65 protein-coding genes (1 of these 65 running past the window's edge) are annotated in these 52871 nt (G+C 61.1%); 29 read left to right on the forward strand and 36 right to left on the reverse strand.

Annotation, left to right across the window (positions count from 1 at the left end):
• The 24 genes from ACNAZA_RS18935 to ACNAZA_RS19050 form a co-directional block, all read right to left on the reverse strand.
• The coding region (locus ACNAZA_RS18935; protein WP_415798074.1) for a hypothetical protein at positions 1–1270 on the reverse strand (1270 nt) is incomplete at its 3' end.
• Between the two features lie 14 nt (positions 1271–1284).
• Positions 1285–2058, reverse strand: a complete 774-nt coding sequence (locus ACNAZA_RS18940) for a hypothetical protein (RefSeq protein ID WP_415798075.1) — start codon at positions 2056–2058, stop codon at positions 1285–1287.
• Positions 2059–2070: 12 nt separating this feature from the next.
• Positions 2071–2874: a phage tail tube protein gene (locus ACNAZA_RS18945; protein ID WP_415798076.1), complete on the reverse strand. Its 804-nt coding sequence runs from the start codon at positions 2872–2874 to the stop codon at positions 2071–2073.
• Between the two features lie 17 nt (positions 2875–2891).
• Positions 2892–3347 carry a phage tail terminator protein gene (locus ACNAZA_RS18950; RefSeq protein WP_415798077.1) on the reverse strand — a complete coding sequence of 152 codons (456 nt, stop codon included), beginning with the start codon at positions 3345–3347 and terminating at the stop codon, positions 2892–2894.
• Positions 3347–3841: a gp436 family protein gene (locus ACNAZA_RS18955; RefSeq protein WP_415798078.1), complete on the reverse strand. Its 495-nt coding sequence runs from the start codon at positions 3839–3841 to the stop codon at positions 3347–3349. Before ACNAZA_RS18955 ends, ACNAZA_RS18950 begins: the two co-directional genes overlap by 1 nt.
• A 20-nt stretch (positions 3842–3861) precedes the next feature.
• On the reverse strand, positions 3862–4254 hold the full coding sequence (locus tag ACNAZA_RS18960) for a DUF2190 domain-containing protein (protein WP_415798079.1): 393 nt from the start codon (positions 4252–4254) through the stop codon (positions 3862–3864).
• 99 nt (positions 4255–4353) lie between these two features.
• Positions 4354–4890: a hypothetical protein gene (locus tag ACNAZA_RS18965; RefSeq protein ID WP_415798080.1), complete on the reverse strand. Its 537-nt coding sequence runs from the start codon at positions 4888–4890 to the stop codon at positions 4354–4356.
• 12 nt (positions 4891–4902) lie between these two features.
• The gene (locus ACNAZA_RS18970; protein ID WP_059440649.1) at positions 4903–5859 is read right to left on the reverse strand and encodes a major capsid protein; all 957 of its coding nucleotides are present in this window, start codon (positions 5857–5859) and stop codon (positions 4903–4905) included.
• Positions 5860–5890: 31 nt separating this feature from the next.
• Positions 5891–6913 (reverse strand): hypothetical protein, encoded by a 1023-nt coding sequence (locus tag ACNAZA_RS18975; RefSeq protein ID WP_415798081.1) that lies wholly within the window; start codon positions 6911–6913, stop codon positions 5891–5893.
• A gap of 111 nt (positions 6914–7024) precedes the next feature.
• The gene (locus ACNAZA_RS18980) at positions 7025–7453 is read right to left on the reverse strand and encodes a Mor transcription activator family protein (protein ID WP_087084200.1); all 429 of its coding nucleotides are present in this window, start codon (positions 7451–7453) and stop codon (positions 7025–7027) included.
• 2 nt (positions 7454–7455) lie between these two features.
• Positions 7456–7878, reverse strand: coding sequence for a regulatory protein GemA (locus ACNAZA_RS18985; protein ID WP_415798082.1), 423 nt, complete (start codon positions 7876–7878; stop codon positions 7456–7458).
• A 326-nt stretch (positions 7879–8204) separates the two neighbouring features.
• Positions 8205–9191, reverse strand: a complete 987-nt coding sequence (locus tag ACNAZA_RS18990; protein WP_415798083.1) for a recombination-associated protein RdgC — start codon at positions 9189–9191, stop codon at positions 8205–8207.
• Positions 9188–9385 (reverse strand): hypothetical protein, encoded by a 198-nt coding sequence (locus ACNAZA_RS18995; RefSeq protein ID WP_415798084.1) that lies wholly within the window; start codon positions 9383–9385, stop codon positions 9188–9190. The genes ACNAZA_RS18990 and ACNAZA_RS18995 overlap by 4 nt, the downstream gene beginning before the upstream one ends.
• Positions 9382–9786: a DUF2528 family protein gene (locus ACNAZA_RS19000; RefSeq protein WP_415798085.1), complete on the reverse strand. Its 405-nt coding sequence runs from the start codon at positions 9784–9786 to the stop codon at positions 9382–9384. The genes ACNAZA_RS18995 and ACNAZA_RS19000 overlap by 4 nt, the downstream gene beginning before the upstream one ends.
• The gene (locus tag ACNAZA_RS19005) at positions 9783–10217 is read right to left on the reverse strand and encodes a hypothetical protein (protein WP_415798086.1); all 435 of its coding nucleotides are present in this window, start codon (positions 10215–10217) and stop codon (positions 9783–9785) included. The genes ACNAZA_RS19000 and ACNAZA_RS19005 overlap by 4 nt, the downstream gene beginning before the upstream one ends.
• The gene (locus ACNAZA_RS19010) at positions 10214–10831 is read right to left on the reverse strand and encodes a DUF3164 family protein (RefSeq protein WP_415798087.1); all 618 of its coding nucleotides are present in this window, start codon (positions 10829–10831) and stop codon (positions 10214–10216) included. Before ACNAZA_RS19010 ends, ACNAZA_RS19005 begins: the two co-directional genes overlap by 4 nt.
• A gap of 30 nt (positions 10832–10861) precedes the next feature.
• Complete coding sequence (locus tag ACNAZA_RS19015) at positions 10862–11095, reverse strand: hypothetical protein (protein WP_415798088.1); 234 nt, start codon at positions 11093–11095, stop codon at positions 10862–10864.
• Positions 11096–11191: 96 nt separating this feature from the next.
• The gene (locus tag ACNAZA_RS19020; protein WP_415798089.1) at positions 11192–11359 is read right to left on the reverse strand and encodes a hypothetical protein; all 168 of its coding nucleotides are present in this window, start codon (positions 11357–11359) and stop codon (positions 11192–11194) included.
• Positions 11359–11529 (reverse strand): hypothetical protein, encoded by a 171-nt coding sequence (locus tag ACNAZA_RS19025; protein WP_176391677.1) that lies wholly within the window; start codon positions 11527–11529, stop codon positions 11359–11361. The genes ACNAZA_RS19020 and ACNAZA_RS19025 overlap by 1 nt, the downstream gene beginning before the upstream one ends.
• Before the next feature lie 12 nt (positions 11530–11541).
• Entirely contained in the window at positions 11542–12732 is a 1191-nt protein-coding gene (locus ACNAZA_RS19030; protein ID WP_087084193.1) for an ExeA family protein, read from the reverse strand.
• The gene (locus tag ACNAZA_RS19035) at positions 12729–14534 is read right to left on the reverse strand and encodes a hypothetical protein (protein ID WP_415798090.1); all 1806 of its coding nucleotides are present in this window, start codon (positions 14532–14534) and stop codon (positions 12729–12731) included. The genes ACNAZA_RS19030 and ACNAZA_RS19035 overlap by 4 nt, the downstream gene beginning before the upstream one ends.
• Before the next feature lie 9 nt (positions 14535–14543).
• Positions 14544–15533: a hypothetical protein gene (locus tag ACNAZA_RS19040; RefSeq protein WP_415798091.1), complete on the reverse strand. Its 990-nt coding sequence runs from the start codon at positions 15531–15533 to the stop codon at positions 14544–14546.
• 26 nt (positions 15534–15559) lie between these two features.
• Positions 15560–15868: an IclR family transcriptional regulator gene (locus tag ACNAZA_RS19045; RefSeq protein WP_140401060.1), complete on the reverse strand. Its 309-nt coding sequence runs from the start codon at positions 15866–15868 to the stop codon at positions 15560–15562.
• A gap of 27 nt (positions 15869–15895) precedes the next feature.
• Positions 15896–16099, reverse strand: a complete 204-nt coding sequence (locus tag ACNAZA_RS19050) for a helix-turn-helix domain-containing protein (RefSeq protein WP_087084191.1) — start codon at positions 16097–16099, stop codon at positions 15896–15898.
• A gap of 103 nt (positions 16100–16202) precedes the next feature.
• Between ACNAZA_RS19050 and ACNAZA_RS19055 the strand changes: the two genes are divergently transcribed.
• The 13 genes from ACNAZA_RS19055 to ACNAZA_RS19115 all read left to right on the forward strand — a co-directional run bounded on the left by ACNAZA_RS19055 (position 16203) and on the right by ACNAZA_RS19115 (position 25634).
• Positions 16203–16658: a helix-turn-helix domain-containing protein gene (locus ACNAZA_RS19055; protein ID WP_415798092.1), complete on the forward strand. Its 456-nt coding sequence runs from the start codon at positions 16203–16205 to the stop codon at positions 16656–16658.
• Between the two features lie 32 nt (positions 16659–16690).
• The gene (locus ACNAZA_RS19060) at positions 16691–17170 is read left to right on the forward strand and encodes a hypothetical protein (RefSeq protein WP_415798093.1); all 480 of its coding nucleotides are present in this window, start codon (positions 16691–16693) and stop codon (positions 17168–17170) included.
• Positions 17171–17186: 16 nt separating this feature from the next.
• A complete protein-coding gene (locus tag ACNAZA_RS19065; RefSeq protein WP_415798094.1) occupies positions 17187–17573 on the forward strand; it encodes a hypothetical protein in 387 nt (128 codons plus the stop codon).
• 38 nt (positions 17574–17611) lie between these two features.
• A complete protein-coding gene (locus ACNAZA_RS19070; protein WP_415798095.1) occupies positions 17612–18142 on the forward strand; it encodes a hypothetical protein in 531 nt (176 codons plus the stop codon).
• A gap of 99 nt (positions 18143–18241) precedes the next feature.
• Positions 18242–18784: a lysozyme gene (locus ACNAZA_RS19075; protein WP_415798096.1), complete on the forward strand. Its 543-nt coding sequence runs from the start codon at positions 18242–18244 to the stop codon at positions 18782–18784.
• Between the two features lie 217 nt (positions 18785–19001).
• Entirely contained in the window at positions 19002–19547 is a 546-nt protein-coding gene (locus ACNAZA_RS19080; protein ID WP_415798097.1) for a DUF2514 family protein, read from the forward strand.
• Positions 19537–19887, forward strand: coding sequence for a hypothetical protein (locus tag ACNAZA_RS19085; RefSeq protein WP_087084186.1), 351 nt, complete (start codon positions 19537–19539; stop codon positions 19885–19887). Before ACNAZA_RS19080 ends, ACNAZA_RS19085 begins: the two co-directional genes overlap by 11 nt.
• Positions 19877–20185, forward strand: coding sequence for a hypothetical protein (locus tag ACNAZA_RS19090; protein WP_087084185.1), 309 nt, complete (start codon positions 19877–19879; stop codon positions 20183–20185). Before ACNAZA_RS19085 ends, ACNAZA_RS19090 begins: the two co-directional genes overlap by 11 nt.
• Positions 20186–20188: 3 nt before the next feature.
• Complete coding sequence (locus ACNAZA_RS19095) at positions 20189–20752, forward strand: DUF3486 family protein (RefSeq protein WP_087084184.1); 564 nt, start codon at positions 20189–20191, stop codon at positions 20750–20752.
• On the forward strand, positions 20749–22278 hold the full coding sequence (locus tag ACNAZA_RS19100; RefSeq protein ID WP_415798098.1) for a hypothetical protein: 1530 nt from the start codon (positions 20749–20751) through the stop codon (positions 22276–22278). The genes ACNAZA_RS19095 and ACNAZA_RS19100 overlap by 4 nt, the downstream gene beginning before the upstream one ends.
• Positions 22271–23800 carry a DUF935 domain-containing protein gene (locus ACNAZA_RS19105; RefSeq protein WP_415798099.1) on the forward strand — a complete coding sequence of 510 codons (1530 nt, stop codon included), beginning with the start codon at positions 22271–22273 and terminating at the stop codon, positions 23798–23800. The genes ACNAZA_RS19100 and ACNAZA_RS19105 overlap by 8 nt, the downstream gene beginning before the upstream one ends.
• Before the next feature lie 8 nt (positions 23801–23808).
• Entirely contained in the window at positions 23809–25002 is a 1194-nt protein-coding gene (locus ACNAZA_RS19110; protein ID WP_415798100.1) for a phage head morphogenesis protein, read from the forward strand.
• Positions 24999–25634, forward strand: a complete 636-nt coding sequence (locus tag ACNAZA_RS19115) for a phage virion morphogenesis protein (RefSeq protein WP_415798101.1) — start codon at positions 24999–25001, stop codon at positions 25632–25634. Before ACNAZA_RS19110 ends, ACNAZA_RS19115 begins: the two co-directional genes overlap by 4 nt.
• Positions 25635–25872: 238 nt before the next feature.
• Here the strand turns inward: ACNAZA_RS19115 and ACNAZA_RS19120 are convergent, their stop codons facing one another.
• Complete coding sequence (locus ACNAZA_RS19120; RefSeq protein ID WP_415798102.1) at positions 25873–27201, reverse strand: DEAD/DEAH box helicase; 1329 nt, start codon at positions 27199–27201, stop codon at positions 25873–25875.
• Between the two features lie 114 nt (positions 27202–27315).
• Here ACNAZA_RS19120 and ACNAZA_RS19125 point away from each other — a divergent pair, with 114 nt between their 5' ends.
• Complete coding sequence (locus ACNAZA_RS19125) at positions 27316–28311, forward strand: quinone oxidoreductase family protein (protein WP_415798103.1); 996 nt, start codon at positions 27316–27318, stop codon at positions 28309–28311.
• Between the two features lie 159 nt (positions 28312–28470).
• Here ACNAZA_RS19125 and ACNAZA_RS19130 read toward each other — a convergent pair whose 3' ends face one another.
• The 7 genes from ACNAZA_RS19130 to ACNAZA_RS19160 form a co-directional block, all read right to left on the reverse strand.
• Positions 28471–29781 carry a citrate synthase gene (locus ACNAZA_RS19130; protein WP_120969736.1) on the reverse strand — a complete coding sequence of 437 codons (1311 nt, stop codon included), beginning with the start codon at positions 29779–29781 and terminating at the stop codon, positions 28471–28473.
• A 30-nt stretch (positions 29782–29811) separates the two neighbouring features.
• A complete protein-coding gene (locus tag ACNAZA_RS19135) occupies positions 29812–30105 on the reverse strand; it encodes an FAD assembly factor SdhE (RefSeq protein WP_120969733.1) in 294 nt (97 codons plus the stop codon).
• Positions 30105–30809 carry a succinate dehydrogenase iron-sulfur subunit gene (locus ACNAZA_RS19140; RefSeq protein ID WP_120969730.1) on the reverse strand — a complete coding sequence of 235 codons (705 nt, stop codon included), beginning with the start codon at positions 30807–30809 and terminating at the stop codon, positions 30105–30107. The genes ACNAZA_RS19135 and ACNAZA_RS19140 overlap by 1 nt, the downstream gene beginning before the upstream one ends.
• Positions 30810–30836: 27 nt before the next feature.
• Positions 30837–32642 carry a succinate dehydrogenase flavoprotein subunit gene (sdhA, locus tag ACNAZA_RS19145; RefSeq protein ID WP_415798104.1) on the reverse strand — a complete coding sequence of 602 codons (1806 nt, stop codon included), beginning with the start codon at positions 32640–32642 and terminating at the stop codon, positions 30837–30839.
• 33 nt (positions 32643–32675) lie between these two features.
• Positions 32676–33041: a succinate dehydrogenase, hydrophobic membrane anchor protein gene (gene sdhD / locus ACNAZA_RS19150; protein ID WP_120969724.1), complete on the reverse strand. Its 366-nt coding sequence runs from the start codon at positions 33039–33041 to the stop codon at positions 32676–32678.
• A gap of 41 nt (positions 33042–33082) precedes the next feature.
• Positions 33083–33505 (reverse strand): succinate dehydrogenase, cytochrome b556 subunit, encoded by a 423-nt coding sequence (gene sdhC, locus ACNAZA_RS19155; RefSeq protein ID WP_415798105.1) that lies wholly within the window; start codon positions 33503–33505, stop codon positions 33083–33085.
• A gap of 145 nt (positions 33506–33650) precedes the next feature.
• Positions 33651–34439 carry a GntR family transcriptional regulator gene (locus ACNAZA_RS19160; protein ID WP_415798106.1) on the reverse strand — a complete coding sequence of 263 codons (789 nt, stop codon included), beginning with the start codon at positions 34437–34439 and terminating at the stop codon, positions 33651–33653.
• A 231-nt stretch (positions 34440–34670) separates the two neighbouring features.
• Between ACNAZA_RS19160 and ACNAZA_RS19165 the strand changes: the two genes are divergently transcribed.
• From ACNAZA_RS19165 to acnB, 5 genes are all read left to right on the forward strand, one after another.
• Positions 34671–35657, forward strand: a complete 987-nt coding sequence (locus tag ACNAZA_RS19165; protein WP_120969715.1) for a malate dehydrogenase — start codon at positions 34671–34673, stop codon at positions 35655–35657.
• Between the two features lie 20 nt (positions 35658–35677).
• On the forward strand, positions 35678–36484 hold the full coding sequence (gene tam, locus ACNAZA_RS19170) for a trans-aconitate 2-methyltransferase (protein ID WP_415798107.1): 807 nt from the start codon (positions 35678–35680) through the stop codon (positions 36482–36484).
• Complete coding sequence (locus ACNAZA_RS19175) at positions 36481–37488, forward strand: HpcH/HpaI aldolase/citrate lyase family protein (protein ID WP_415798108.1); 1008 nt, start codon at positions 36481–36483, stop codon at positions 37486–37488. The genes tam and ACNAZA_RS19175 overlap by 4 nt, the downstream gene beginning before the upstream one ends.
• A 31-nt stretch (positions 37489–37519) precedes the next feature.
• A complete protein-coding gene (locus ACNAZA_RS19180) occupies positions 37520–38077 on the forward strand; it encodes a hypothetical protein (RefSeq protein WP_415798109.1) in 558 nt (185 codons plus the stop codon).
• Between the two features lie 98 nt (positions 38078–38175).
• Positions 38176–40761: a bifunctional aconitate hydratase 2/2-methylisocitrate dehydratase gene (gene acnB, locus ACNAZA_RS19185; RefSeq protein WP_415798110.1), complete on the forward strand. Its 2586-nt coding sequence runs from the start codon at positions 38176–38178 to the stop codon at positions 40759–40761.
• Between the two features lie 74 nt (positions 40762–40835).
• Here acnB and ACNAZA_RS19190 read toward each other — a convergent pair whose 3' ends face one another.
• Positions 40836–41663 (reverse strand): helix-turn-helix domain-containing protein, encoded by an 828-nt coding sequence (locus ACNAZA_RS19190; RefSeq protein WP_415798135.1) that lies wholly within the window; start codon positions 41661–41663, stop codon positions 40836–40838.
• Between the two features lie 138 nt (positions 41664–41801).
• Between ACNAZA_RS19190 and ACNAZA_RS19195 the strand changes: the two genes are divergently transcribed.
• Positions 41802–42224, forward strand: a complete 423-nt coding sequence (locus tag ACNAZA_RS19195; protein WP_415798111.1) for a hypothetical protein — start codon at positions 41802–41804, stop codon at positions 42222–42224.
• 245 nt (positions 42225–42469) lie between these two features.
• Positions 42470–43150: a 7-cyano-7-deazaguanine/7-aminomethyl-7-deazaguanine transporter gene (locus ACNAZA_RS19200; protein WP_415798112.1), complete on the forward strand. Its 681-nt coding sequence runs from the start codon at positions 42470–42472 to the stop codon at positions 43148–43150.
• Positions 43151–43259: 109 nt separating this feature from the next.
• Here the strand turns inward: ACNAZA_RS19200 and bfr are convergent, their stop codons facing one another.
• The gene (gene bfr / locus ACNAZA_RS19205) at positions 43260–43724 is read right to left on the reverse strand and encodes a bacterioferritin (protein ID WP_415798113.1); all 465 of its coding nucleotides are present in this window, start codon (positions 43722–43724) and stop codon (positions 43260–43262) included.
• Between the two features lie 255 nt (positions 43725–43979).
• Here bfr and ACNAZA_RS19210 point away from each other — a divergent pair, with 255 nt between their 5' ends.
• Entirely contained in the window at positions 43980–44456 is a 477-nt protein-coding gene (locus ACNAZA_RS19210; protein WP_415798114.1) for a GNAT family N-acetyltransferase, read from the forward strand.
• Between the two features lie 202 nt (positions 44457–44658).
• Here the strand turns inward: ACNAZA_RS19210 and blaOXA are convergent, their stop codons facing one another.
• A complete protein-coding gene (gene blaOXA, locus ACNAZA_RS19215; protein ID WP_415798136.1) occupies positions 44659–45402 on the reverse strand; it encodes a class D beta-lactamase in 744 nt (247 codons plus the stop codon).
• Positions 45403–45621: 219 nt separating this feature from the next.
• On the reverse strand, positions 45622–46509 hold the full coding sequence (locus tag ACNAZA_RS19220; RefSeq protein ID WP_415798115.1) for a LysR family transcriptional regulator: 888 nt from the start codon (positions 46507–46509) through the stop codon (positions 45622–45624).
• A 167-nt stretch (positions 46510–46676) separates the two neighbouring features.
• On the opposite strand from ACNAZA_RS19220, the gene ACNAZA_RS19225 reads away from it, so the two are divergent.
• The 7 genes from ACNAZA_RS19225 to ACNAZA_RS19255 form a co-directional block, all read left to right on the forward strand.
• A complete protein-coding gene (locus ACNAZA_RS19225) occupies positions 46677–48383 on the forward strand; it encodes an acyl-CoA dehydrogenase family protein (RefSeq protein ID WP_415798116.1) in 1707 nt (568 codons plus the stop codon).
• A 103-nt stretch (positions 48384–48486) separates the two neighbouring features.
• Positions 48487–49482 (forward strand): Bug family tripartite tricarboxylate transporter substrate binding protein, encoded by a 996-nt coding sequence (locus tag ACNAZA_RS19230; RefSeq protein ID WP_415798117.1) that lies wholly within the window; start codon positions 48487–48489, stop codon positions 49480–49482.
• Positions 49483–49503: 21 nt separating this feature from the next.
• Positions 49504–50478 (forward strand): tripartite tricarboxylate transporter substrate binding protein, encoded by a 975-nt coding sequence (locus ACNAZA_RS19235; protein WP_415798118.1) that lies wholly within the window; start codon positions 49504–49506, stop codon positions 50476–50478.
• Positions 50475–50927, forward strand: a complete 453-nt coding sequence (locus ACNAZA_RS19240) for a PaaI family thioesterase (protein ID WP_415798119.1) — start codon at positions 50475–50477, stop codon at positions 50925–50927. The genes ACNAZA_RS19235 and ACNAZA_RS19240 overlap by 4 nt, the downstream gene beginning before the upstream one ends.
• Positions 50924–52087 (forward strand): CaiB/BaiF CoA transferase family protein, encoded by a 1164-nt coding sequence (locus ACNAZA_RS19245; protein ID WP_415798120.1) that lies wholly within the window; start codon positions 50924–50926, stop codon positions 52085–52087. Before ACNAZA_RS19240 ends, ACNAZA_RS19245 begins: the two co-directional genes overlap by 4 nt.
• 330 nt (positions 52088–52417) lie before the next feature.
• Positions 52418–52807 (forward strand): COG4315 family predicted lipoprotein, encoded by a 390-nt coding sequence (locus ACNAZA_RS19250; protein WP_415798121.1) that lies wholly within the window; start codon positions 52418–52420, stop codon positions 52805–52807.
• Positions 52808–52871, forward strand: the beginning of a protein-coding gene (locus ACNAZA_RS19255) for an RNA polymerase sigma factor (RefSeq protein ID WP_120969661.1). It continues 464 nt past the right edge of the window; 64 of the gene's 528 nt are visible here — the first part of the coding sequence; the start codon lies at positions 52808–52810; the stop codon falls past the right edge of the window.

Here is a 52871-nt window from a genome sequence, read left to right on the forward strand (position 1 = left end):
AGCCGTTGTAAACAAAGCCAGTTTTAGCCGTGAAAACAGGTGCTCCTATGGCCACGGCATAGCTGCCCGGCGCTGCCCAGTTCTGGCGTGCAGCCTGATCGCTGTGTGCCGCAAACACATACAGGCCACGGGAGCGGGCCAGGATGCCATCTCGGCGAAGCGCCGAGTACAGACGACGATAGGCCGTAGTCCAAACTCCCCCTGGATCAGACCCCATCCCGGTCATCAGAGTCGCAAAATCCGTCTCCCAATTGGGGTTTGGCTCGTTCAGCGGCACAGCAAAAGCACCGGATAGCTGCGCTTCGCTGTCGGCAATCGCATAGATGGGCGTGCTCGGGATCAGGTCTGTATCGAGTGCCGCACCAGGCTCCAGCACAAGCAAGCCGGCATCATTCATAGATACCGGCGGTGCACCAAAAGCGATGCCGACACGCGCATCGGAGCTGCGGTTGAGCACCTGCAGGCGCTGGATGGATCCACTCGCCACAAGTGTGGATGCGGCGACATTGGCAGTATGAGCGAGAGCGTAGGCAGTCATTTGGATGTCCTGAGATAGCGATTCAAGTTTTTGGATACGGCCGAGCAGCAGAGCGATTGCCTGTTGGTGTAGTTGGATGGTCAGCTCGGCAAACTGGGCGCGTGCATCGGCGACCTCGTCAACGAGCATCTGAATCTTTGTGCGCTCACCTGCGCTCAGGACCTTGTGCGATTCGGTCTCTTGGATGTCATCGGCTTTACCAGAAAAGGCCAATGCCGCTAGGTCTCGACGCTCGACGAACTGCAGCAGGGAATAAATCCAAGCATTGCCACTGCGTACATACATACCGTTGACATGGTTCAAATCGGTATCAGCAGGGTCATTTGTGACGATTCCGACTGTCCCATTTGGCGCTGCATCAGCGAGCAGTTCACTCTTGAGTAAATATGCTTTCCAGTTGTGTGGAACCACAACCTCCCAAAGCGCCCCTGTGTTGATATAAGTAGTGCGGCTACTCAGCTCGATAGCAACAAGCCCCGTGCGAGCGGGGTAAAGTTCCCATGTTCCGGCGTTAAAGACTGCATAGCTACCGTCCCTAAAAATTTGCCCTGCACCTTGGTTGGCCGGTACCGGCAGTGCAGCTGTTGACAGCACTGGGCTTGCAAGCGTGTACAGCGCAATGTGGTCATCAATCAGGCGCAGATTGGCTTCCATCCCATTGGGAATAGCAAACGGATCTTCCGTAGGCGCGAAACCCGCCCAGATTCCTCTGGCTAGCTGGTTCTTGGACATGCCGTTATCTCTTCTCAGTTTGTTATGTATGCCGCGCGTGCCAGGTCAAACCAGGCGGCCGGGCGGTCTTGACGGGGTACGGGACGCAATTGCAGGGTGAGACGGATGCTGCTGGCCGATTGCTCCAGCAAGGTCAGCCCTCCATCGAGCACAGTGCGGCAGCGGTAGCACTGCAGGCGCACGGGCTTGCGGTCGGTCAAGTTGATGCCGGCGTATGCCAGGCCGATCTCCATGTCGCCACCGCTGCCGGCGTCCAGCTGCTCTGCACTGTTTTCGGCTGTGCTGGTGATGCGCACAGTCGCCCCCTGGGGCGCTGCAATGCCCTGTAGCAGCTCGATCCCCCAGTCGGCCCGGCGCCACTGCACACCTTCAGTCCATGCAGACCAGGACGGCACGGCCAGGACGGCTTGACGGCAGTCCACCTGGTGCGGTGTCCACAACATTGCGCCAGCGGGCAGCAAAAGGCCGGAGACATCGACCGTGGTGGTGATGGGAGCGCTGGCCGTGGCCAGGCGCTGCGCGTTGAGAGCCATGGCCAGATTGGCCGCGCCATGACCGTAGAGCTGGACAGACACAGACACGCCGTTGATCACGGCATTGCTGCGCCCGTCCCAGGGGCTTGTGCGTAGCCGGCGCACGTCGGGAGTTACGACCAGGCCAGAGGCATTGCCCAGGCGGCGGCCTGGTGGCATGCCCGTGGCCCAGTCCCGCATGGCCGGACCGGCATACAGCATGCCTCGACCCAGATAATGCGGGTTGTACTCCTGTTCGTACTGGCCCAGATACATTGCGTTCGTCCGTCAGATCTTCAGCGTGCCGTACTGGCTGAAGGGGTTGGACAGGGTGCCCATCGGGCGCGTTGCATCGCGCTCGACGGTGCCGGTCAGCTCAAGCTGAGCCAGGTTGTCGCCGATGACGTTCACGGACGCGGCCGGGCCAAAGACCACTTTGTAGAGGTCGAAGTGGATAGGCTGAACGGGGCTTTCGGCCACGTTGTAGCCGTCGAAATGCAGCGCCACAGGCTTGGGCGGCTGGGAGTACAGCTGAATCAGGCGCTGCTCGCGTCGCGTGTAGCTGACTGTGATGTTGGGCTGGCCTTTGCCCTGTGCCACTGTTGGCGCGGGGATGGTGGTGCCTTCGACCAACTTGATGGAGCCTGCCGGCGTGATCTCGTAGTCCGCGCCAACGTCATAGGTCGTTAGGCCATCTGCGCTTTTGACCACGATAGCCACGGTGTCATCGGCCAGGTGGTCAAGGGGCTCCACGGTACCAGGCCAAATGACATGCTCTTCACTGGCGACGGCCGCTGTTGCGACCTCCACATCATCACCGCTGCCGCCTGTGGCGATGGACCAGTTGCGCGGCGAGTGGCAGCGCAACTGCAGCGCGACGGTAACGGCGTCGATCTCGCGGAAGGCACAGGCGGTACCGCCGCCAGGCGAGGTGTAGTCCTTGATGTTTTCCGTGGTCTCGGTCGCGTTGAGCACAAAGCTGGGCGCGTTGCCGACAGGAATGAAGCCTGCAGTGCGCGCCAGGCGGGCCAGGTAATCGACCAGGCTGATTTCACCCCGGCCCTTGAAGCAGCAGAATTTACGTTCAGCCATTTCTCTCTCCTAAAAAACTAGCAATGGATGCTGCTGACGGTGAACAGCAGCGGGTAATAGGCAAACTTGGCCGGGCTGTAGAAAGGCCTCGGCGGTGTGGACATCACCAGGGGGCTGTTGCATTGCGGCGGCGTGTAGCCATGCAAGGCCTTGATGAGTTCGCCCAGGTACGGGCCTGCTTCCTGGTCGAGGGCCGCAGCCTCGCGTTGGCTGGCCACATTGCCGATGGCCAGGACGACCAACCAGCGGTGGCTCAGCTGCAGCGAGTACTCGTCCGAGCCAGGCAGGACGGCAAAGCCGTCGTAAACGACATAGACAGCAGGCGTGACCTGCATTTCCTCGGCCACGGCCGCCAGCTCCTTGCGGGTGCCCACCAGTCGGGCCCAGCCGCTGCCATCGGCCGGCTGCGTCTTTGCCTTGAGGCGGTCGACGATGCCGGTCTGAGCGTCGAGAAAATTCCAGGTCGTTTGCATCAGCCGAACCCCCGCAGGGTGTCGTCTGTCACAGCGCGTGGGCTGAAATCGAAATGCACGTCAGTGCCTTGCTGGGCGTCGGCCGCCACCAGCGCGCCAGGCGATCCGCCCCAGGGGCAGGACAACATGGACTTGCCCATGGCGATGGCATCCAGCTCGGCAATGACCGCCTTGTAGCGGCGGTACACCTCGTTTTCGGGGGCCAGGTCGTCGTGCAGGTAGTAGCGCGCCACATCACAGGCCATTCGCACCAGGACGGGCGGCATGGCGTATTCCACGGGCTGGCCGGGGATCAGGGGCTTGCGGCAACCCTGCAGCGGCAGGCGGTAGACCTGGCCCACATAGCCGTCGATGAAAGACGAGGCGTCTTCCAGCTTCAGCCCGACACGGGCTTCGTCGATGGTGCTGGGCGGTATGTTGTCCACGTCAGTGAGCTGGATCAGCTCCAGGGCACCAAAGCGGGCAACCATGTCGGCGACGGTGGCGTAGCTCATGCGATTGGCCTGCCGTCAGATCAAGGCGTTGCAGGGTGAACGTGGCGCTGGATCTGGACCTCGATGATGTGGCCTTCGGTACCGGCACCCAGGGCGCGGCCGCAGTTGTCATCGGAGTCGCCCAGCGCGGCCTTGCCGCTGCCGTCGGCCGCAGGTTTGACCGGATCGCCGAAGGCGATGGTCTGGCCTGCTGCGACTTCCACCAGGCCGGAATAGCTGGTGATGGCCGAAAAGGCGTAGCCCACAGCGGCTCCGTACTCGCTGGTGCCCTGAGAGTCATTCACGCCGCCTGCGCTGGTTGCGTGCTGGCCGTTGTAGCCGACAAATCGGTATTTCTCGATGATGGCCGTGGCCACAATGGTGACCGCGTGCTGCTTGTCAAACTGGCGGCCGGGGTTGTTCTGAGATGCCATGGTTTCGCTCCAGGTCGATGTGAAAGGGTTTCCTACTGGCCCAACCCGGCCAGGTGCTCATGACCTGGACCGGGGGCAGCTTCTCTCTCGGGGTGGTTGTCAGTTGCGCTTCGGGGCGCCCTTGCCCGTACCCTTGGGCTGCTCCGTGGGAGCGGCTGCGGGTGCCGGCGTGGGAGCGGAAGCTGTAGATGTGTCGGGCGCGGGTGCTGCGGACTCGCCAGCGTTGCTGCTGTCCTGGGCTCCCTGACCATCGCCAGCATTGCTGCTGCCCTGATCACCTTGGCCGCCGTCAGCAGCGCCATTGCCACCGGCGCCATCAATCAAGCCAGCGGTCTGGCCGGTGCCGTCAGTGCTGGCGACGAGCCCGGCTGGAGGCTCGGTGGACCCACGCTTTTGCAGGACAGCCTGGCGCTCGCGCTCGAATTCGCGTTGCGCGTGCTCAGCACGCATGGCGTCGTACTGGTCGCTGGCTTCTTCACGGTCCGTGTCGGCCAGCGCCTTCATCTTCAGCAGCTCGCGCTCGTCGTGGTCGCTCAGGCCCGTCACTTCTGCACCGGGCTTGAACTCTTTGCGCACCGTTTTGCCGTCAGCACCCACGGTGCTGGCCACGATGAGGATCTTTGCGATCAAAGTCATGGTGGCGGCTCCTTAGTTCGGGTTCAGGAACAGGAAGCCGGCATCGGGGTAAGCGATGTTGGGCGCGCGCTCGAAGGTGCCGCCATAGATCCAGCTCTTTTGCGTTTCGCGGTACACGGGCGTCTCGCTGAAGGGATGGCCTTCGATGACGTTGGTAAAGCCGAAAGCGGGCTCTGCCAGGCTGAATTCGCCGGAGGCCGGGATGTCGGGCGCGTAAGCCAGCACGGCCGCGTTGCCCCACACGTCATGACCTTCGTCGTCTTCATCCGTATAGGAGGCATCGCCTACAACGATCTCCTTGACCTTCAGGATCGTCTTGAGCTGCTCCAGAGTCGCCGGGCCCATCTGCGTGGAGGGCAGGTAGCTCTTGACCTCGGCATTGGAGATCAGAGCGGTTTCTGCATCAGCCGAGAGCATCAGCTTGTTGGGGCGACGGCCAATCTTCTTGCGGATCACGTTGGAAGCCGCCAGGATGTCTGTCACAGGCGTACCAGTGGTCGCCGACCACTTCTCAGCACCAGCCAGGGCCTTGGAATGGCCGGGCGCAAAGCTGCTGGGGTCGGTGGCAAATTCGGCCGCCTCGATCTCGTAGTCCAGGTTCAGGACATCGCGCGCCGTGGTCATGGCCACGGTGGAGATGCCGATGTTGGGCGCGAGATTGAGCTTGCGGGCCTCGTCGGATTCGCGGATCAGCTCGCGGGGGATGGGGACTTCTACCGCGTGCTGCTTGACGGTGTAGAGCTTGCCCTCGAAGTTGATGGTGATCTGCTTGGTCGCTGTACCAGGCGCGCGGCGCAGGTTGTAGCGGCGGCGAGCGGCGTCGCCCATCTTGGCAATAGTCACCGTGCTCAGCGACTGAGGCAGTCGGGGGAACAGGCGGTCTGCCACCATAGTGCCCTGGCCACGGCCGAGCAGCAGGTTGGTGAGGACCGGATTGGCTTTGAGACGGATTTCGTCGAGCGTCATCATGTTGTGGTTTCCTTCTGGGAAGTTGGGGGAATCAGCCCTCGAACGACACAACCTTGCTCACCGCCTCGGCGTAGCTCACGTTGTGCTTGTTGGCATAGGCCTTGGCGGCCTTGTCGATATCGGCGTCGCTTTTGCCCTTGGCGCTGCCTCGCTCGCCTTCGGGCAATTGGCCACCGCCGTGCTCGCTGAAATCGACCGATGGCTTGCTGCCGGCGATCAGCTCCTGCAGCCAGGCAGAGGGGCTGACCTTGCGTTTGGTGTCGCCTTCGGAAAACTCCACCGGCTCGGCCTCGGCCAGGCGGTCCAACGTGGCGACAGCCATGTCTTTGTCCTTGGGCATCAAGCGGCCGGCCTTGACTTGGCTTTCCGCGAACGAGACGTTGGCGGTGTGGCGGTCACGCTTCTGCTGCTCGGAAAACTGAGCCAGCTGGGCGCGTGCCTGGTCGCGTTCGGCGACAGCCGTGGCGGTCTTTTGGGCTTCCTCGGCAGCCTTGCGCTCGGCTTCTTCCTTGGCTTTGCGCTCGGCTTCGATTCGTTCGGCATCGGTCATGGATGGGTGCTCCTGGTTGGGGGTGGGTTGCTCAGAAAAAAAGATGAGTCCGAACTCGGTGTCGTTTCCGCCTTCGGCGAACTTGGGATCACGCAGGCCTTTGACGGCTGGAGGCTGGGCGCCCAGGAAGCCAACGTGACGCAGGTAATAGACGCCGGGCTTTGGATTGGCCGGGTCTTCGGGGTGGTAGAAGGCTGCGCTGCGTTTTTTGACGCGACCTGCGCCGTAGTACTCGGCGAACGAGGGGTCGATCTGCTGATGGCTGGACTTGAGCGTCCCGCCTTCGGCCGACAGCTTGGTGACCCAACCCCAGGCGGGGTGGTCGTCTTCGGGATGGCCAATGACCAGGGGTGCTTCGTGGACGGCGGGGTCGTAGGCAGCGGCCGTGGCCGTGACATCGGCCTCGGTGATCACATAGACCTGGCCGTTGGTGGCCGTGCGGGCCCCGGCTTGGAAGATCTCCAGGCCATCAGGAAATTGCGAGGGGGTGGTTTTGTTGCCCATGTCCCGCATGGTCTTGCGGACGGGGCTTGCGCTATAAGTAAAGCGCTTTACTAAATTTCGCCAGGCATTGCACCGGGCGATGGGCTGGCGCGTTGCGCGCCGCCCTTGGGGTCAGTCCAAACCGGGCAGTTGCTGCTGACGGCTTAAAAACATCTCTCGCTGGTAGGTGTCCACGATCTGGCGAACACGCATTGGAGTGAGATCGTACTCGTCGGCCAGCTCATCGTAGTTGCCTCGAAACTTTGCGCACATTTCTCGGTCGCGGGCGCTGAGCTGCATTGCCAGGCCGCGCGACAGGTAGATGGTACGGCCACCTTTTTCACGAGCCAAGTGCTGCAGTTGCACCACCGACATATTGGCAAAGGCCTGCAGCTTCTGCGTCCAGGCCTGGTCTGGCTTGGCCTGACCGACGCGCCCGTCCATCAGTGCGAGCGCCTCAAACAGACAGTGAGCAACATCGCGCATTTCGTCGGTCATACCAGGCGGCAGGACAGTGGTGAGCACAACGGCCTCGGCGGCGGTCAGAAAAGTGCGAGCCATGGTTATTCCCTTTCTCCCCAGGATTTCAGACCTTCGATCAACGTGTCGAGCTGGGCGCCATTGGCAAAACGCAGCGCGGCGGCACCTACCGTGCGCTGCACCCAGGCATTGAGCGATGCAGCACTGTTGTCGCGCAGCTTCCCGTCGCGGTACAGCTGGTTCCACAGTGCCCAGACTTTGCGCTCCTTGGGGCTGGCGGACTGCTTGGACTGTGCGAATGTGTTGCGGCGGCTGCGTGTGGATTTGGCCAGACCGAGCTTGACCGCCAGCTGCTGCATGTGGTCACGCACAGCTTCCTGCTGTACAGGCGTCATGTCTTTGCTGCTGGACTTGCCCGTCAGGTTCATCAGCAACGCGCGATAGTCGTCATCCGAGAGCTGCAGCTTGCTCTTGAGTGTGTGGATTGCGGCAATGTTGTTGGTCATAGGAAGGATTGAGCAGGAGATGGGCGAAAGAGTCGGAGAGGCGGACTTGCGGCGGGAGTGGGGTTTTACGACGGGATGCTGGTGGGCGTATCAGCTCTGCGTAACAGGCTTTGCAGTAGCAGTGCAGCCCGTACTTCCCGCGTGAATCGCTGTAGAAAAATTCCAGGTCTGCGGGCCAGTCTTCGTCGCAGTGGTTGCAGTGCTTTTCCAGTTCTGACGGCATGTTTTGATTTCCGGGCATTTGAGGGGCTCACAGCCTTTGCTGCGGCATCCCCCTGGATTTTTCTTTTGGAACGTTTTTGAACGGGTTTCCGGGCCTCGTGGCGCTAGAACGGAGCGCCATCCGGTTCTGTATCTGCAGGAGCAGCGGCGGGGCCAGTTGTCGTCGCCTGTTTGGGCAGTGAGGCGGGCAGCTCGCCGAGGCCGGTGCGGCCCTCGCCGCCCAGGGCCTCGATCAGGTCCGGGAGCATGCGAGACAACTCGCCCGTGGAGATGGCCACATCGGTATCGAAGCCCCCGTCGTCTTGGGACTGTCCGTCCATAACCGCATCCAGCAGCGTGATGCCATGCAGCTGCAGGTTGTCGGTGAGCACAAAGCTCACGCGGTCGTCCCAGGTCATGGCCAACTTGGTCGGCAGCTTGCCGTGCTCGATGTGCTCGCGTACCTCGTCGATATCGAGAGGATGGCGCGCATAACGCACCACAGCCTTGGACTCGTCGGCAGCGACCAGCTCGCACTGGCGATCAATCGAGAATCCAGCGGGCGGCTCCTGCGTGACCAGCCAATGGGCCATGGCGGCTTGCGGGCTGGTCTGGGTATCGACCAGGGCCAGCGCAAAGCCCGGCAGGCCTTCAACCAGGAGCGACACGATTTCATCGGCACGACCTTGGGCGCTGGTATCGAGCAACAGCAAGCGGGCCTGGGGGTCAATCCAGACCCACATCGCGCCCTGTTTGGTGAATGCCATGGGCAGCAGATCCAGCTTGGCCTCGTCCTTGAGTTCGCGCTTTTCTTTCTTGCCAGGCTTGCGGCCCTCGGTCTTTTCGATGTGCTCGGCCTTCTCGTTGACCTTGCGGTTGAGCACGCTGGCGGGAATCAGCTTGGCTTCGTTCATAAAGCGCAACATCCACTGACCTGCGACCGATTCGGCCAGCAGGCCATGCTGCTCGCCACGAGGTGGCACCCAGCCGACCGAGCGCTCCTGGGTTGCGCCACACTCGGCAAACGGGGTCTTTTGCAGAGCAGCCTCCAAGGCCTGCAGGTCAGGCGTCCATGTTGGAGCAATGCGGTAGGCGATGGCGTTTTTGATCATTTCTGGTTTCCTTCCTTCGCGGCCGGCTTGGTCGTTTCAGGTACCCATTGCTGCACACACTTCTCGGTGCGAGGCAGCTTCTGATCGCACTCTTCACGCCCCTGGTCACGGATGGCAATCGCCACTCCGGTGATAAAAAGCATGCCGAGCAGCGCGCCAACGGTCACGCCGAAACCGAAATTTGAATGGCTCATGCCGCACTCCCTTCAATGGCTTCCAGCTCGACATCGTCAAAGCCGACGCTATCGGCATCAACATGGATGACAGAGATGCCCAGCTCCTCTGCCTTGGGCCAGCCTTCGCTAAAGCTATCAACGACGTCCTGGGCCGTGCGGAGGCCAACCACAGAGGACTGTTTGGAAAAGCTCCAGCCGCCTTGTTCCATTGCGAGGGAAATAGTCCGTGCACCGAACATACGGATGACGACTCGCACCACGTCCTGGTCCTCTTGCCGAAGGCGGTAACTGGCATCGCTCCAGAAATCATTGATCTCCTTTGCCAGCTCGGGCGTCAAGAGGTCATGGTCAACCTGTAGGGTGACCTCGGCATCGTTAAACCAGGACGCCTTCACTGTGTACGTTTTGAGATTGCTCATTTGACCTCCTTGGAGAACGTCACGCCGTCGCGCGGCTTGCGCTTGTTGATCTGCTTCAGCCAGCGGTCAAGAGCCTCAAGCCCCGCGAACTGATTGGCGGCCTCTGGCACGCCTGGCACCAGCAGCTTTCCTTTGTTTTCGCCGTATCCGTGACGCGCATGCACGCCTACTTCACCTTTGATGGCGTACTGTGGTCCGCGTGCGATCTCGATTGCGTCTGAGCTGGGCAGCTCATTGCCGATTTCAATGAGGCCTGATGCCCAGCACCAGGCAACTTGCGGCGTCATGTCGTAGAAGCTGCGAGCGCCACATTTGGGGCAAGTGGATTCAGTGGCATCGGCCCATCTTTTGCTCGGCATATCGACACGCTCAGCAGCCGTGTGTTGATTGCGACAGCGGCAGCATTTCATTGGAGTGTTGATGATGTTCATAAGGCCGCCATGTCCAGGTTGATGGCGTCATAGCTGCCCGAAGCGTTGCGCTTGTAGAAGCGGATATAGGGCTTGGTGCTGGCCACGGTGATGCTGTCGCTGATGGCCTGCATGGCCAGGAGCCAGTCTTCGTCCTTGATGTCAATCTTGCGCAGGCCCAGCACACGGCCGGTGTTGATTTTTCCTTCCTTGTCGGTCTGGAACGCATGGGTGACCAGAGCCTTGATGTTGTCATCGGAGTCCTTGGCCCAACGGATGACGCAGCGGTCGATCAGCTCCTTCGCGGCCTGCAGCTGCTCGCCGAAGGTAAGGTGATCGGCCATTTGGCGCACGATCTTGTATTCGCCGTCATAGGTGGGCAACGTGACGTTCCCCTTGTCGCCTCCGGTTTTGACGCCGTATTTCTCCATGCTGGTCGTGACCAGTGCAGCCACGTCCTGCATGGAGTCGAGCTTGAACTTGCTCAGGCCTTGGGAGCGCTCTTCGGCCATCTTGCAGAGATCACGCACGACCTGGTCGCGCAGCTTGTCGATATCGGTCACGCGGGATTCGGGCACGAGATCGCCACGGGCGTTCTTCCAGTAGCCGGGAGGGATGGTGTTTTCAGTGGTCATGATTTGGTGCTCTTTCAGTTGGCTTTGGTTTCAGCAGCTCAGGCCACGGCTCTCGACGCGCTGAAAGTCATGTGCGCCGGGGCGTGTGGGTGTGGATGCGGCGGGCTCCCAAACGGGGGCGCGCATGCGGTCATAGCGGGCGGGCTCCACCACGCCTTCGGGGCGTTGGGGTGCAGTGGCGACCGCGCGCTTGCGAGCCTTGGTGCGGCGGCTATCGCCGGGCAGGCCGGGGTACTGGCGAGGGGTGAGGTTGAGCTTTTGCATCTCAGTAGCCCTCCATAGCGGTCATGGTTCCGGCAAGACCCAAGGCGGCGCCAATCACCACACCGGACAGAAAAATCAGGATTCCAATTCCGATGCTCATAGCGGCCAGACTCCAAAGTTGTATTTGATGTAGCCCAGGGCCATGGCACCTGCTGCACCGACTCCGAAGATGCAGCAGGCGATCAGCAGTACCAGGGCGAAGCGCTCGAAGCGGCTGGGCGCGCGTTGATGGCACTCCATTTCGATAGGGATATGGCGGCGCATCAGACGGGCTCCTTCTTGCAGGCCTGCATGGGCGTGATGTGGATGCTGCTGGCCGTCGGCCATTTCTGGTTCGCGTATGCGAAGGCATCCGTCATGTTGAGAAAATCCAGAATCACCACGCTGGGCTTGCGCCCAGCGCATTGGGTGACCGTGATGCAGTAGGTGTGCATGTCGAACCTCCATCACATTGCGGCAATGACGTCACGATTGACCACGGGGGCGCCGATCTCTGCAGCTGCGTTGAGTGCAGCCACCATCCAGTTGTTGACGTTGAGCGGGTACAGCAGGCTGACGTGGTCCTTGCCTGCGTTCACCGTGAGGCGGCTGCGCAGCTCGTCGACGCCATCCACGGTGATCAGCTCGTCCAGCTTGCGGTTGCAGGCCTCGGCGCGAACCTTGAGATAACCAGCCAGGTCGGAGCCCAGGGGGCGCAGGCGAACGATCTCGGTGCGCTGCATCACTTCGCGCACGTCGTGGCGATTGAGCTTGTCTTCCAGCTCGGGGTGGCCCATGAGCAGGATGCCCAGCATGGGGCGGCGGCCCAGGCGCATCTTTTCGTGCAGGCGCTTCAGATGGTTGAGCGTGGGGATGGGCAGCGCGTGGGCCTCCTCGATCACCAGCAGATGGCTGCGGCCCGAGGTGGTGGACTCTTCCAGCAAGGACTGCACCTGGCGCGAGCGCTTTTCTTTGCCGCGCGCCACCGTGGCCTTGGCGTTCAGGGTGTAGATGATGGCGGCGTGGATATCCGCCGAGCGCATCGTCTCGCCCTTGTTGTCGGTGTCCTCCATACCCTCGACGCTGGGCTCGACGAGCACCACAGGCTTGTGCTGGCGGGTGATCTTTTCCTTCAGATCGCCCAGCAGCGTGGACTTGCCTGCGCCGGACTCGCCAATGACGGCCACCATGCGGCCGCCCAGCGCTGCCTGCCAAGCAGCCTCCTGCACAAAGCGAATCTCGCCGTTGACGAACATTTCTTCGTCGCGGGTGACTTCGGAGGCAAAGGGGTCTGTGAACAGGCTAAAGGCCTTGCGGGCGTTTTCAGTCAGGGATTGCTTGGGTAGTAGCATTACATCCTCCTCGGGGTTCTTGAGTGGTTTCGGTTCTTCGGGGACGGCCTCGGTCGCTCCAACGACCGGGGCCAACTTTTTGGACAAGGGCGGCAGCGCCGCCTCGGCCTGGTCTTGGGTGGCGCCACGCCTGACCAGGAATGCCCAAATACGGTTGCGCAGTGCGCGTGCGTCGAACTTGGGCCAGATGCCCTGGTTCACGATGCGATTCAGGCCGGCCGCGCTGATGCGGCACTCGCGGCTGATGGCCCGCTGGCTCAGACCCAGGGTCTGGGACAGCTCTGCAAAGATGGTTTGAGTGCTCATCGGGTGCCTCCCACAGCACGCAGGCCGGTGGTGCCTGGTGTGGTGTTCTGCTGATCGCGGCGGGCCGAGATCATCTGTTTGACAACGTCCTCGGGCACGCCTGCAGCGCCATAGCGCTCGGTGAGCCAGGCATAGGTGCCAGCGTCGTAAAGCTCGCCCAAGGCCTGCTTGATGCGCTTGCAGGCCTCTGCTACGGACAGACGTGCGGCCTCCACGCTCGGCGCTGCAGCTTCATGGGCAGTGCCAGGGCGCTGCATGTAGGTGGGCAGGCTGGCGGCCTTGGCCTTGATATCGGCCAGGGGGTCGAACTGGCCCAGATATGGAGCAACCTTGTCGCGCTGGGCTGCTTCCACCTCGGCGGCTGTCGCGGCCTTGCCGTCCTTGGCGTAGGCCTGCGCATCGACCGCCTGGCGCAGCTGCTGCGCCGGGGTGGTTGGCATGGACTTGAATTCCTTGCCAGCCACGGGAGCCGATGCGTCGTAGCCCATGAAGCCCTTGGCCGTGGGCTCCACCTGGTGCCAGACGATCTCGCCGGTTTCGCGGTCTGTCACGCCCACACGCACATTGGGTGCGTCAAAGGGGTTGACCGTCACGAACACCTTGTCGCCCGCCGACAGACCAGGCACATAGCGCAGGTCATAGTCCTGGCTGCCCTGGCCCTTGAGGGCGTATGTGACGCGCATGTCACTGGTGACCGTGCGAGTCTTCGCCATGCTGGCGGGCAGCGCGCGCATGATCTCCATCGATGGAGCCAAGCGCAGATGCTGGGAGCCGATGGTGGCCCAGGCCGCATACCGGGTCATGCCGTGGCGGCTGTGCTTTCGCGTGCCGTTGTATGCATGCATCCACAACTCGGCCAGGGCATTGAGCCGTGCCACGGTGATGCTTTCGGGGTCGAGGAAGCGCAGGCGGGATTCCAGGCCCCGTTCGACCAGGTTCTGCGCGTTCTCGACCAGACCAGTCGCCCGGCTGTTGCGAGGCTTGTGGTGCTGCAGGTCAATCTCCATAGCGCGGCAGAAGTTGGCGAACGGCCCGGACTTGAACGCGCTGCCCTGGTCGGTATAGAGCATGTAGGGCACGCCGTGGAAAGGCATGGGTTGCCCTCCGACATCCTGCCGCTGTGTCATCAGCCACATCAGGAAGTCGAGCGCGTTCTCGGTGGTTTCGCCGCCCAGGTAAAAGCGCGTGCCGATAGCGCCGCTCGCGTGCTCGGCCCCCACATAGCGCACCAGCAGGTCGTTCATGACCCGTGTGTAGTTGTGCAGCTTGTTCTTGTAGTGCACGCCGTCTTCCTCCAGCAGCACCAGCTCGCCCTTGGGCGTCTTGTAGAGCACGCACACCGAGGCATCGATCTGCCACATCGCATTGATGTGCTCAGTGCGCATGCGGGTGGACGGCGCCGGGCGGCTGATCTGCTCGGGATGCATGCCGCGCTCACGCAGCAGACGGTTCACATGACTGGCGGTCAGGCGTGTGTCGAGCTTGCCCCCATCGAACAGCATGTCGATGGCGTCCTGGCAGGACAGCATCCATTTGCCTGCGCGGCGGTCATGCGTCATCGTGCCGCTGATGAGCAGCAGATCGGAGTCGCTGATCGCAGACTGGCCCGCATCGCTGCGGCGCTTGCGGCTCTCACTCAGGCCCAAATCGCGCGAGGCCTTGGAGATCAAGGTGGTAGTACGCTGCACCGAGAGGTTCAGCACATTGGCAGCTCGCTGCACGATGGCGCCCGTCTGGCCCCATGGAGCCTCGGCGCATTCACGCGCTGCCTGGTTGATGACTTCCATGCGGATGGCATCCATGGCGTGGCCTTATTGCTCTGCCGCGCCACGTTCGGCCTGGCGCTTTTCCATAGCGGCCAAGGCCTCGGGCGACATCCAGGACGGCTGCAAGCGCTCTTCCAGGTCAACCGAGATGTTGAACTCGGCAGCGATATCGACCAGTTGCTGGCAAAGGTATTCCACGCCCTGACGAGCGGCCAACTGGATGGCATCGCGCTCGCTGCCAATGATTGCGGCATCGGCTGCAGTGAAAAGGCGGCGCAAGCCATACAGGGATGCAGCCGTGGCTTCTTGGATTTCATTCAGTAGCAGCTCTTCATCAGCCGTGCGCGCCTCGCTGCCTGGGCGTGGCTTGAAAACTCGGGCGGTCTTTTCTTCGAGGCTGGTGATGCGCTCGCTGTTGCTGGCCAGGACGCGGTCCTTGGCTTCGATGGTTTCCTGCTGCTCCTGCACCTGGGCGCTCAAGGCCTCTTTTTCCTTGGCATGCTTGGCGATGATTTCCTCGGCCAGCTCGACAAAGCTCTCCTTGTCGCCGGCCTGGGCCACTTCAATCAGGGCCAGCTTCTGGTCTTCGGGCAGCTTGCGGTACTGGCGCAGCTCGCGGTAGCCGATGCCCATGCGCTGCATGGAATCCAGGGCTTCCTCACCAAACGAATGCAAGTTGGCAATGTCTTGGTTGGCCTTTTCGTCGGAGATGCCGAGTAGCCCGCAGAATTCGACCCAGGTGCCCTTCAACTCCAAACCGTTTGGAGCCACCATTCCGCTAAGTTGTTGATATAGCTTGTTCTCCTTCACAAAGGCCAGCTTTGAGACTCCAAACGTTTGGAGCAGGTTACCTGCAGCTTGGAAGGCTTGGGCTTGACCCAAGAGCTGATTGAGCAGGTCCCGGCCCTGTCCGTAGTTCTTCTGCAGAGCGGCCATCTGGTCGGCCGCCGCCACCGCGCTGCTAATGGCTTCGTGATCGGCGTTTGCAGCCACGGGGGCTGCTGCTGCGAGGGTTTTGCGTCCTGCTTGTGTCATTTCGACTCCTTGAGATGGGTTTCGTGTCAGGTGCGGCTGAAGCGCTGCACGACGTCATTGATGTTTTGCTGGCCTGCCTGGATGCCTGCCGCGTGCTTTAGGGAGATCTGCACGACGTGGGGGCTCAGGCGCCAGCGTTCCTGGTCGGGTGTGCGCTCAGCCCAGCCTGCTGTGCGCAGGTTGTCTAGGTCTCGGGTGATCACCGTCCCCGAACAGTTCAGGGCGCGGGCGATTGCTGTAGGGGCTAGGCCTTGCAGTTCATGCCCAGCAAGCAGGTCAATGAGCTGCAGCAGGCGCTGCTGGGCAGCGTTTGTGTAATCAGTAGTTCGTGTCATATTCACGCGAAATAGTGTGAAAATGCGTTAATCGTTTACGGGCAGGCCCAGCTTGATGCGGACCTCTCGGCCCTCACCGAAATTGCCGTGGCGCAGGCCTCGCACCACGTCAGAAACAGTGCGGTAGCTGAAACCATGCATGGAGGCGAAGGCCTTGAGCGTTAAGCCTTGCTCTGTACGCAGACGGTGTTTGATCTGGTTAGCGGTTGGTTGCGTGGTGGATTGAGTCATCAGCTCGTCCCTTTCTCATTTCGCAGTTATTCCGTGTGTGTCGCTGTTGATGTAGGTGATTCTAGTGTCCATTTGGACACCCAGCAACAAGAAATGTGCTCATATGGACATTGGAAATAGATTGCGCGAAGAGCGGGAGCGCCTGGGGATGACCCAGGAGGTATTTGGCGGCGTAGGAGGCGTGCTCAAACGGGCACTGATTCGCTATGAAACTGGGGAGAGAGTCCCCGATGCGAGCTTCCTGGCTGGGGTAGCTTCAGCAGGTGCTGACGTCCTGTACATCATCACGGGACAACGCACACCAAAGCCGCCAGAGCAGGACGACACACCAGACCCAGCAGAGCAAGTGCTCTTGAATAGCTATCGCAGCTGCACACCAGAAGCGCGCGTCAACCTCATCCAGACAGCTGCACTGCTATCTGCTGGCCTGGGCGCGAGCACGCCAACGAAGGCCTCACACACAGCAAGCAATGTGCGTGTTGGCGATCAAACAAGCACGCACGATGGATCGGTTCAAGTGGGCTATGCAGGTGGCAATGTCCGCGTAAAAAAATCCTGAACGAAGCGCGATGAATTGAGGGGACAAGACAGATGTGGAAGGTGATTTTGAGCCTGCTACGCCGTTGGGGGCTGGTAGGTCGTAAGCCTGACGTTGGGCAGACAACAATTTCGACCAATGATTGCGAATTGGGTCCAGAGGTACCAAATCAGTCCATAGACGCGGGATCAGGGAACCTACAAGTAGGCATTGCGCATGGAGATGTGGTGAGCCATGTCAATCACCACACCCAGCACATCAGCCACATCACAATCATCCAGGCCCCTTCAGGCCCTCCGTCCCCCGTAGATCCAATCAAGCCAACATCGTCAGAGCAATCTGCTGTTCTGCGCCGGATGGATCAACTACGCAGCAGGATTACCGTGCTCAATTTCATGGAGCGAGAGTTCGGTACAAGAATGGTGATTCACCTTAGGCCGGACCAACTCAATCGAGTTCATCTCTACCTGGATGCCGTCATGCGCAATCCAGAGGCAATCAAGAGCGAGCGTCAAACTAAGAAGCGGGCCTAAAGGGAGCGGGGAAACCATGACAATTAATTCGATGCAGTCTGCTATTTCTGCTTTGGTTGCAGCTGTTGCCTTAACTGCTTGCGGGTCTGCCGATGAAAATTTCATCTGGACAGCTGAAAAGAACATCGCACGAAAACTAAAAGACCCAGATTCCGCAAAGTTCGGGAAGACTTTTATTGTGCGCAAGCCTGCCGATTCCAGTGGCATTTCTGAGGTCGCCGCGTGCGGAACTATCGACGGAAAAAATAGCTTTGGGGCCTATACAGGCGGCACTCGCTTTGTAGTCAGAGGGCTGCAAGGTAATGACCTACTCGACATCTCCATCATGGAATTGGATGACCCCACAGAAAGCAAACCTACGACTTTTGAGAAGGTTTATTGGAATGCCTATTGCTTGAAGTAGTCGCAAGCCCATATGGATTTATTAGGGAGACAAACTGCATGAGTGATGTTGTCTGGGTTGCGCTTATCAGTGCTGGCGGCGTGATTGTGGCTTCTCTTATGACACAGCTATTGGTGATGCGAAACGCTGCAAAGCAGGCTGAGCGTGCAATGCAGCAGGAGGCACTGCAATGGCAGCGAAATGAGGCCATCAGATTGCAGAAGGAGGCCGAGAAAAACCTCCAGGATTTCTGGCGAGCGATTGTTGAAACTCAAGATCGCCTACTTGACGGCATCAATTCCAAGCCTAAGTTGGACAAGTTTTCTGAGGGGGCAATATCGACTGCTGCGACGCGGGCATATGCCATCGCGCTGGTGATGATCCCAAACTTGCGAGCGATAGCGCACGATTACTGCGTGGCTTGCGCAACGGTAGATACAGCAATTCACGATGACAAGAAGCACGACGCTGGAAAGTTGGTTCCTGAATGGCGCAAAGCCTTTAACCTGGTAGAAGCAGCAGTGATTCAAGAGGCGACACTTCTCGGTCGACGAAGCACCGAGAATTTGACGCCGATATCCAATAAGTAAAGCGCTTTACTCAACTCAAAATCGACCTGCGCGGCATTCTGCCGTGCATGAAATCCCCAACACCACACACCACAGTCCCTCTGGCGCAAGGGGGGCTGTATGGCACTTGATATTCGAGTCGGCATTGTTGGCCTTGTGCTTTCAGCGGCCGGCCTGGTCTACATAGCCCAGCGTGAGGGCTACCGCGAAGACGCGTATCCAGATCCGGCCCTTGGCACCAAGGTGCCGACCATCGGCTATGGGACAACTGGTGGCGTCAAGATGGGCGACAAGATAACGCCCGACCGCGCACTGGTTCGGCTTCGTGCTGATGCCAATGAAAAAGAGATAGCCCTTCGGCGCTGCCTCGGCGACATCAAGCTGCTCCAGCGCGAATGGGATGCTTACGTGGGCCTGGCCTACAACACAGGCGTCACGCCGGTCTGCTTCAACAACGACCGCACGGGCCCCAGCACCATCAAGCAGCGCCTCCAGGCCGAGAACTATGCCGGAGCCTGTGAAGCCATCTTGCTTTACGACCGCGCCGGCCCAGTCAACAAGCCGAGCGACCGGTGTAGCCATCCTGACAACCGCACCTGCAGGGGCGTCTGGAAAGACCGCAAGGCGCTGCGTGCAATGTGCCTTGGGGAGCCCATGCCATGAAATTCCCCTGCAACTGCATCGTTGCCGCGCTGGTGGCCAGGGTACTGCACCCAGCTCAAACACGCATTTCCTTTGTGCGCACGCGGGCGGGCCGTTGGCATTGCATCTGGGTGCGCGCTGGCCACCGTTATGAGTTCTATGCACCCGGTCGGAGCAAGCTGCCGTACTGGCGCAACCTGGTCTATTTGGGCTGCGTGCGACAGATAGGGGGCACGCTATGAAAGCCGTGCTCATTGTGATTGCAACACTTGCTGCAGTGCTTGGCCTGCGTGCCTGGAATGGCCATCTAGTAGCCCAAGGCGACGCCCAGGGTGCCGCACGCGTGCAGCAAGCCTGGGACCAGGCCGATGACAAACGTAAGGCCACAGAGTCTCAGCAACGCGCAGAGGCCGAACTCGCGCAGCGCGAGGCCGAGACGGCCAAACAAAAAGAAACCGAAAGGATCGCCCATGAACAGGCTCAACGTGAGCAGGCTTCGCGCGCTGCTCTTGACACTGCCACTTCTCGCAATCGCAGCTTGCTCACCACTATCGCCCAGCTCAACGCAAATGCAGCCGCTGCAAAGCTGTCCGGCCTCGGCCCGCAATCCTGCTCCACCGCCGACGTTGATGGAGCCACCGCCGCCCGCAATGCACTCGGAGAGTGCAGCAGCAGATACACAGCGCTGGGAGGCGTCGCTGACAAGCTCTCCGGCCAGGTAACTGGCCTGCAGGACTACATCCGTTTCGTGTCCACGCAAAAGGAGCTGGCCGATGGTTATTGAGATGACGCTGGCCAACGTGATCACAGTTGCGGCCTTGTTTATTGCTTCGCTGTGGGCACTGGTGAAGGTGATCAGCGGTCAACAGGAGCGCCGACTTTCGGATCGGTTCGATGAGCTGGGCCGGTCGATGCAAACCATCGTCAAGGCCCAGGAGAACAACGCCAGTGCCACGCAGGAGCTGGAGAGAGAGCTGATGAAGTGGAAGGCGGATCTACCGCTGCAGTACGTGCGGCGCGACGACTACATCCGCAACCAGACAGTGATTGAAGCCAAGCTGGACGCCATGGCATCCATGCTCGGTACCGCGCCAAAGAGAGGAAACCAGAATCATGCAGATTGATCACGCAAAGGTACGCCGCGAATCCATGCGCTGGCTGATTTTGCTCACGCTCAACAATGCCCGGCCGATGGGTGCGCAGGAAGGTCCGATCTTGTCGGTGGCCCAGTCCCTGTATCCCGATGCCAGCCCGCTGGAGCTGCGCCGCGAGTTGGACTACCTGCATGACCGCGAGCTGGTCAAGGTGGACCGTGCGCCCAATGGTGTTTGGCATGCCGAGCTGACCCGGTACGGCGTCGATGTGGCCGAGTACACCGTGGACTGCGAGCCTGGCATCGCTCGCCCTCAGAAGTACTGGTAAGCCATGGCCCGCAAAAGCAGCATCGACCGGCTAGACCCGGAGATCAAGGCATACATCACGGCAATGCTGGCAACCGGCAGCATGACGCTGGACGAGCTGATCAAGGATCTGCAGGGGCGCTTCCCAGCTGCAGCAGGTGCTGGTGAATTGCCCAGCCGCTCGGCTGTTGGTCGCTTCGGCCAGAAGCTGGAGCGCCGTCTGGAAGCCATCCGAGCCAGCACCGAAGCCGCACGACTGATTCAAGAGCATGCCGGCGACGATGAAGATGCACGCAGCGGTGCGCTCACTGCATTGGTTCAAACCGAGCTGTTTGAGTACATCATGCAGTTGCAGGATGCCAGCGAACAGGATGTGGACCCGGTCAAGCGAGTCGAACTACTCTCCAAAGCGGCCAAGAACATTGCCACGCTCACGCGCTCCAGTGTGAGCCTGAAGAAGTTTCAGAGCGAGGTGCGTGATCGTGCCGAAGCAGCTGCAGCCAACGTCGAGAAGATCGCCAAGAAAGGCGGCCTCTCGGCCGAATCGGTGGAGCAGCTGCGCCGCGAGATCCTGGGGATCGCCGCATGACCTCCGTTCCTTTTGTGACGCCCAACACGGCCACCAGCGCGGTGCCTGCGGCCCTGATGGGCTACCAACAGCGCTGGGTGGCTGATCCATCGCCCTTGAAGGTGATCGAGAAGTCCCGCCGAACAGGTTTGACCTGGGGGGAGGCTTCGGACAACGTGCTCTCGGCCGCATCGGCGCGCAGCGCGGGCGGCCAGAACGTCTACTACATCGCCTACAACCAGGACATGACCATCGAGTACATCCAGGCCTGCGCGATGTGGGCCCGGGTGTTCAACTACGCGGCCGGGGAGATTGAGGAAGGCATGTGGGATGGCGAGGACGAAGCCGACCGCAATATCAAGACCTACACGATCAAGTTTCCGGCCTCCGGTTTTCGCATCGTTGCCTTGTCCAGCCGCCCCTCCAACCTGCGCGGTCGACAAGGCACCATCGTGATCGACGAGGCGGCATTCCACGACCAACTAGCCGAGCTGCTCAAGGCCGCCCTGGCCATGCTGATCTGGGGCGGCAAGGTGCGTGTGATTAGCACGCACAACGGTACGGACAACCCATTCAATGAGCTGGTAACTGATATCCGCTCGGGGCGCCGCAAGGGTACTGTGCACCGCATCACGTTCCAGGAAGCCGTAGCCGAGGGCCTTTACAAGCGCGTGTGCATGCGTTTGGGCAAGGTCTGGACCGCTGAGGACGAGGCCGAATGGATGGCGGGGGTCTATTCCTTCTACGGCGATGCTGCTTTGGAAGAGCTGGATTGCATCCCTGCCAACAGCAGCGGCTCATGGCTGACGCGCGCTTTGATCGAATCGCGCATGTCCAAGGACACGCAGGTGCTGCGCTGGGAGTGCAAGCCCGGCTTCGAGGTGCTCCCAGAACACATCCGCATCGCTGATTGCCGTGATTGGCTGCAGGCGCAAATGGCGCCCATCTTGGAGGCACTTCCGCAGGATGTGCTCAGTTTCGACGGCGAGGACTTCGGGCGCACTGGCGACTTGTCGGTGCACGTGCCGCTCATTCAATACCCCAACCTGGTGCGGCGCCCACCCTTCACAGTGGAGCTGCGCAACGTGCCATTCAAGCAGCAGGAGCAAGTGGCTTTCTATCTGCTGGATCGGCTGCCACGCTTCAGCGGCGGCTCATTCGATGCCCGAGGCAATGGCCAGTACCTGGCCGAGGTTGCAATGCAGCGCTACGGCGTGGATCGCATCCACCAGGTCATGCTTTCCGAGACCTGGTACCGGGAAAACATGCCTCCTCTGAAGGCTGCGCTTGAAGACGGCACCCTGGATGGCCTGCCTATGGATGCGGACACCCTTGCCGACTTGCGCTTGGTCCAGGTGATCCGTGGTGTTCCACGGATTCCCGATGTACGCAGCACTGGCACTGATAAGGGCAAGCGACATGGCGACGTAGCTGTGGCTGCTGCCTTGGCCTGGCACGCATCCCGCAACGCAGGGGCCCCGATGGAGTTCACCAGCAGTGGGCCCGTCCAGGACGCCTATGACATGAATGGATTTCTCTATGGCTAAAAATCGCCGTACTCAGCCTAGCCGACAGGCGCCAGACCTGACCAACTATGTGACACGCCAGGAGCTGGAAACAGAAATCGCCAGCCGCCTAGTTGATCCTTTCGAGTCCAGCTACATGGGCGTGCTGCGCACCAATGACCCGCTGCTTTTGGAGCGCGGCCAGGGCAGCATCGAAATCTACCGCGACCTGAAGCGCGACGGCAAGGTTTTCTCGTCCCTGCAAAAGCGGCAGTTGGCCCTCGTCGGGTATGACTGGACCGTAACGCCCATCACTTCGTCCACAAAGGCGGATGAGGATTCCCGTGTGATGCACGACATCCTTGATAGCTGCGGCTTCGACAACCTGTGCAAGCAGTTGATGGACGCATTGCTCACCGGTGTGGAAATCAGCGAGATCATATGGACGGTATCGGATGGCATGTGGGTGCCTAAACGCTTTGCCCAGCGCGCTCAGCGGCGCTTTACCTACATTCAGGACACAGCAGAGCGCCCCCCAGAGCTGCGGATGCTGACGCGTGAAGACATGCTGCGCGGCCGTGCTCTCCCTGAGCGCAAATTCATCGTGCACCGGGTCAATCCGCAAGACGACAACCCGTATGGCATGGGACTGGGTCTGCAGACCTACTGGCCGGTGTTTTTCAAGCGCGCCGGCATCGTGGCGTGGAATAAGCGCCTGGCACGCACAGGCTCACCCATGCCCTGGGGCAAGTATCCCAATGGCGCGGGCCCCCAGGAGAAGGCCACGCTGTTCAGTGCGCTGCGCGCCATGAGTAACGATGGTGTGTTGATGACTCCGCAGGGCATGGATATCTCGCTGCTGGAAAGCAAGATGGCCGGCAGCGGCAGCATCAGCTCCGAGCGTGAGCTTGCCGAATATATGGATGACTGGATTGCTGCTGTCTGGACCGGAGAGTCCCCGCGCGGCAAAGCTGGCGGCGCCGTGGCAGCTGCTGCAAAGGAGCGTGAGTCGGTGCGCTTAGGCCTTACCAAAGGCGACAGCGATCTGCTGACAGAAACGCTCAAGGAGCAGCTGCTCGACCACATCTGCTACTTCAATGGCCTGGAGCCCTGCAAGGTATATCGCCAGATCAAGGCTGACGAAGACACCAAGGCGCAGTCGGAAACTGACAAGAACGTTGCGGACCTGGGCTTCGAGCCGTCAGAGGCTTACGTTCAGGAGCGCTACGGAGACGGCTGGACCAAGAAGAAAGGTGCGCCTGGCACAACAGAAACGCCCTCCAATGCAGACCCAAAAAGCCCCAGCTTTGCCGAAGCAAGCGGCGTACAGGGCCAGGACGCCATTGACCAGGCGCTGGCATCCATTGACGATGCCGAGCTGCAGGATGCCATGCGTGGGCTGCTGGAGCCGCTGTTTGAAGCCATTGAGGCCACCGATAACTTTGAGGATGCTCTGGCCGTTGTGCAAAAGGCATTTCCGAAGATGGACAGCGCCAAGCTGCAGTCTTTGGTCGCCTCGGCGATTTTTGGCGGCCAGGCCTACGGCCGTGCCGTTGAGGCATAGGGGACGCCATGGCGACCATTGCTGCCAATCTGAAGCTGCAGCCAGCCGACGCTACGGAGTATTTCCGTGCCAAGGGGTTGCAGGTGACCTGGTCCTGGACTGACATGACGCGGGATGCACATGCCGCAGCTTTCACTGTGGCCAAGGCCACCACGTTGGATGTGCTGTCCGCGATTCGCAGCGAGGTGGACAAAGCTGTCGGCGAAGGTCAGACCTTTGAGGCTTTCAAGAAGGCTCTGCGCCCGAAACTGCAGGATCTGGGCTGGTGGGGACGCCAGGAAGTGCTAGACGGCGAGACTGGTGAGCTGACCACGGCCCAGCTGGGCAGCAACCGCCGCCTGCGTACCATTTTCCAGACCAACGTGCAGACGGCCTATATGGCCGGACGCTACAAGCGCTATCTGGCCGATGTGGAAAACAGGCCGTACTGGCGCTATGTGGCCATCTTGGACGGGCGCACGCGGCCCGCCCATCGCGCCCTGCACGGCAAGGTGTGGCGTTGGGATGATCCGATCTGGCAGGTGATCTGGCCGCCCAATGGCTGGGGATGCCGGTGTCGTGTCCAGGCACTGACAGAAGCCGAGTTCCGGGCGCTTGGTGTGGCTCTTGAAGATGGCAGCCAAGCCATCAGCACGATCCGAGTGCCAGTCAACAAAGATGGCGACACGATGGACGTGCAAGTCGTGCGCTACATGGACGAGCGTGGCCAGCCGCGTACATTCCGGCCAGATCCGGGCTGGGACTACAACCCAGGCGTGGCATCTCAAGCCAATCTGGACCGAGTCATGACCAGCAAGCTGGAACAGGCGGCGCCAGCCATCAGCCAGGCTACTGTGCGTGACATGGCTGGCCAGCCGCAGTTTGGTCAGTGGTTGCAGGCCCCCACGGGCGCCTGGCCGCTTGTATCGGTCCCCCCCGCCGATGCGCAGTCCATTGGCGCCGCTTCACGCATTGGCACTCTGGCCGGCACCGTGGTTCGAGCAGCAGGGTCTGCCACGGTCGACTACGCAGGCGCTCAGCTGGTGATCGAGCAAGGCATTCTGGTGCGCAGCGCTGGCCAGCTGATCTACGTGTTGCGCCAGGGTGAGACGGTTTCGGTGGTTCGGGCGCAGGCCTCTGGCGACAGCCTGGCGGTGGTCAGCGTGGAGCGGCTCACCTTGGAGCAGGCCATGGTCGACGCCGATATCGCTGCAGCGCTATGAGCGGGCTGATCGACATCATCATTGATATCGGCGATGCCGTTCGCCGGCTGGATCGTGCTGCAGCGATCCTGGACAATCCGACCGATCTTTACCGGGGCATTGCGCAGAGCCTGGAGAGCGTGACAGAGGGCAACTTTGAAGCCCAAGGGCGGCCACACTGGGCTCCTCTGGCCAAGTCCACTATCCTGGAGCGCACGCGTCGTAACAAGGGCAGCTCCACGCTGATGATGCTGCAGGACAGCGGCATTTTGGCCGCCAGCGTCACGTCCGACTTTGGCGCCGACTTTGCCTTGATTGCAGCCGGCGGCGCGGCCTCAGACTATGCGGCCATCCAGCAGTTTGGTGGCGAGATCAAGCGCGCGGCCTATTCGACCAAGGTACGGCTGCGCACGGATGCAAAGGGCAATCTGCTGCGCCAAGCCGGAAATCCCAACCTGGCAGTCTTTGCCCGCAATAGCCACAAGCGGGCGCGGGAGAGTTGGCATGAGGTCGGCGAGTTCACTATCAAGATCCCAGCGCGGCCATATTTGCCATTCAGTGGCCCGCCCGAGGCTCCTATACTGCAACCCGAGGCCGAGACCTCCATCATGGATGTGGTGGACCGATTTCTACGAGGTGCGTTCGGTCAGTAGTCGGTGTTTTCTGTGGCGAAAGCTAATTGCAGGTTCCTATCCCACCATGGCCCGGCAAGTCCCACCACATCCCGATTTATCTCATCTCTCCCTCTTTCTTTATCTCACTCCCATTCAGAATAAACCGAAAGTTGGTTCTTGCTTGTTGGCTCTGGCTGCGGAAAGAAAAAGGCCGCAAAAATGCGGCCTTTGGGCGATTGAGTCTTGGTCAGACGGTAGGCTGTATTCTGTTCGGGCTCTAGTCGGTAGGGTGCTGCTTGGCTGCGGCAGCGCGCAGCTTGTCCTTCTTGCTGGGGCGCTTGCCCTTGATGCCACCATTGCCGTCCTGGGCTATGGGTGGCGGTGGCACTTCCTCGGTGGGCTCAAAACCGGCAACTTGTTCCAGCGTCAGATCCAATGCATTGCGCTTGCAGATCAGATTCCAGTGTGCTGTTTCGGCTGGCGTAACAAAAGTAATAGCAAGACCCGTATGGCCTGCACGGCCTGTGCGACCAATACGGTGAATGTAGTCGGCCGCTGAGCGGGGCAGGTCGTAGTTGACGACCACGGGCAGCTGTGAAATATCAATACCGCGTGCGGCCAGATCGGTGGTGATGAGCAGCTGCCAGCGCTTGGCCTTGAACTGATCCAGCACTTCTTTGCGCGCACCCTGGCTCATGTCACCGTGGAAGGTGGTGGCAAAAATACCGTTCTTGTAGAGCTTGTTGGCCAGCATCTCGGCCGTGTGGCGCTTGGCCACAAAGACTAGGGCACGCTCCCATGCGTCGCTTGGCGCATCTTCTGCGCTGCCGTCTTCGCCGGTCTGCTTGCTGCCCTTGGCCAGCTGTTGCAGCAGCTGGGCGCGGCGGGTGCTGTCCACGGCAATGGCACGCTGGCTGATGTTCTCGGGGCTGATCGAGTGTTCAGCGTCCTTGCCGGTATCCACTTGGGCGCGCACCGGGTCGTGCAGCAGCTGGGTGGCCAGGGCTTCCACGTTTTGCGGATAGGTGGCGGAGAACAGCAAGGTCTGGCGCTTGGCGGGCAGCAGGGCCAGCACGCGGTTGAGTTCTTCGGCAAAGCCCAGATCCAGCAGTCGGTCGGCTTCGTCCAGCACCAGATGCTGTACCTGGCCCAGCCTGACGGCATTGCTGTCCACCAGATCCAGCAGGCGGCCCGGCGTGGCGACCAGAAAATCGGCGCTGCCGCGCAATTGCATCATCTGCGGGTTGATGGAGACGCCGCCGTAGACCACGCGGCTGCGCGGCTGATCCTTGAGGTTGCGGGCCAGATCGCTCAGGCTTTCATGGACCTGCAGGGCCAGCTCGCGCGTGGGCACCAGGATCAGCGTGGCCAGATTGCGCACAAAGCCCGTGTGCTGGCGTCTGGCGTTTTCGGCTTGCCAGCGCTGCAGCAGCGGCAGCAGATAGGCGGCGGTCTTGCCCGAGCCCGTGGGCGCGCAGGCCCACAGATCGCGCCCGGAAAGGACTGCGGGGATGGCCTGGGCCTGGATGGGGGTGGCATCAGCCAGACCCAGTTCACGGGCAGCGTTCACAAGCTCAGGGCGCAGACCTAAAGGGGCAAAGGACATAAATACGATGAAAAAGGGCAGTGCAGGAGGCGCATTGTCGAGGAATTGCCGCTTCGCAGCATGGCGCAGGGACAAGCTACAGTGCTCAGACACATATCAGCAGGAGATCCAGGCATGGCCCAGGCGACTTACCCCGCAATCGTGATTCAGGAATACGGCGGCCCCGAGGTGCTGCAGATCGCCAATGTGGCAGCCAGTCCCTTGCTGGCTGGCCAGGTGCGCGTGCAGCACAGCCGCATTGGCGTGAATTTTCATGACATCTATGTGCGCTCAGGCCTATACAAGACGCTGGCCCTGCCCGGAACTCCGGGCATTGAGGCAGTGGGGGTGATTGCCGAGGTGGGCGAAGGCGTGACGCGCTTCAAGCCGGGCGACCGGGTTTGCTATATCTCGGCGGCTTATGCGGTGTATGCCGCCGAGCGCGTGATTGCTGCCGATGAGCTGATTGCCGTGCCCGACGATTTGAGCGATGCCCTGGTGGCATCCAGCCTGCTGCGCGGCTTGACGGCCGATGTATTGCTGCACCGTGTGGCCCGGGTGGGGCTGGGCTCGCGCATTCTGGTGCAGGCGGCGGGTGGCGGCATGGGCCAGATTCTTTGCCAGTGGGCCAGGCAACTGGGTGCCACGGTGATTGGCACGGCTGGCAGCGATGCCACGGCAGACAAGGCGCAGCAGGCGGGCTGTGCAGAGGTGATCCGCTACCGGGGTCCGGGTGCGCAGGATGTGGCAGCCCGTGTGATGGAGCTGACGCAGGGCGAAGGCGTGGATGTGGCCTATGACGGTGTGGGGCGGGACAGCTTTGATGGCTCGCTGGCCAGTCTGGGCTGGGGCGGGCAGCTGGTGATGTATGGTCAGGCCTCGGGGCCGGTGGCGCCGCTGGAGATTGCGCGCCTGGCGGCCCGCTCCAGCAGCGTAAGCCGTCCCATGGTGTTCCACTTCGTGAAGCAGCCGGCTCAGAGAGAGGCCATGGCCGGGCGCGTGTTTGAGGCCTTGCGCCGCCAGCACTTTCGCATGAGCGAGCCGCTGGAGTTTGCGTTGGCCGATGCGGCTGGGGCGCACCGGCAACTGGAGGCGCAGGGTGCGCTTCAGCCGATTTTGTTGGTGCCCTGAGCTGGGTTTGCTATTGAGTTGATAGCTTTTGGCGCATTTGGTTATTGGGGTGGAGGCTAAAAAGCATTAAATTCCTAGGCGCAAAGAAAAAGCCCGCAGGCATGAAGCTTGCGGGCTTTTTTCGCATCAGACCCGGCAAGCCGGGCCTGATGGAGGCTATCAACGCTGAGCGATAGGCTTGACGTCGCGGGCCACCGAGCCGGTGAACAGCTGGCGGGGACGGCCGATCTTGTACTCGGGGTCAGCCATTTGTTCGTTCAGCTGGGCGATCCAGCCCACGGTGCGGGCCAGGGCGAAGATGCCGGTGAACAGGTTTACTGGAATGCCGATGGCGCGTTGCACGATGCCGGAGTAGAAGTCCACGTTGGGGTAGAGCTTGCGCGAGACGAAGTAGTCGTCTTCCAGGGCAATCTTCTCGACTTGCTTGGCCAGGGCGAACAGAGGATCCTTTTCCAGACCCAGCTCTTGCAGGATCTCGTTGCAGGTTTCCTGCATCAGCTTGGCGCGGGGATCGTAGTTCTTGTACACGCGGTGGCCAAAGCCCATCAGCTTCACGCCGCTGGTCTTGTCCTTGACCTGTTCCATGAACTCGCCAACCTTGGCGATGCCGCCATTGGCCTGGATCTGTTCCAGCATGTTCAGGCAGGCTTCGTTGGCGCCGCCGTGGGCAGGGCCCCACAGGCAGGCCACGCCGGCGGAGATCGCGGCGAAGGGGTTGGTGCCCGACGAACCGCACAGGCGCACGGTGGAGGTCGAAGCGTTTTGCTCGTGGTCTGCGTGCAGGATGAAGATGCGGTCCAGAGCGCGTTCAACCACGGGGTTGACCTTGTACTCTTCGCAAGGGTTGCCGAACATCATGCGCATGAAGTTGCCAGCGTACGACAGATCGTTCTTGGGGTACATGTAGGGCTGGCCCACACCGTACTTGTATGCCATGGACACCAGCGTAGGCATCTTGGCGATCAGGCGGATCGCGGCGATTTCGCGGTGTTCTGGGTTGTTGATGTCGGTGCTGTCGTGATAGAAGGCCGACATGCCGCCCACCAGACCGGTCAACACGGCCATGGGGTGAGCATCGCGACGGAAACCGCGCAGGAAGAACTGCATCTGCTCGTTGACCATCGTGTGCTGAGTCACGCGGTTTTCGAAGTCAGCCTTCTGGGTTTCGTTGGGCAGCTCGCCGTACAGCAGCAGGTAACAGGTTTCCAGGAAGTTGCAGTTCTTGGCCAGCTGTTCGATGGGGTAGCCGCGGTACAGCAACTCGCCCTTGTCGCCATCGATATAGGTGATGGCGGACTGGCAGGCGGCAGTAGAGAGGAAGCCCGGGTCATAAGTGAACATGCCGGACTGACCGTACAGCTTGCGGATGTCGATCACATCCGGGCCGATGTTGCCCTGATAAACCGGCAGCTCGACGCTGGGTGCGCCATTGCTGAAAGACAGCGTTGCTTTGTTGTCAGCGAGTTTCATTTCCAAACTTCCTTCTCTAGATTGCCTAGCCTACTGGGGGTTAGAGCCGGGTTGGCGTTTGCGCACCATCTCCAGCACTTCCCTGACTTCTTGGGTATCGAGTTGTCCTTCAGGTTCCTTGCGGCGCAAGAAAAGATCCATCAGGTCGTTGTCTGCCAAATCCATCAAGGCAGACATGCCAGCTGCGTGTCTTTGCGTCAACTGGCTTGCGTAGGTGGCGAAGAACTGCTCGATGAACAGATCGTTTTCAACCAGACCACGGCGGCAGCGCCACCGCAGCAGGTCGCGCTCACGTTCTTCGAGCAGGGTATTCGTCATCAGCATCAGACGGTTCGGCGAACCATCAGCTCCTTGATCTTGCCAATGGCCTGTGTGGGGTTCAGGTGCTTGGGGCACACGTCCACGCAGTTCATGATGGTGTGGCAACGGAAGAGGCGGTACGGATCTTCCAGGTTGTCAAGGCGCTCGCCCGTGGCCGTGTCGCGGCTGTCCGCGATAAAGCGGTAAGCCTGCAGCAGACCGGCCGGGCCTACGAACTTGTCGGGGTTCCACCAGAACGAGGGGCAGCTGGTGGAGCAGCTGGCGCACAAAATGCACTCGTACAGGCCGTTGAGCTCTTCGCGCTCTTCGGGCGACTGCAGGCGTTCCTTGGTCGGCGATGCATACAGATCGCTTTGCAGGTAGGGCTTGATCGAGTGGTACTGCTTGAAGAACTGCGTCATGTCCACGATCATGTCGCGGATCACGGGCAGGCCGGGCAGGGGTTTCAGAACGATGTCGCCCTTGAGGGTGTTCATGTTCGTCAGGCAGGCCAGGCCGTTCTTGCCGTTGATGTTCATGGCGTCCGAGCCGCACACGCCTTCACGGCAGGAGCGACGGAAGGAGATGGAAGGATCCATTTCCTTGAGCTTGACCAGTGCATCCAGCAGCATGCGTTCATGGCCGTCCAGCTCTACCTGCACGGTTTGCATGTAGGGCTTGGAATCTTTATCCGGATCGTAGCGGTAGAGTTTGAAAGTACGCTTCATTTTGATCTTCTCTCGTGGGCTGCTGGATTAGAACGTACGGACCTTGGGAGGTACGCTGGCAACGGTCAGGGGCTTGAGGTTCACAGGCTTGTAGCTCAGGCCGTTGGAGGCGCTGTCCCACAAGGTGTGCTTGAGCCATTCCTTGTCGTTGCGACCCAGCGGGAATTCGGCGTGGTCGGCAGGGTGCTCGTAGTCGTACACGGTGTGCGCGCCACGGCATTCCTTGCGGGCAGCAGCCGATGTCATGGTGGCCTGTGCCACTTCGATCAGGTTGTCCACTTCCAGGGCTTCCATGCGGGCGGTATTCCACACCATGGACTTGTCCTTCAGAGTCACCGAGCCCACGCGTTCGCGGATGGCGTTGATCTTGGTCACGCCTTCGTCCATGCTCTTTTGCGTGCGGAACACGCCAGCATGGTTTTGCATGGAAGCGCGGATGTCGCCGGCGACTTCCTGGGCGTACGTGCCTTCCTTGGATTCCTGCAGCTGGTTCAGACGTGCCAGAGTGCGGTCCGAGCCGTCGGCAGGCACGGCTTTGTGAGCGCCAAAACCGTTGACGAATTGCACGATGTGCTTGCCCGCAGCCTTGCCGAACACCAACAGGTCCAGCAGCGAGTTGGTGCCCAGGCGGTTGGCGCCGTGCACCGACACGCAAGAACATTCGCCCACGGCGTACAAGCCGTTGACCACGTTGTTTTGCTGTCCGTCCCAGGTCACGACCTGGCCGTTGATGTTGGTGGGGATGCCGCCCATCTGGTAGTGGATGGTGGGAACCACGGGAATGGGTTCCTTGGTGATGTCCACGTTGGCGAAGTTGTGGCCGATTTCTTCCACCGAAGGCAGGCGCTTGCGGATGGTGTCTGCACCCAGGTGGTCCAGCTTCATCAGGATGTAGTCCTTGTTGGGACCGCAGCCGCGACCTTCCTTGATTTCCTGGTCCATGGAGCGGGACACGAAGTCACGTGGAGCCAAGTCCTTCAGGGTAGGCGCGTAACGCTCCATGAAGCGCTCGCCTTCGCTATTGAGCAAAATAGCGCCTTCGCCACGGCAGCCTTCGGTCAGCAGCACGCCGGCACCGGCCACGCCGGTGGGGTGGAACTGCCAGAATTCCATGTCTTGCAGCGGGATGCCAGCGCGTGCTGCCATGCCCAGGCCGTCGCCGGTGTTGATGAAGGCATTGGTCGAAGCCTGGAAAATGCGGCCAGCGCCACCGGTAGCCAGCAGCACCGCCTTGGCGTGCAGCTCGTACAGGTCGCCGGTTTCCAGTTCGATGGCGGTCACGCCCACCACATCGCCGTCCACGTTGCGGATCAGATCCAGGGCCATCCACTCCACGAAGAAGTTGGTCTTGGAAGCCACGTTTTGCTGGTACAGCGTGTGCAGCATGGCGTGACCGGTACGGTCAGCGGCAGCGCAGGCACGTTGCACGGGCTTTTCGCCGTAGTTGGCCGTGTGGCCGCCGAAAGGACGCTGGTAGATGGTGCCGTCGGGGTTGCGGTCGAACGGCATGCCGAAGTGTTCGAGCTCGATGACGACGTTGGGTGCTTCACGGCACATGAACTCGATGGCGTCCTGGTCGCCCAGCCAGTCAGAGCCCTTGATGGTGTCGTAGAAGTGATAGTGCCAGTTGTCTTCGGCCATGTTGCCCAGCGACGCGGACACGCCACCTTGAGCAGCCACGGTGTGCGAACGGGTAGGGAAAACTTTGGTCAGCGAAGCGACGGACAGACCGGCACGCGACAGTTCCAGCGCAGCGCGCAGGCCGGAGCCGCCGGCACCGACGATGACGACGTCAAACTTGCGCTTGGTGATTTTTGCTTTGGTATAGCTCATTCTTAACCTTCAATCGTGGAGACTGTGTCTCGATCAGAGACGCCACAGAACCTGAATGCCCCAGCCGATGCAGCCGACCAGCCAGACGATCGTGAAAACGTGCAGGACAAAACGCAGGCCCACGGGCTGCACATAGTCCATCCAGATGTCGCGCACGCCAATCCAGGCGTGCCAGCCCAGCGACACAAACAGTGTCAGGGTCAGGAACTTCATCCATTGGGGGGCAAAGACGCCGGCCCACATTTCATAGCCCACGGGTTCGCCGGAAGTCAGAAAGCGAACCAGCAGAACCACAGTGAACAGTGCCATCAGCACTGCAGTCGCGCGCTGGGCCAGGAAGTCGCGGGTGCCGTAATGCGCGCCGACCACGGTGCGCTTGGAGCCGTAATTCACGGACATGGTTTTTCCTTATCGTGAGGGTTTGATTGCTGCTGTACTGATTAGTACAGGCCAAACAGCTTGGCGCCGAGCGCAGCAGTCAGGGCGAGGCTGATGACCAGCACGGTCAAGGCAGTGCTCTTGCCGGTCTGCTTGTTGGCAGCGTGGTGGTTCACGTCCATCACCAGGTGGCGAACACCGGCGCAGAAGTGGTGCAGATAAGCCCAGATCAAGGCCAGGCAAGCCAGCTTGGCCAGCCAGCCGAAGCTGCCGGCGAAAACCGAAGTGAACGCATCAAACGAGATTTCCGAAGACAGGGACTTGTCGAACATCCAGATGATGAATGGCAACAAGAGGAACATCAGCAAGCCGCTGACGCGGTGCAGGATGGAGACCCAGGCGGCAGGAGCCATTCTGTAGGTCGGCAAGTCTTTCAAGAGGTTGATGTTGCGGAACTCTGGCCGCTGTTTTGATTGCTCTGTCATGGCAGGGGGCTTTCGTGGATGTAACTGCGTTGTAATCGCTAGTGCGAAGCGACACAAAATTCTATTGCAATGCAGCAGAAGCTGTTGGCCGAAATTGCTTAGCAGACGACAGAGAGTCGTTGCAATTCACGCTTTTCCGGGGGATTTAGCTCAAAGCATTGCGGTAATGATGGGTATCGGTGCGGTACAGGCCGCGGCGTAACTCCATGGGAACATCGTTGTAGGTGAAGGCCGTGCGCTCCACGCTGAGGAGTGGCGTAGTGCTGGGAATGCCCAGAATCTGCGACTGCTCTGCGTCAGGGAGAACGGCACGAATTTTTTCATCGGCCCGCACCATGCGCACGCCATATTCGAGCTCGAACATGGCGTAGGTTGGGCCCTGATAATTGGACATTTGCTCGATTGTCAGGCCCTTGAAGGCGTTGCCCGGCAGCCAGATGTCTTCCAAAATCGTAGGAATACCGGCAAACGCCAGGGTGCGGCGCACATGCATGACGGCATCGCCCGTGCGCAGGGCCAGGGCGCGGGCCACGTCGGCGGGCGCGCGCAGGCGGCGGCACTCCAGGATATGGCGCTCGGCACGGCCTTCGCGCTGCAGGTCGCCCGCGTCGGGTTGCAGCTTCAGAAATCGGTATTGCACCTGCTGGGCGGCGTGGGTGGCCACGAAAGTACCTTTGCCCTGGCGACGCATCACCAGGTTCTCGGCTGCCAGCTCGTCAATGGCCTTGCGCACCGTGCCCTGGCTGACCTTGAAGCGGGCCGCCAGTTCCATTTCGCTGGGAATCAGTTCTCCGGGGCGCCATTCGCCAGCCTCAAGGCTCTGCAGGATCAGCCCCTTGATCTGTTGATAAAGCGGGCTGAAGGCCGGGGTCGATACGCCAGCGCCACCGGTGTTGGTGGCGGATTCTGGGGCTTGATGGTGAAGGGTAGACATAGTTTTTTTAGAGGGGTGCCTCCGCGATGCGACGCGCAAAAACGATTGGGTGTTTATGCTAGTGTAGCTCTTTGTGGATCATATCTTATATAAGATATAAGACAAATTGACCAGGCTTAGAATTCAGCAGTACACTTCCGCCATGTTTTGTGGCGCACGGGCTGCCGGTGTTAGACGCTGGTGCCGCCTGGCACTCATAACATCCCACTTTTTTCCAATTGGAGTTTCACCATGAGCAAGAAGCCCGTCCGTGTTGCCGTTACTGGCGCAGCTGGCCAAATCGGTTACGCACTGTTGTTCCGCATCGCCTCCGGCGAAATGTTGGGCAAGGATCAGCCCGTCATTTTGCAACTGCTTGAGATTCCCGACGAGAAGGCTCAGAACGCTCTGAAGGGCGTGATCATGGAGCTGGAAGACTGCGCATTCCCTCTGCTGGCCGGCATCGAAGCCCACAGCGATCCTCTGACAGCCTTCAAGGACACCGACTACGCTCTGCTCGTGGGTGCCCGTCCTCGCGGTCCCGGCATGGAACGTGCTGACCTGCTGGCGGCCAATGCCCAGATCTTCACGGCCCAGGGCAAGGCTCTGAACGCTGTTGCTTCGCGCAACGTGAAGGTGCTGGTCGTGGGCAACCCCGCCAACACCAACGCTTACATCGCCATGAAGTCGGCTCCCGATCTGCCAGCCAAGAACTTCACCGCCATGCTGCGTCTGGACCACAACCGTGCCGCTTCCCAGCTGGCTGCCAAGGCAGGCTTCAAGGTTGGCGACATCAAGCACCTGACCGTGTGGGGCAACCACTCGCCCACCATGTACGCTGACTACCGCTTCGCTACCGTGGACGGCAAGTCTGTGAAGGACATGATCAACGATCAAGTCTGGAACAAGGACGTGTTCCTGCCCACCGTGGGCAAGCGCGGCGCTGCCATCATTGCAGCTCGTGGCCTGTCTTCGGCTGCATCGGCTGCCAACGCTGCCATCGACCACATGCGCGACTGGGCTCTGGGCTCCAACGGCGAATGGGTCACCATGGGCGTGCCTTCCAATGGCGAGTACGGCATTCCTGCCGGCATCGTGTTCGGCTTCCCCGTGACCACTGAAAACGGCGAATACAAGATCGTCGAAGGTCTGGAAATCGACGCTTTCTCGCAAGAAGGCATCGACAAGACTCTGGCTGAGCTGCAAGGCGAGCAAGACGGCGTCAAGCACCTGCTGTAAGCCAAAAGCCAGCGACTCGCATGCAAGATTGGAACCCTGCGCTGTATCTGCGCTTTGCCAATGAGCGTACGCGCCCTGCGGCAGAGCTGCTGGCACGCGTGCCCCTGACTCAGGCCCGCCATGTGGTGGACCTGGGCTGCGGGCCGGGTAATTCCACCGAGCTGCTGGTCCAGCGCTTTGTCGGTGCCCAGGTCCTGGGCATCGACAATTCCGAGGCCATGGTGCAAGCCGCTCGCAAGGCGCTTGCCCAGGCCCGGTTTGCCTTGGGAGATATTGCTTCCTGGGCACCAGAGCAGGGCGCGGATGCCGATGGCATCGCCCCCGATCTGATTTATGCCAACGCTTCCCTGCAATGGGTGGGCGGGCATGAAGAGCTGATTCCGCGTCTGTTTTCGCAACTGGCCCCCGGTGGCGTGCTGGCGATACAGATGCCTGACAACCGTCAGCAGCCCTCGCACCGCCTCATGCGCGAAGTGGCCGAGCTGCCGCAGTTTGTCTCGCATATCGGTGATGCCAACAAGGTGCGCACCGAGATTTTGCCCATAGGGGCTTATTACGATTTACTGGCTGCGCCTGGCGCACAGTCTGCCTGCGTGGATGTGTGGCACACGGTGTACCAGCATCCCATGGAGTCCGCTGCGGCCATTGTTCAGTGGTTGAGCGGAACCGGGCTCAAGCCCTTTGTCGAAGGTCTGCCCGCTTCGCTGCAGACCGAGTTTCTGGCCGAGTACCAGCGCCGCATCGATGTGGCCTATCCGCAGCGTGCCGATGGCAAACGCCTGCTGGCTTTCCCCCGACTTTTTTTGCTGGCTCAGCGCAAGGCATGACGACGATGGAAATGGTTCATCCCGCGACAGTTTTGTTGGACGCGCAAGGCGGAGCCCTGCGTCTGCCGGTTTGCGACCACTACAGCGGCGTGGAAGTGCGCATGCGCAAAAGCCTGCAGCTGCAGGCTGAAATGCTGCAGGAATTCGGCACCTGCGTCTTTGATGTGACGCTGGACTGCGAAGACGGCGCGCCCGTGGGGCAGGAAGCTGAGCATGCCAAGCTGGTGGCCGAGCTGGCCAATGGCGCAGCCGCAGGCACCCGCGTGGCGGCCCGCGTTCATGCGGTGGACCATGCCCACTTTCAGCAGGATCTGGACATCATTGCCGGCGAAGCCGGTGAGCGCCTGTGCCACATCATGCTGCCCAAGGTGGAAAGCGTGGACGACGTGCTCATGGCTGAAAAGGCCTTGCAGCGTGCATCAGATAAGAGTATTCCGCTACATGTTTTGATTGAATCGCCGGCGGCGGTGCAGCAGGCTTTCGAGATTGCCTCTCACCCCGCAGTGCAAAGCATCTCGTTTGGGCTGATGGACTTTGTCTCGGCCCATGGCGGTGCGATTCCCGCTTCGGCCATGACGGCGCAGGGTCAGTTCGAGCATCCGCTGGTCGTGCGTGCCAAGCTGGAGATTGCCGCCGCCTGCCATGCCCATGGCAAAGTGCCTTCGCACTGCGTGGTGACCGAGTTCAAGAATCCGCAGGCGCTGCAGGCCTGCGCGCAAAAAGCTTCGCGCGAGCTGGGCTACACCCGCATGTGGAGTATTCACCCGGACCAGATTCGTCCCATTTTGCGTGCGTTTGCGCCCGCAGATGACGAGGTGAGACAGGCGGCACAAATTCTTACCGTGGCGGCAGTGCAAAATTGGGCCCCCATCAGTCTGGATGGGGTATTACATGATCGCGCCAGTTATCGCTATTTCTGGCAGCTGCTTGAGCGCGCTCATCAAACGGGGCTGACCTTGCCGGATGCTGTGCAACCGTGGTTTGCTCCTGAATTCAATCATTGAACCCAACAGAAAGTCTCAGGAGCTTGTTCCTATGAAGACCCTCATCGCCACTCTTTTGATCGCCGCCCCCCTGATGGTGGTCAACCACGCCGCCGTTGCCGCCACCCCGACCAAGAGCACAGCCAAGACCACGGCTCCCGCCAAGAAGTCTGCTGCCAAGAAAGGCGTGAAGGCTGCAGCCGGTGCTGCCGCCGCTGGTGCTGCGGTTGCCGTGGTGGCCGCCGGTCCGGCCTCTGCTGCCTTGAGCACGGAAGATCTGGCCGTGTCCGAGCGCGTGTTCAAGGGCCGCATTCCCTGCGAGCTGGGTGCCCACGTGAACGTGACGGCCGATTCGGCCAACCCCGGCTACTTCATCGTGGACGGCCGTGGCTTCAAGTACCACATGGCGCCTGTGAGCACCACCACCGGCACCGTGCGTCTGGAAGACAAGGCCGCTGGCGCGGTCTGGCTGCAGATTGCCAACAAGTCCATGTTGATGAACCAGAAGGCCGGCCAGCGCCTGGCCGATGAATGCATGAGCCCCGAGCAGCAGCAAGTGGCCGACGCCATCAAGAAGAACCCACCTCCTAGCCTGTTGGACAACAAATAAGTCCCGCAAGGCTGAGGGCTGCCCTGTCCCACGCATGGCAGCCCTGTGATTTGCGCCACCCGCGCAGCCTTTTCCGAAAAAACCATTGGAGAGAACCCATGTTGAAAGCCTACCGTGACCATGTGGCAGAACGCGCCGCACTGGGCATCCCCCCTCTGCCTCTGGATGCCAAGCAAGTCGCTGAGCTGATCGAGCTGATCAAGAACCCGCCCGCTGGCGAAGACGCCTTTCTGCTCGATCTGCTGACCCACCGCGTGCCGCCCGGAGTGGACGATGCGGCCAAGGTCAAGGCTTCCTTCCTGGCTGCCGTGGCCCATGGCGACGTGAAAGTGGCGCTCATCTCCAAGTCCAAGGCCACCGAGCTGCTGGGCACCATGGTGGGCGGCTACAACGTTCATCCCCTGATCGAGCTGCTGGACGACGCCGAAGTCGCCGGCGTGGCTGCCGATGCGCTGAAGAAGACATTGCTGATGTTCGACTTCTTCAACGACGTGGCCGACAAGGCTAAGGCCGGCAATGCCAAGGCCAAGGAAGTGATGCAAAGCTGGGCTGACGCCGAGTGGTTCACTTCGCGTCCCGAAGTCGAAAAGAAGATCACCGTCACCGTCTTCAAGGTGCCCGGCGAAACCAATACCGACGATCTGTCGCCCGCTCCCGATGCTTGGAGCCGTCCCGACATTCCGCTGCACTACCTGGCCATGCTCAAGAACACGCGTCCCGACGCGGCGTTCAAGCCCGAGGAAGACGGCAAGCGCGGTCCCATGAAGTTCATCGACGAGCTCAAGGCCAAGGGCAACCTGGTCGCCTACGTGGGCGACGTGGTGGGCACCGGTTCTTCGCGCAAGTCGGCGACCAACTCCATCGTCTGGGCCACCGGCCAGGACATTCCTTTCGTCCCCAACAAGCGCTTTGGTGGCGTGACCCTGGGCGGCAAGATTGCTCCCATCTTCTTCAACACGCAGGAAGATTCGGGCTCGCTGCCTATCGAAGTGGACGTTTCCAAGCTGGAAATGGGCGATGTGATCGACGTGCTGCCCTACGACGGCAAGATCGTCAAGGACGGCGCGACCGTTGCCGAGTTCCAGCTCAAGAGCGACGTGCTGTTTGACGAAGTGCGCGCCGGCGGCCGTATCAACCTGATCATCGGCCGTTCGCTGACCGCCAAGGCCCGCGAATTCCTGGGTCTGGCTGCTTCCACCGCTTTCCGTCTGCCCACTGCGCCGACTGAAACCAAGGCTGGCTTCACTCTGGCCCAAAAGATGGTCGGTCGTGCTGTCGGTCTGCCAGAAGGCCAGGGCGTGCGTCCCGGTACTTACTGCGAACCCCGCATGACTACCGTTGGCTCGCAAGACACCACCGGCCCCATGACCCGCGACGAGTTGAAGGATCTGGCCTGCCTGGGCTTCTCCGCCGACATGGTGATGCAATCCTTCTGCCACACGGCCGCTTACCCCAAGCCCGTGGACGTGAAGACCCACCGCGAACTGCCCCAGTTCATCAGCAACCGCGGCGGCGTGGCCCTGCGTCCTGGTGACGGCGTGATCCACAGCTGGCTCAACCGCCTGCTGTTGCCCGATACCGTGGGCACCGGCGGCGACTCGCACACCCGTTTCCCCATCGGCATTTCCTTCCCCGCAGGCTCCGGTCTGGTGGCCTTCGGCGCCGCCACCGGCGTGATGCCTCTGGACATGCCCGAATCGGTTCTGGTGCGCTTCAAGGGCGAAATGCAGCCCGGCGTGACCTTGCGCGATCTGGTGCACGCAATTCCTCTGTACGCCATCAAGGCCGGTCTGCTGACCGTGGCCAAGGCCGGCAAGATCAACGAATTCTCGGGTCGCATCCTGGAAATCGAAGGTCTGCCAGACCTGAAGGTCGAGCAAGCTTTCGAGCTGTCCGACGCCTCGGCCGAGCGCTCTGCCGCCGGTTGCACCATCAAGCTCAACCCCGAGCCGGTCAAGGAATACCTGACGTCGAACATCGTTCTGATGAAGAACATGATCGCCGAGGGTTACCAGGACGCCAAGACGCTGCAACGCCGCATTGAAAAGGTCGAAGCCTGGCTGGCCCAGCCCGATCTGCTGGCTGCCGACAAGGACGCCGAGTACGCCCACGTCATCGAAATCGATCTGGCCGACATCAAGGAACCTATCGTCTGCTGCCCCAACGATCCCGATGATGCCAAGTTCCTGTCCGAAGTGGCCGGCACCAAGATCGATGAAGCCTTCATCGGTTCGTGCATGACCAACATCGGTCACTTCCGCGCTGCAGCCAAGCTGCTGGGCGGCCAGCGCGACATTCCCGTCAAGCTGTGGGTGGCTCCTCCCACCAAGATGGACCAGAGCGAGCTGATCAAGGAGGGCCATTACGCCGCCTTTGGCACGGCCGGTGCCCGTACCGAAATGCCCGGCTGCTCGCTGTGCATGGGCAACCAGGCTCAGGTACGTGAAGGTGCGACGGTGATCTCCACCTCCACCCGCAACTTCCCCAACCGTCTGGGCAAGAACACGCAAGTGTTCCTGGGCTCGGCCGAACTGGCTGCGATCGCCTCGCGTCTGGGCAAGCTGCCTTCCAAGGAAGAGTACCTGAGCGAAATGGGCGTGATCGATGCCGACAAGGCATCGGTGTACCGCTACATGAACTTCGACCAGATCGCCGAGTACGCCGAAGTGGCTGCCAAGGTGTAAGCGTCTACAGCAAGGCCTTCCAAGGCCTGGCTCCCAAAGCCCGCAGGATGAAAGTCCTGCGGGCTTTGGTTTTTTCAGGCCGGCTGTTTCAGCCGCTGCAGCACCAGTTGCGTTTCGGCATTGGCCGGAAAAAAGGATTCGACGGCCAGCTCCTGCAGCGTTACATCCACGGGCGTGCCGAAGATGGTGATGGTGCTGATGAAGCTCAGTTTGCCCAGTTCGGTGTTCAGCTCGAAGGGCACGGCGATAGGGCTGGCGGGCGATGCTCCATGCGTGGCCTCGTCATGGCAGGGGTAGGCGGCAATCTCGTCATGCAGCACCTGCAGCACGCTATCTGCCGTGGCGGCTATTTGCTGCTGCAAGCGGTGCAGCAGATGAGCGCGCCACTGGTCGGCATTGGCCAGGCGCGGCCCCAGTCCTTCGGGGTGAAGGCTCAGGCGCAGCACGTTCACGGGCGGCTGCAGCAACCAGGGGGCCACGCCGCTCAGCAGCAGCGGCACGATGGCATTGGCGGCCACCAGGTTCCAGTGCCTGTCCACGGCCAGAGCGGGGTTGGGTTCGTGGCTCTTGAGCACCAGATCCACGGCCTGGCGCGCGGCAGCCAGATCGGGATGGTCCAGCGGGCGTGCCTGGTACATGGGCGCAAAGCCCGCGGCCACCAGCAGCGCGTTGCGCTCGCGCAGCGGCACCGAGAGGCGCTCGGCCAGGCGCAGCACCATCTCGCGGCTGGGCTGTGCACGGCCGGTTTCCACATAGCTCAGGTGACGGGTCGAGATTTCGGCATCCAGCGCCAGACCTTGCTGACTCAGCCGGCGGTGCTGGCGCCAGTGGCGCAGGTGCTCGCCGAACGGTGCGCGTGCACCGGGCTGGGCAAGGGAGGAGGGGACGGTGCTGAGGCTCATGGCTGCATCGTAGTGGCAGGCCAGATGCCAGGCCATGACCTGCGAGGTTATCGACGCTGTGCAGATCGATGGCAATCATGGAGTCCAGCAGCCGGCACAGGGCCGGTCGCAGACCTTTTGATTCAACAGGAGTTTTCCATGTCCCTCTTTGCTTCTCCCCGGTTTCTGCCTCGTGTGATGTGGGCCGACGCGGCTTCCTGTACGGCCACGGGCGCTTTGCAACTGGCTGCCACCCAGCCGCTGGCGGAATTGACGGGTTTGCCGCCTTCCTTGCTGACGGGCACGGGCATCTTTCTGCTGGCCTATGCGCTGGCCGCCGGCTGGATGGCGCGCCGCCAGCCTGTGCCGCGCACGCTGATCGGCCTGGTGGCCGTGGGCAATCTGGGCTGGGCGCTGGGCTGTGCGGCGTTGATCTTTGGCTCAGGCTTGCCGCTGAATGCCTGGGGCGTGGCCTGGGTGGCGGTGCAGGCCGTCGTGGTGTTGGCCCTGGCCGATCTGCAGTGGGCGGGTCTGCGTGCCACGCGCCATGCGGCAGCTGGCGGGCAGCAGGCCGCTGCCTGAGCTAATCAAAAAGAGAGCTGACAGCGCCTGCCAATCATTGAAAAGAGATTGTTTTCATGCTGACCTTATTAGGTGACAGGCGCTGCCAGCTATGCTTTTCGTTATAGCCACCATGCCCCTGGATGGATAAGCGGGCCCGGGGCGGCGCAGATAATTTCAAACGCTTAAAATTCACGGTTGCGCCGCGCTGGCGCTTTCTTCGCAACCATGGGTTCCCTCGCCCCCATCGACCAAAAAGGAATGTCATGACATCCGCTCATGCCGTGCAGACGCCATCGTCGCGCGTGCCGTTTTATCTTTCTGTTCTCGTGGTGTTCCACATCGCCATCGTCATCGCCAGCAACTATCTGGTGCAACTGCCGATCACGCTGCTGGGCTATCACAGCACCTGGGGTGCCTTCAGCTTCCCCTTCATCTTCCTGGCCACCGACCTGACCGTGCGCCTGATCGGCAAGGTCGAGGCGCGGCGCGTCATCACGCGCGCCATGTTGCCCGCGCTCTTGGTGTCCTATGTGGTGGGCGTGCTATTCCATGAGGGCCACTTCAATGGCTGGGAGGCGCTGCAAAGCTTCAACAGCTTTGTGTTCCGCATCGCACTTGCCAGCTTTGCCGCCTATGTGCTGGGCCAGTTGCTGGACATCCAGGTCTTTGACCGTATCCGCCAGCAAAGCCATGTCTGGTGGCTGGCGCCGGCAGCGGCTTCGGTGTTCGGCCAGGTGCTGGACACGGCGGCCTTTTTCTCGATCGCTTTCTGGCACAGCAGCGATGCCTTCATGGCCGCCAACTGGATGGAAATCGCCATGGTCGATTACGTCATCAAGCTGGCGGTGAGCCTGTTGCTGTTCGTTCCCGCCTACGGCGTGGTGCTGGCCACCATTGTGCGCACCATGCGCATGCCGACCGAGCCGGCGACCACGGCTGCTTGAGCCTCGCCCAGCCCCTGGTTTCCAAGGGGCGCTCTGAATCAGTCCGAGCCCGCCATGAAAAAGGCCGCCCTATCAAGGCGGCCTTTGCATTTTCCAAGCGTCTTGCGGCTCAGGCCTGGCTTTGCAGATAGTTCTGCAGCCCGACCTTGTCGATCAGGCCCAGCTGCTTTTCCAGCCAGTAGGCATGGTCTTCCTCGGTGTCGCGCAACTGGGCCAGCAAAATGTCGCGACTCACATAGTCGCGGTGCTGCTCGCACAGCGCAATGCCTTGTTGAAGGCCGGCACGCACCTCGTATTCGGTGTCCAGATCCTTGCTCAGCATCTCGGGCACGGTTTCGCCGGGCGTGAATTCCTTGGGGCGCATGTCGGGGCGGTCGCCCAGCATCAGGATGCGGCGCAGGATAGCGTCGGCATGCTGGGTCTCTTCCTGCATCTCATGGTCCAGGCGGGTGAACAGCTTGCTAAAGCCCTGGTCTTCATAGATGCGCGAGTGCGCGAAGTACTGATCGCGCGCTGCGAGCTCGCCACGCAGCAGCTCCTTGAGGTAGTCGACGACTTCGGGATGGCCTTGCATATTTGTTGTTCTCGGTGAAGCAGGTGAAGTACGAAGTATCCCGCAGCTGGCTTCAGGGGACAAAGACAGCTATCAATTCCCGAGCGCCAGCGTTCTGGATGCGGGCCGTAAGCAGATGTATTCGCATTGCCGAAGTGCGTGTTTCGGTGGATCCGTCTGCCGGTGGTAACTGGCTGGGGTCGGGCAGTAGCAGACATTTTTACTTCGGCGCTGATGGTAAAAAGTAGTCCTAACTTGCTGAGTGCTTAACAATTCATGAACATTCGAAGATTTAGAAATGGCGATGAATCGGCGCTCTTTCGCGTCTTTTTTTCAGCCGTACATGACTCTGCTTCACAGGACTACACACCAGAGCAGGTAGATGCATGGGCACCAGCAGATATCGACCCCGAGCTGTGGGCTGGCCATATGAGAGCTCTTCAACCGTTTGTCGTCGAGCATGAGGAAGAAATTGTGGGGTACGCAGACATTCAGCTTAATGGTTACATAGACCATTTCTTCGTCTCTGGCTCCTATGCGCGACAAGGTATCGGAACCCTGTTGATGAAACATATTCAAGAAGAAGCCCAACTGCTTGGCATTGCCGAGATGACGTCTGATGTGAGCAAGACTGCAGAGCCCTTCTTTGTTCGACATGGCTTTCAAGTGGTGAAGCGAGGGTTCCCAATTCGTCGTGGCGTAACACTTCAAAATGCATTGATGCGCAAAAAAACTAGCGCAGCTCTGAATTGACTAACAGCCGCTTGGGTCGTTCTGCGACAGTCGCACGCCGGGTCGAACAGCGATAGCCGCAGCCGGCCAGGAACCCACTTTCCTAATACCATCCCATATTCGCTCGAGTGTCGCTATGTAACTTGCGAACTGGGTGAGAACCGCACGCAGGGGCACTTCAAGACGCAGCCCTGGTAGGCGGTCTACGCCCTCGAGTCAAAATCTAAGGCGCAGTCGGCAGTGCGTTGATAGAGCGCAAAACCTTGCGTGCAATGCTCTGGCGTTTGGCAAGGTCGCCGAGTCTGTTCGGTGTGTCCATGTTCAAGGCGAAGAAGACGGGTCCGCTGGGCCACTCTACCCAACCCACCCACCAGCCGATTTTTCCGGTCCAGCCCGTTTTGGCGCGCAGTATCCAGTCAGGGCCGGCTTCATTGACCATCACGTCCTTCACAAGCCGTTGGTGTGCGACCTGGAAAGGCAGTTGATTGCGGTAAAGCCGCTGAAGGAAAGCAATCTGCTCGAAAGATGAGATGGCGAGGTCGCCCTCAACCCAGAATGGCTTGTCGCCCGTGGCGACCGCATTGCCATACCCAATCTTTCGCATGTAGTCGGTTTCGCGTGCATCGCCGAGTTCCTCGGCAAAACGCTCATATACCCAGACGGTGGAATTTCTCATCGCCGAGCGCAGATTCTGGTCCATGTTCCACGCCGCCGTAGGTCGTTTCACGCCATCCCACGGGATGACTTGAAATTCGTCACGCAGCAGACCTGCATCAAGCGCGAATAGGCTGTGCGGAATCTTGAAAGTAGAGGCTGGCGAGTAACGCCGATTGGCACGCGACACGTTGTAGACGTGGGTGGTTTCAGATTGACCTCGGGCATCGAGAACGACGATGCAGCCTTGTGCATCGGCTTCTGTGAAGAACCGAGACCACTCGTTCATTTCTTGCAGCTGCGGGCCGGCCATTGCCCCTTGAGCAAACCCTGCGGCCAGGGCAGATAACACCAAATTTCGTCGATTCATGCGACTAGTTTAAATGTCAAAGGAGCTCGCTCTTGGGGGGTGGAATAGTGACTGTGTCGGTCGGTTGCAGCCGATGGCCGGATTGAGCGCGCTGCTCAGTTCGTAGCGGAATGCTGGTCAACGGACAGCCCGCATCCGTACTTGGGTTGCCATGACTTGGCGTCAAAGTTCGGCCACGGCCTGCTTTAGACAGGTCAGCAGCTCCTGCACCAGCGGATTGGCTGGCGTGCGGCGCCACATGGCCAGCATTTCGGACGAAGGGTGTGATCCCAGCAGCGGGCGGAAGACCAGGCGCGGCATTCCCACGCGCTCCAGCGCGGCAGGTACCAGTGCCACGCCCTGGCCCAGCGAGACCAGGGAGATCACCGACAGCCAGTGTCTTACCTCGTGCCGCACCTCGGGTGCGAAGCCGTGGGCCTGGCACATCTCGTAGATGCGCTGGTGGTAGGTCGGCGAGACCAGGCTGGAAAACAGGATCAGCCGGTCGTTCCTGAGTTCGGCCAAGTCGACGGCTGCGCTGGCATGCAGCGCATGGTGCTCGGGCATGCAGACCACGAAGGGCTCTTCCATGATGAGCTGGCTGGCAATGGTTTCGGGCGGCTGTATGGAGTGGACCAGAGCCATGTCCAGCCGCATCTGCTGCAGCTCCAGGATTTGCTCGGCGCTGTTGGCTTCCAGCATGTCCACGCGCACCTGGGGGTGGGTTTGCTGGAACTGCTCCAGCGCCTGGGGCAGGCCGCGATACAGGCTGGAGCCGACAAAACCCAGGCGCAGATGGCCGCGCGTGCCCAGGGCCACATCGCGTGTTTCCTGCGCGGCCTGTTGGCTCAGGGCCAGCAGCTGGCGTGCCTTGCCCAGCAGGTGCTCGCCCGCTGCCGTCATGCGCACTTCCTTGCTGTTGCGCTCAAAAAGACTGGCTTGCAGCTCCTGCTCCAGCTGTTTGATGGCCACGCTCAGCGGCGGCTGCGAGATGGCCAGCCGCTGGGCGGCACGGCCAAAGTGCAGCTCTTCGGCCACGACGACAAAGTAGCGCAACAGGCGTAATTCCATTCCAGCTCCAGTCAAAGTGCTTGATTGATACTTAAAAAGTATTGTTCATGATTTTATTAATATTTGACGCGAATCATGAGAGGCGCTGAAATGGGCGTCAACAGGTGCTGGTATGGATGTTTTTCAAGTTTTGTGTGCTTGAACATGCTGGCCCGCAAGGAGTACCCATGTCGGCTTCCAATCCATCCCAGCAAACCGCCATCGCCAGCGCAGCGGCACAGAGCAGCCACCCCGTGCCCGACCGCCATGGCGCCAATTTCTACGCCGGCGATGCCGAGCTGCAGGCGCTGCTCAAGCTCTATCTGCCCGCCGACCTGCTGGCCCATCTGCAGCCGTATTTTCAGCACATGGGTGAGCTGGCCGGAGGCCGCATCGATGAGCTGGCCAGCATTGCCGACAAGAACCCGCCGGAGCTGGAATACCGCAGCCGCTCTGGCCAGGACCGCCAGCGCATCATCAAGCACCCGGCCTATGAAGAGCTGGAGCGCATCGCCTATGGCGAGTTCGGCCTGCAAGCCATGTCCCATCGCGACGACATGCTGGGCTGGCAGGGCAAGATGCCGCCGATTGTCAAATACGCGCTGACCTATCTGTTCGTGCAGTCCGAGTTCGGCCTGTGCTGCCCGCTGTCGATGACGGATTCGCTGACCCGCACCTTGAAGAAGTTCGGCACGGCCGAGTTGGTGGACAAATACCTGCCCCAGTTGCTGTCGCTGGACTGGGACAGCCAGGCCCAAGGCGCCATGTTCATGACCGAGCAGGCGGCCGGCTCGGACATCTCCAACACCCAGACCATGGCCTATCCCCAGGCCGACGGCAGCTGGCTTCTCACGGGCGACAAATGGTTTTGCTCCAACCCCGATGCGGAATTTGCCATGGTGCTGGCGCGCGTCGATGGCGGTGCGCCCGGCATGAAGGGCATTTCGCTGTTCCTGCTGCCGCGCCATCTCGATGACGGCAGCGACAACCGCTACCGCATCATTCGCTTGAAGGACAAGATGGGCACGCGTTCCATGGCCAGCGGCGAGATCCGCATGGACGGCGCGCTGGCCTATCTGGTGGGCGAGCAGGGTCGGGGCTTTGTGCAGATGGCCGACATGGTCAACAACTCGCGCCTGTCCAACGGCGTGCGTTCGGCCGGCATGATGCGCCGCGCCGTGGCCGAGGCCGAATTCATTGCCCACGAGCGCATCGCCTTCGGCAAGCGCATCGAGGACATGCCGCTGATGCAGCGCCAGCTCGACAAGCTGCGCCTGCCTGCCGAGCAGGCGCGCAGCATGGTGTTCCAGACCGCGCAGACGCTGATGCAATCCGACGCCGGCGCGCCCGATGCCTACGCGCTGCTGCGCATTCTGACGCCCATGCTCAAGTTCCGCGCCTGCCGCGATGCACGCAAGGTCACGGGCGACGCCATGGAAGTGCGCGGTGGCTGCGGCTATATCGAGGAGTGGAGCGACGCGCGCTTGGTGCGCGATTCCCACCTGGGCTCCATCTGGGAGGGCACGAGCAATATCGTGGCGCTGGATGTGATTCGCGCCATCAAGCGCGAAGGCTCGCTGCCTGTATTGCAGAGTTATTTGAAGGGGCTGCTGGATGGGGCGCAGCTCACCGCCGCTTACCGTCAGGCACTGGAAGTGGCTCTGGCCCGCGCCAGCGCCCTGGCCGAAAAAGCCGCCCAGGAAGGTGGCGATGTGCTGGCCCGCCAGGCGGCTACCGGCCTTTACAACTGCACCTCCGCCATCGCCATGGCCTGGGAAGCGGCCAAGACCGGCTCGGCCCAGCGCCTGCGCCTGTCGCAACTGGTGCTGCTGCACCGCGTGCTGCCGCGCGATCCGCTGGAGTCTGGCCAGGTGCCGGCAGCGTGGTTGGCATGATTTGAGTCAAAAGCTGCTCCAGCGCAATATAGAAAAGCGCTGGCAGCTATCAATTTTTATAAGCCAACGCACGATTGGCATATCGCAATCAAGGAGACAAGTCATGAGTTTGAATCGTCGTCTGTTCGTGGGCGCTGGCGTGATGGCCGCTGCGGCCCTGAGTCTGGGAACTTCGCTGGGCGCCGTGGCTGCCGAGAAATTTCCCGAGCGCCCCATCATGTTTGTCGTGCCCTTTCCCCCGGGCGGACCTACCGATGCCATGGCCCGCATTCTGGCCACCGAGCTGACCCGGGAGCTGGGTCAGAGCGTGATCGTGGAAAACAAGGCCGGTGCCGGCGGCAATATCGGTGCGGACTACGTGGCCCGCGCCAAGCCCGATGGCTACACGCTGATGTTCGGCACCTCGGGTCCGCTGGCCATCAACAAGCCGCTGTACAAGACCATCAGCTACGACCCGCGCAGCAGCTTCACGCCCATCATTTACGTGGGCTATCTGCCCAATGTGCTGGTGGTGCGCGCCAACCTGGGCGTGAGCAGCGTCAAGGAGCTGATTGCGCTGGACAAGGCCAAGCCCGGCAAGCTCAACTTTGCTTCGTCCGGCAATGGCGCCTCCTCTCATCTGGCCGGCGTGCTGTTCAACGGCATGGCAGGTACCGACCTTCAGCATGTGCCCTACAAAGGCACGGGCCCGGCGCTCAACGATTTGCTGGCCGGCCAGGTGGACATGGCTTTCACCGACATCCTCACGGCCATGCCCTATATCAAGGCGGGAAAGTTCAAGGCCCTGGGCATTGCCACGGCCAAGCATTCCAGCGCCATGCCGCAAATTCCCACCATTGCCGAGCAAGGTCTGCACGGTTATGACGTCAGCGTGTTCTTTGGCGTGGTCGGCCCCAAGGGCATGGCTGCAGACCGGGTGGAGCTGCTCAACCGTGCCTATACCAAGGCCCTGGATTCCGAGAATGTCAAAAAAGCCTTTGCTGCCCAGGGTCTGGAGCGTGGCGCCGACACCAAGCCAGCCTATCTGACCAGCCTGGTGAAAGCCGAGGTCGACAAGTGGAGTGAAGTGGTGCAAAAAGCCGGCGTCAAGCTGGACTGAACAGATCAACCGGAGGCCGCAATGCAAAGACGTCAACTCCTGATCGCCACGGGCGTGGCTGCCGCGACCCGCAGCTTGCCTGTGCTGGCTGCCGAGGCCTACCTCGAACGCTCCATCACGCTGATCGTGCCTTATGGTGCGGGCGGGCCTACGGATACCCATATCCGTGCCGTGGCCGAGGCCGCCGGCAAGTTGCTGGGCCAGCCCATGGTCATAGACAACCGGGCCGGTGCCAACGGCGTCAATGCGGCCGCCGCGCTGGCCCAGTCGCGCACGGCGGCCGACGGCTATACGCTGGGCATATTGCCGGCCTCGGTGTACCGCGAGCCGCATATGCAGAAAGCCAGCTTCGATCCGCGCAAGAGCTTCAGCTACATCGCACTGCTGTCCGACTACGCCTTTGGCCTGGCCGTGCGCGCCGATGCGCCGTATAAGAGCTGGGCCGACTTTGCGGCCGCCGCCAGAAAGCAGCCGGGCAAGCTCAATGTTGGCGCCACCGGCGCTTTGGGTACGCCGCGCATCGTGATGGACGAGATCGCCGACATGGCGGGCCTGCAGTACAACGTCGTGCCCTACAAGGGCGATGCCGAGCTGGCGACGGCACTGCTGGGCGGCCATATCGATGCCGCGCCGCTGTCAGGCATTGCCGTGCCGCATATCGAGGCCGGCAAGCTGCGCTATCTGGCTATGCTGACGCCCGAGCGCATCAAGCGCTACCCTCAGCTGCCCACGCTGCGCGAGGCCGGCGTCAACGCCTGGATAGATTCGCCGTATGGCGTGGCCGGCCCTGCGGGCATGGATGCGGCGCGGGTGCAAAAACTCAGTACGGCCTTCCAGCAGGCGCTCAGTTCCCCCGCCAGCCTGCAGGCGCTGGAGCAGCTCAACCAGCCGCTCAACTATCTGGATCCCAAGGCCTACCAGGCTTATGCGCTGCAAAGCTTCGCTCGCGAAGAAGCGCGTGTGGCCAAGCTGCGCCAGAGAGGGCTGCTGTCATGAGCGAGCTGCCATTGCCTCCTTTATCGCCTCCTTTATCACCGTTTTCCGGCGAAGCGCCCGGCACGCTGTTCGGCCTGTCCATGCCGCTGGCTGCCGCTTTTCAACTGACCGGCACACATATAGGCAATGACGCTGCCCGCATCGCCATGCCGCCCAATCCTGCCTACGGCAACAGCCGGGGCGACGTGCACGGCGGCGTGCTGGCCATGCTGATGGACTGCGCACTGGCCTCTGCCGTGCGCTCGCACGACCCGGCGCGCTTTGGCGTCGCCACCATCGATCTGACCATGCACTATCTCGCGCCGGCACGGGGCGAGGTTGTGGCTCTGGCCGTATGTGAACGCAGGGGCCGCTCTATCAGCTTTGCGCGCGGCCAGGTCTTTGACAGCGAAGGCACGTTGTTGGCCCTGGCAACGGGCACCTTCAAACTTCTGGAACGCAGCATATGACAACCTCTCTTCCTTCCGGCGCGCTGCAAGGCGTCAAGGTCCTTGACCTGTCGCGCATTCTGGGCGGCCCGTTTTGCGGGCAGGTCCTGGGCGACCACGGCGCCGATGTGCTCAAGGTCGAGCCGCCTCAGGGCGACGACACGCGCACCTGGGGCCCTCCGTTTCAGGAAGGCGTGGCCTCCTATTACTTTGGTCTGAACCGCAACAAGCGCACCCAGCTTCTGGACCTGTCTTCTCCCGAGGGACAGGCGCGCGTGCGCGAACTGATGGCTCAGGCCGATGTGGTGGTGGAGAACTTCAAGGTCGGCACCATGGAGAAGTGGGGCATTGGCTACGAGCAGATGCGCGAGCAATTGCCGCAGCTGATCTGGTGCCGCGTCACCGGCTTTGGCGCCGACGGCCCGCTGGGCAGCCTGCCCGGTTATGACGCTGCCATCCAGGCCATGGGCGGCCTCATGAGCATCAATGGCGAGGCCGACGGCGATCCCTTGCGCGTGGGCCTGCCGGTGGTAGACATGGTCACCGGCCTGAATGCCACGATAGGCGTGCTGCTGGCGCTGCATGAGCGTGCACGCAGCGGCCTGGGGCAACTGGTGGATGCTGCGCTGTATGACTCCGGCCTGTCGCTGCTGCATCCCCATGCTGCCAACTGGTTCATGGGAGGCAAGGTGCCGCAGCGCTCGGGCAATGCCCATCCCAATATCTACCCCTATGACGCTTTGAATACCGGCGGCGCGCCCATTTTTCTGGCTGTGGGCAATGACCGGCAATTCCGCTTGTTGTGCAGCCATGTGGGGCGTGAAGCGCTGGGGCAAGATGTGCGCTTTGCCACGGCCGGCCAGCGCTCGGTCAACCGGGTCGAACTCAAGGCCTTGCTGGAAGAGGCTTTGCTGGTGTTCGATGGCGTGAGTCTGGCCGATGAGCTGATGGCCATTGGCGTGCCCGCCGCGCCGGTGCTCAATGTGGCGCAGGCGCTGGAACATCCGCATACGCAGCACCGGGAGATGATTGTCGAGATGGGCGACTATAAAGGTCTGGGTGCACCGATCAAACTCAGCCGCACCCCCGCCAGCTACCGCTTTGCGCCCTTGAGCGAAGGCCGGGAATTTCTGCCCGACCCGGACGTCGATCTGGACAAGGCTGAGAAACCAGCTGCTTGAAGGCGCTTTGATGCCCGCTTGAGGCAGCATTGACCTGCCTCCGAAAAGCCCGTGCAATGCTTGTGCGGGCTTTTTTCATGGACGCAATCAGATTGATAGCTGCTGGCGCTTATGTATTCAGGGTTTGAGGCAGATTGAATGTGTTTTTCGCAGGCAATCGCTGCCGGCCTCTGGGATACAGCTTTGGCCTGCTGCAGACGCTGGTGATTTCTGCAGTGCTTGCTGCTGGCGGCATGGGCCCAATCGCCGCGCCGCCACAATTTGCAAAAAAGATGGAATAAAACCGCGCTCAGGACTGTTTACCGCAAGTCAACCCCAAGGAGAGACTTCATGTTTCGTATTGCTTCCCTGACCATTCTTTCCGCAGCCCTGCTGGCGGCCTGCTCCACAGCGGCCGTCACGCCTGCGAAATCCCCGGCCACCGTCATGAATGGCGCGCTGGTCGGCCCCAACCAGATGACGCTTTATGTCTTTGACAAGGATGCCGCCGGTTCCGGCAAAAGCGTTTGCAACGGCGGCTGTGCCACCAACTGGCCGCCGCTGATGGCACCCGCCGGCGCTGCCGCCATGGGCGACTGGAGCGTGGTGACGCGTGACGACGGCAGCAAGCAATGGGCGTACAAAGGCCGTCCGCTGTACTTCTGGGTCAAGGATGCCAAGCCTGGCGACATGACGGGTGACGGCTTCCTCAACAATACCTGGCACACCGCCAAGCCCTGAGTGAACATAGACGCGGCCATCGTCCATATCCCGCGCCTGCGCCGCTATGCGCGTGCGCTGGTGG

Source organism: Comamonas aquatilis, from assembly GCF_965139575.1.
Taxonomy (GTDB): Bacteria; Pseudomonadota; Gammaproteobacteria; order Burkholderiales; family Burkholderiaceae_C; genus Comamonas; species Comamonas aquatilis.

Excerpts from the sequence above, each read along its gene's own strand:
- ACNAZA_RS18940 (WP_415798075.1), bottom strand. The coding sequence starts at position 2,058 with ATGTATCTGGGCCAGTACGAACAGGAGTACAACCCGCATTATCTGGGT.
- ACNAZA_RS18945 (WP_415798076.1), bottom strand. The coding sequence starts at position 2,874 with ATGGCTGAACGTAAATTCTGCTGCTTCAAGGGCCGGGGTGAAATCAGC.
- ACNAZA_RS18950 (WP_415798077.1), bottom strand. The coding sequence starts at position 3,347 with ATGCAAACGACCTGGAATTTTCTCGACGCTCAGACCGGCATCGTCGAC.
- ACNAZA_RS18955 (WP_415798078.1), bottom strand. The coding sequence starts at position 3,841 with ATGAGCTACGCCACCGTCGCCGACATGGTTGCCCGCTTTGGTGCCCTG.
- ACNAZA_RS18960 (WP_415798079.1), bottom strand. The coding sequence starts at position 4,254 with ATGGCATCTCAGAACAACCCCGGCCGCCAGTTTGACAAGCAGCACGCG.
- ACNAZA_RS18965 (WP_415798080.1), bottom strand. The coding sequence starts at position 4,890 with ATGACTTTGATCGCAAAGATCCTCATCGTGGCCAGCACCGTGGGTGCT.
- ACNAZA_RS18970 (WP_059440649.1), bottom strand. The coding sequence starts at position 5,859 with ATGATGACGCTCGACGAAATCCGTCTCAAAGCCAATCCGGTCCTCACC.
- ACNAZA_RS18975 (WP_415798081.1), bottom strand. The coding sequence starts at position 6,913 with ATGGGCAACAAAACCACCCCCTCGCAATTTCCTGATGGCCTGGAGATC.
- ACNAZA_RS18980 (WP_087084200.1), bottom strand. The coding sequence starts at position 7,453 with ATGGCTCGCACTTTTCTGACCGCCGCCGAGGCCGTTGTGCTCACCACT.
- ACNAZA_RS18985 (WP_415798082.1), bottom strand. The coding sequence starts at position 7,878 with ATGACCAACAACATTGCCGCAATCCACACACTCAAGAGCAAGCTGCAG.
- ACNAZA_RS18990 (WP_415798083.1), bottom strand. The coding sequence starts at position 9,191 with ATGATCAAAAACGCCATCGCCTACCGCATTGCTCCAACATGGACGCCT.
- ACNAZA_RS18995 (WP_415798084.1), bottom strand. The coding sequence starts at position 9,385 with ATGAGCCATTCAAATTTCGGTTTCGGCGTGACCGTTGGCGCGCTGCTC.
- ACNAZA_RS19000 (WP_415798085.1), bottom strand. The coding sequence starts at position 9,786 with ATGAGCAATCTCAAAACGTACACAGTGAAGGCGTCCTGGTTTAACGAT.
- ACNAZA_RS19005 (WP_415798086.1), bottom strand. The coding sequence starts at position 10,217 with ATGAACATCATCAACACTCCAATGAAATGCTGCCGCTGTCGCAATCAA.
- ACNAZA_RS19010 (WP_415798087.1), bottom strand. The coding sequence starts at position 10,831 with ATGACCACTGAAAACACCATCCCTCCCGGCTACTGGAAGAACGCCCGT.
- ACNAZA_RS19015 (WP_415798088.1), bottom strand. The coding sequence starts at position 11,095 with ATGCAAAAGCTCAACCTCACCCCTCGCCAGTACCCCGGCCTGCCCGGC.
- ACNAZA_RS19020 (WP_415798089.1), bottom strand. The coding sequence starts at position 11,359 with ATGCGCCGCCATATCCCTATCGAAATGGAGTGCCATCAACGCGCGCCC.
- ACNAZA_RS19025 (WP_176391677.1), bottom strand. The coding sequence starts at position 11,529 with ATGCACACCTACTGCATCACGGTCACCCAATGCGCTGGGCGCAAGCCC.
- ACNAZA_RS19030 (WP_087084193.1), bottom strand. The coding sequence starts at position 12,732 with ATGAGCACTCAAACCATCTTTGCAGAGCTGTCCCAGACCCTGGGTCTG.
- ACNAZA_RS19035 (WP_415798090.1), bottom strand. The coding sequence starts at position 14,534 with ATGGATGCCATCCGCATGGAAGTCATCAACCAGGCAGCGCGTGAATGC.
- ACNAZA_RS19040 (WP_415798091.1), bottom strand. The coding sequence starts at position 15,533 with ATGACACAAGCAGGACGCAAAACCCTCGCAGCAGCAGCCCCCGTGGCT.
- ACNAZA_RS19045 (WP_140401060.1), bottom strand. The coding sequence starts at position 15,868 with ATGACACGAACTACTGATTACACAAACGCTGCCCAGCAGCGCCTGCTG.
- ACNAZA_RS19050 (WP_087084191.1), bottom strand. The coding sequence starts at position 16,099 with ATGACTCAATCCACCACGCAACCAACCGCTAACCAGATCAAACACCGT.
- ACNAZA_RS19055 (WP_415798092.1), top strand. The coding sequence starts at position 16,203 with ATGGACATTGGAAATAGATTGCGCGAAGAGCGGGAGCGCCTGGGGATG.
- ACNAZA_RS19060 (WP_415798093.1), top strand. The coding sequence starts at position 16,691 with ATGTGGAAGGTGATTTTGAGCCTGCTACGCCGTTGGGGGCTGGTAGGT.
- ACNAZA_RS19065 (WP_415798094.1), top strand. The coding sequence starts at position 17,187 with ATGACAATTAATTCGATGCAGTCTGCTATTTCTGCTTTGGTTGCAGCT.
- ACNAZA_RS19070 (WP_415798095.1), top strand. The coding sequence starts at position 17,612 with ATGAGTGATGTTGTCTGGGTTGCGCTTATCAGTGCTGGCGGCGTGATT.
- ACNAZA_RS19075 (WP_415798096.1), top strand. The coding sequence starts at position 18,242 with ATGGCACTTGATATTCGAGTCGGCATTGTTGGCCTTGTGCTTTCAGCG.
- ACNAZA_RS19080 (WP_415798097.1), top strand. The coding sequence starts at position 19,002 with ATGAAAGCCGTGCTCATTGTGATTGCAACACTTGCTGCAGTGCTTGGC.
- ACNAZA_RS19085 (WP_087084186.1), top strand. The coding sequence starts at position 19,537 with ATGGTTATTGAGATGACGCTGGCCAACGTGATCACAGTTGCGGCCTTG.
- ACNAZA_RS19090 (WP_087084185.1), top strand. The coding sequence starts at position 19,877 with ATGCAGATTGATCACGCAAAGGTACGCCGCGAATCCATGCGCTGGCTG.
- ACNAZA_RS19095 (WP_087084184.1), top strand. The coding sequence starts at position 20,189 with ATGGCCCGCAAAAGCAGCATCGACCGGCTAGACCCGGAGATCAAGGCA.
- ACNAZA_RS19100 (WP_415798098.1), top strand. The coding sequence starts at position 20,749 with ATGACCTCCGTTCCTTTTGTGACGCCCAACACGGCCACCAGCGCGGTG.
- ACNAZA_RS19105 (WP_415798099.1), top strand. The coding sequence starts at position 22,271 with ATGGCTAAAAATCGCCGTACTCAGCCTAGCCGACAGGCGCCAGACCTG.
- ACNAZA_RS19110 (WP_415798100.1), top strand. The coding sequence starts at position 23,809 with ATGGCGACCATTGCTGCCAATCTGAAGCTGCAGCCAGCCGACGCTACG.
- ACNAZA_RS19115 (WP_415798101.1), top strand. The coding sequence starts at position 24,999 with ATGAGCGGGCTGATCGACATCATCATTGATATCGGCGATGCCGTTCGC.
- ACNAZA_RS19120 (WP_415798102.1), bottom strand. The coding sequence starts at position 27,201 with ATGTCCTTTGCCCCTTTAGGTCTGCGCCCTGAGCTTGTGAACGCTGCC.
- ACNAZA_RS19125 (WP_415798103.1), top strand. The coding sequence starts at position 27,316 with ATGGCCCAGGCGACTTACCCCGCAATCGTGATTCAGGAATACGGCGGC.
- ACNAZA_RS19130 (WP_120969736.1), bottom strand. The coding sequence starts at position 29,781 with ATGAAACTCGCTGACAACAAAGCAACGCTGTCTTTCAGCAATGGCGCA.
- ACNAZA_RS19135 (WP_120969733.1), bottom strand. The coding sequence starts at position 30,105 with ATGCTGATGACGAATACCCTGCTCGAAGAACGTGAGCGCGACCTGCTG.
- ACNAZA_RS19140 (WP_120969730.1), bottom strand. The coding sequence starts at position 30,809 with ATGAAGCGTACTTTCAAACTCTACCGCTACGATCCGGATAAAGATTCC.
- sdhA (WP_415798104.1), bottom strand. The coding sequence starts at position 32,642 with ATGAGCTATACCAAAGCAAAAATCACCAAGCGCAAGTTTGACGTCGTC.
- sdhD (WP_120969724.1), bottom strand. The coding sequence starts at position 33,041 with ATGTCCGTGAATTACGGCTCCAAGCGCACCGTGGTCGGCGCGCATTAC.
- sdhC (WP_415798105.1), bottom strand. The coding sequence starts at position 33,505 with ATGACAGAGCAATCAAAACAGCGGCCAGAGTTCCGCAACATCAACCTC.
- ACNAZA_RS19160 (WP_415798106.1), bottom strand. The coding sequence starts at position 34,439 with ATGTCTACCCTTCACCATCAAGCCCCAGAATCCGCCACCAACACCGGT.
- ACNAZA_RS19165 (WP_120969715.1), top strand. The coding sequence starts at position 34,671 with ATGAGCAAGAAGCCCGTCCGTGTTGCCGTTACTGGCGCAGCTGGCCAA.
- tam (WP_415798107.1), top strand. The coding sequence starts at position 35,678 with ATGCAAGATTGGAACCCTGCGCTGTATCTGCGCTTTGCCAATGAGCGT.
- ACNAZA_RS19175 (WP_415798108.1), top strand. The coding sequence starts at position 36,481 with ATGACGACGATGGAAATGGTTCATCCCGCGACAGTTTTGTTGGACGCG.
- ACNAZA_RS19180 (WP_415798109.1), top strand. The coding sequence starts at position 37,520 with ATGAAGACCCTCATCGCCACTCTTTTGATCGCCGCCCCCCTGATGGTG.
- acnB (WP_415798110.1), top strand. The coding sequence starts at position 38,176 with ATGTTGAAAGCCTACCGTGACCATGTGGCAGAACGCGCCGCACTGGGC.
- ACNAZA_RS19190 (WP_415798135.1), bottom strand. The coding sequence starts at position 41,663 with ATGAGCCTCAGCACCGTCCCCTCCTCCCTTGCCCAGCCCGGTGCACGC.
- ACNAZA_RS19195 (WP_415798111.1), top strand. The coding sequence starts at position 41,802 with ATGTCCCTCTTTGCTTCTCCCCGGTTTCTGCCTCGTGTGATGTGGGCC.
- ACNAZA_RS19200 (WP_415798112.1), top strand. The coding sequence starts at position 42,470 with ATGACATCCGCTCATGCCGTGCAGACGCCATCGTCGCGCGTGCCGTTT.
- bfr (WP_415798113.1), bottom strand. The coding sequence starts at position 43,724 with ATGCAAGGCCATCCCGAAGTCGTCGACTACCTCAAGGAGCTGCTGCGT.
- ACNAZA_RS19210 (WP_415798114.1), top strand. The coding sequence starts at position 43,980 with ATGAACATTCGAAGATTTAGAAATGGCGATGAATCGGCGCTCTTTCGC.
- blaOXA (WP_415798136.1), bottom strand. The coding sequence starts at position 45,402 with ATGGCCGGCCCGCAGCTGCAAGAAATGAACGAGTGGTCTCGGTTCTTC.
- ACNAZA_RS19220 (WP_415798115.1), bottom strand. The coding sequence starts at position 46,509 with ATGGAATTACGCCTGTTGCGCTACTTTGTCGTCGTGGCCGAAGAGCTG.
- ACNAZA_RS19225 (WP_415798116.1), top strand. The coding sequence starts at position 46,677 with ATGTCGGCTTCCAATCCATCCCAGCAAACCGCCATCGCCAGCGCAGCG.
- ACNAZA_RS19230 (WP_415798117.1), top strand. The coding sequence starts at position 48,487 with ATGAGTTTGAATCGTCGTCTGTTCGTGGGCGCTGGCGTGATGGCCGCT.
- ACNAZA_RS19235 (WP_415798118.1), top strand. The coding sequence starts at position 49,504 with ATGCAAAGACGTCAACTCCTGATCGCCACGGGCGTGGCTGCCGCGACC.
- ACNAZA_RS19240 (WP_415798119.1), top strand. The coding sequence starts at position 50,475 with ATGAGCGAGCTGCCATTGCCTCCTTTATCGCCTCCTTTATCACCGTTT.
- ACNAZA_RS19245 (WP_415798120.1), top strand. The coding sequence starts at position 50,924 with ATGACAACCTCTCTTCCTTCCGGCGCGCTGCAAGGCGTCAAGGTCCTT.
- ACNAZA_RS19250 (WP_415798121.1), top strand. The coding sequence starts at position 52,418 with ATGTTTCGTATTGCTTCCCTGACCATTCTTTCCGCAGCCCTGCTGGCG.